Below are 52,218 nucleotides of genomic sequence, written 5' to 3'. Positions count from 1 at the left end.
CGAAACACCAACCGCATCGCGGATGCCGGCGTTAGCGGCGAAACACCAACCGCATCGCGGATGCCGGCGTTAGCGGCGAAACACCAACCGCATCGCGGATGCCGGCGTTAGCGGCAAGAACAAACCGCAATCGCGGATGCCAGCAATAACGGCAAAACGAACCAGGACACCTTCCCGCGCGAAACAGCGCAAAAGCATTACCCGATCCACTTCCTCGCATTCTGAAACACACGCATCCACGGGCTGCCGTCCGTCGCGCCGTCCTTCCACGCCTGCGGATGCCAGCTCATCTGCACGTTGCGATGCACGCGCTCCGTGTGCGGCATCAATACCGTGAAGCGGCCATCCGGCGTCGTCACCGATGTAATACCAGCCGGCGAGCCGTTCGGATTGAACGGATACTGTTCAGTCGGCTGGCCGCGATGATCGACGTAGCGCATCGCAACCGCGACACGCGAGGCATCGCCCTGCTGCGAGAAGTCCGCAAAGCCCTCGCCGTGCGCCACGGCAACAGGGATGCGCGAGCCTTCCATGCCCGCGAAGAAGATCGACGGCGACGACTGGACTTCGACCAGCGAAAAGCGCGCTTCGAACTTCTCCGACTTGTTGCGCGTGAACTTCGGCCATGCCTGCGCGCCGGGAATCATCGAAGCCAAGCTGCTCATCATCTGGCAGCCGTTGCAGATGCCGAGCGCGAACGTGTCGCTGCGGCCGAAGAACGCCGCGAACATGTCGGCCAGTTGCGCGTTGAAGCGGACCGTCTTCGCCCAGCCTTCGCCCGCGCCCAGCACATCGCCATACGAGAAGCCGCCGCACGCGACAGCGCCCGCGAAGTCGGCGAGCGTCGCCCGGCCCGACAGCAGATCGCTCATGTGGACGTCGTGCGCATCGAAGCCCGCGCGGTCGAATGCGTACGCGGTTTCGAGGTGCGAATTCACGCCCTGCTCGCGCAGGATCGCGACGCGCGGACGTGCGCCCTTGCCGATATACGGCGCAGCGACATCCTCGGCGGGATCGAACGACAGAAGCGGCTGGATGCCGGGATCGGACGTGTCGAGAAGCGAGTCGAACTCGGCGTCGGCGCAAGCGGGGTTGTCGCGCAGACGCGAAATGCGCCAGCTCACTTCGCTCCACGTGCGATGCAGTTCGGCGCGCGGCGCCTCGAAGATCTTCTTCGCGTCGCGATAAATTTCGATCGCGTCGCGCTCGTTCGGCTTGCCGATCACGTGCGAGCACGCGGACAGGCCGTGCTCGCGCAGCGCGGAAAGCACCGCGTCGCGGTCGGCCGCGCGCACCTGGAGCACCGCACCGAGTTCCTCGTTGAAGAGCGCGCGGATCGTGCGGTCTTCGCGGCGGCCGCTCGTCTGCTTCGCCCAGTCCTTCGCATCGCCGTAATCGGATTCGTGGTCGGGATCGAGCGTCAGCATGTCGACATTCAACGACACGCCCACGTGACCGGCGAATGCCATTTCGCAGACGGTCGCCCACAGGCCGCCGTCCGAGCGGTCGTGGTACGCAAGCAGCTTGCCGTCCGCGTTCAGCGCCTGGATCGCGGCAAAGAAGCGCTTCAGATCTTCCGGATCGTCGACGTCCGGCACCTTGTCGCCGACCTGTTGTGTCACCTGCGCGAGAATACTGCCGCCAAGACGCTGCTTGCCGCGGCCGAGATCGATCGCGATCAGCACTGTGTCGCCCGCTTCCTTCTGGCTCAGCAGTTGCGGCGTCAGATGACGGCGCACGTCTTCCACGGGCGCGAATGCCGAGATGATCAGCGACACGGGCGCGATCACCTCCTTCTCGACATCGGCGTCGGCCCACTTTGTGCGCATCGACAACGAATCCTTGCCGACGGGAATGCCGATTCCGAGCGCCGGGCACAGTTCCATCCCGATCGCCTTGACCGTGTCGTACAGCGCGGCATCTTCACCGGGGCTGCCGCATGCGGCCATCCAGTTCGCCGACAGCTTGAGCTTGTCCAGCGACACGATGGGCGCCGACGCGATGTTCGTCACCGCTTCGCCGACGGCCATGCGGCCCGACGCGGGCGCGTCGATCACGGCGAGCGGCGTGCGCTCGGCCATCGTCATCGCTTCGCCGCGGAAACCCGCGTAATCGACCGTGGTGATCGCGCAGTCGGCGACAGGCACCTGCCACGGGCCGACCATCTGGTCGCGCGCCGTCGTGCCGCCCACCGAGCGGTCGCCGATCGTAATCAGGAACGACTTGCTCGCCACCGTCGGATGGCGCAGCACGTTGACGGCCGCCTCATGCAGCGCGATATGCGTGACATCGACGGGCAAATGCGGCGCCGAAACGCGCTGGACGTCGCGATGCATGCGCGGCGGCTTGCCGAGCAGAACTTCCATCGGCATGTCGACGGGCTGATGCGCGTGGTCGTCGGACTGATCGGCGTCGATCAGCTTCAGCTGACGCTCTTGCGTCGCTGTGCCGATCACCGCGAACGGGCAGCGCTCACGCTCGCAGATGGCCGCGAATTCTTCCAGACGCGACGGCGCAATGGCCAGCACATAGCGCTCTTGTGCTTCGTTCGACCAGATTTCGCGCGGCGACAAGCCGCTTTCTTCGAGTTGCACCTTGCGCAGTTCGAACAGCGCGCCCTTGTCCGCCCCATCGACGAGTTCCGGAAACGCGTTCGACAATCCGCCTGCGCCGACGTCGTGAATGCTCAGGATCGGATTGTCTTCGCCCAGTTGCCAGCACGCGTTGATCACTTCCTGTGCGCGCCGCTCGATTTCCGGATTGCCGCGCTGGACGGAATCGAAGTCGAGCTCTGCCGTGTTGGTGCCCGTCGCCATCGAGCTGGCCGCACCGCCGCCCATGCCGATGCGCATGCCGGGGCCGCCGATCTGGATCAGCAGCGAGCCGGCGGGCAGGTCGTGCTTGTGCGTGTGCTGATCTGAGACGTTGCCGAGGCCGCCCGCGATCATGATCGGCTTGTGATAGCCGCGCACGCGGCCCGCGACGTTTTGCTCGTAAGTGCGGAAATAGCCACCCAGGTTCGGACGGCCGAATTCGTTGTTGAACGCGGCGCCGCCGAGCGGCCCGTCGATCATGATCTGCAGCGGCGACGCGATGCGGTCGGGACGGCCGTACGTGCCGAACTGGTCGGCGGCGTTGCGGTGGCCCATCGGCTGCGTGGCGTCGCGCGCGTTTTCCCACGGCTCGCGCGCGCCGGGCAGATCGAGGTTCGATACCGTGAAGCCCGTCAAGCCCGCCTTCGGACGCGCGCCGCGGCCCGTCGCGCCTTCGTCGCGGATTTCGCCGCCCGCGCCCGTCGCCGCGCCGGGGAACGGCGAGATCGCGGTCGGGTGGTTGTGCGTCTCAACCTTCATCAACGTGTGCGTGAGTTCGACGTGACGGCCGTAGCGTTCGCCCGGCTCGCCGTCGCTCTTCGCCTTGCGCGGGAACCAGCGCTCGGCCATGCCGCCCTGCATGATCGACGAGTTGTCCGCATACGCGACGATCGTGCCTTGCGGACTGAGCTTTTCGGTGTTGCGGATCATGTTGAAAAGCGACATGTCCTGCGCTTCGCCGTCGATTGTCCAGCTGGCGTTGAAGATCTTGTGACGGCAGTGCTCGCTGTTGGCCTGCGCGAACATCATCAGCTCGACATCGGTCGGATTGCGGCCGAGCTTCGTGAACGCGTCGACGAGGTAGTCGATTTCATCGTCGGCGAGCGCGAGGCCCAGTTCCGAGTTCGCCGTTTCCAGCGCCTTGCGGCCGTCGGTTAGCACGCCGACCGTTTGCAGCGGCTTGGCGGGCAGCTCGTCGAACAGATGCATCGCGTAGTCGCGCGATTCGGCCACGCTCTCGGTCATGCGGTCGTGCAGCGCCGCCGCGACGGCCGCGCGCGCCTCGTCCGACAGCGCCTTCTTGCCGCCGAGCAGCCCGCTCTTCAATACGACCGTGTACTCGATGCCGCGCTCGATACGGCGCACCTGCGTGAGGCCGCAGTGATGCGCGATGTCGGTGGCCTTGCTCGCCCACGGCGACACGGTGCCGAAACGCGGCACGACGAGGAAGGTTTCGACGGCGCCCTTGTCCTTGCCGGTTTCGAACGGATCGCCGTAGTGCATCAGCGCTTCGATCTTCGCGCTGTCTTCCGTGGAAAGCGGCGTCTGCGAGTTCACGAAATGCAGATACTGGCCGCGCACGCCGACGATGTTGGCGTCGATGCGCGACAACGTGTCGAGCAGGCGGGTTTGACGGAAATCGGAAAGGGCCGAAGCGCCGGGAAAACACGAGAAGTGGGCCATGGACTTGACGTTGCGTCGATCGGTTGCGTCGCTGGGTACCGCGCGCGATTGCTTCGGAATGACTTGGGCAATCGCCCGGACAGTCGCGCGTGGGGGCGACGTGAGGCGTAAGGAAGTCGGAGATTATAACCCGGGACGCCCCGGCAGACCTGCCTGCATCACCTTCCGCGCGCGCTGCCGATGCGCTTTTGCGGCCCGCGCATCGCGTCCGCGCGACGTCCGGCTCTTTTCGGGAGGCATTTGCGGCTGTGTATGGCAGGCGGAATACGCGCGTTTCATGGCGTCGATGCGCGCTCGATGCCCCATCGCCGCGTCATTCGTCCTATGCCGGACGACGCGGTGCCGGGAGCCTCGTTTGACTGCTATCATTCCGCCTTTCATCAGATCGGCGCAGCATCGGCAGTCCTGCGGCGCCGCATGTCACGCATACGGAATACGCCTCGCCCACGCGTACCGCCAGCAACACGAATTAACCATGGATGTCATTGTCATTGGCGGCGGGATCGTCGGCGTCGCCACCGCTTACCAGCTACGCGCGGCCGGTCACCGGGTGTGCGTCGTCGAGCGGCACGCCACCGTCGCGCAAGGCGCTACTTACGGCCACGGCGGCACGCTGCTGCCCACACCGCTCGATGTCTGGTTCGGTCCCACCTTCATGCAACATCGCCAGTCGGCGAAAAGCGGCGTCATCAAGAAGACGGGATTCAACGGGCCGGTGCGGGATTTCATCCGCAAGCTCTCGGCGCTCGCCGAACCCGAAGCGTTTCAGAAACAATACGCGCTGCTGCGTCCCCTGATCGAATCGGCGCGCCAGTCGCTCGCCGACATCGAGCATCACTTCAACCTCGAATTCGAGCAGTCGAAAGGCCAGTTGTATCTCGTGCGCGCCGCGCAGGACTGGGAGCACACGCAGCCCGCGCTCGACCTGCTGCGCAAGTTCGAGGTGCCGCATCACGTGCTGAGCCCGCAGGAGTGTCAGACGGTCGAGCATTCGATCCCGCTCGATCCGCATTTCGCGGGCGGCGTGCTGTTCGACGACGAGGGCACGGCGAACTGCCCGCTGTTCGCGAAGCTGATCAAGCAGACGCTCGACGCGCAAGGCGGCGTGCAGTTCCAGTGCGGCCGCGAAGTGACGGGCATCCGGCTCGACAACCAGCGCGCCGCGGTCGAACTCGCGCCCGCGAACGGCGAGTCATCGCGTTCGCGCGAAGTCGACGTGATCAGCGCCGATGTCGTGGTCGTCGCGGCGGGCGTCGGCAGCCTCGCGCTGCTGGAAAGGCTCGGCTTGAGCCTGCCGCTGCATCCGCTGCGTCTGCACAACCTCGTCGCACCGATCGCACGCGAGGAATTCGCGCCGCACACGACGGTGATCGACGCCGTCAAGCGCATCACGATTACGCGCAGCAATCACCGGCTGCGGATCGCGGGTGGCGCGGTGCTGCAAAGCGCGAGCCAGACGAAGCAGCCGCTGCCCGAAGCGATGACGAAGGAAGCGCTCGCGCTGCTCAGCCAGGCGACGCACGACTGGGTGCCGGGCTCGGCGCGCATTTCGGCGGCTCTGCCCTGGGAAGGCGTGAAGCTGCTGTCGCCCGACGGTCTGCCCGTGACGGGCAACGCGCTGCACCCGCGGCTTTTCGTCAACGCGTCGCATGGGCCCGTCGGCTGGGGCCTCGCGTGCGGCTCGGGCAAGCTGATCGCAAGCCTCGTGTCGGGCGCGCCATCCGAACTGCCGCCCGACACGATCGCGGCTCTTCGCCCAGAGCGCTTCAACGGATAACAGGGACGGTCACTTGTCCTATACCATTGCGCAGGCTGGCATCGCCATGCGCAATGCCACTACCATGAGCGTACCCCATCGCTTTCGTACGCTGCCATGACCGATGCCGCTCTGCCCCTTGTTCATTCCAGTCACGCCATTCTCGTCAACCCGCACGACCGGCCGTTCGCGCTATTGAACGTCACGGAGCTGCGGGCGCTCGAAAAAAGCGCGGAAGCGTCGTTGCCCCCGCACACGCTGATGGGCCGCGCCGGGCACGCGGGCGCGCGCTTCCTGCTCGAACATATCGCGCACGACGGTTCCGTCGACCCGCACCAGCCGGTGTGGCTTGTCGCGGGGCCCGGCAACAACGGCGGCGACGCGCTGGTCGTCGCGACGGAACTGCAGCGCGCGGGCGTGACGGTGGAAGTGTGTATGCCCGTCGACGTCAAGCCCGACGACGCCCGCTGGGCGCTCGCCGAGGCGCGCGCGGCGGGCGTGCCGATCTCGGGTGCGGTGCCGGCCTCGCTCGACAACTATGGGTGGGTCGTCGACGGCATGTTCGGCATTGGGCTCGCGCGGCCGCTGGGTGGCGTGTTTGCACCGATCGCGCAGCAGTTGTCGGCGCGCGCGAAAACGCGCGGGCGTGTGCTGGCGCTCGACGTGCCCAGCGGGCTGGATAGCGATACAGGCAATGTCGTCGATGGCAGCGTTGCCGTGCGCGCGACGCACACGGTCACGTTCATTGGTGCAAAGCCGGGCCTCTTCATGGCCTTGGGACGCGATCTGGCAGGCGACGTTACCGTCGCGCCGATCGGCGTCGAAGCGCCCCGCCAGCCGGGCGTCCGGTTGAATGCGCCTGCCCTCTTCGTCCCGCAATTTCCGCCGCGCGATTTTTCGACCCACAAGGGCACATTCGGCAGCATCGCCATCGTAGGCGGCGACACGGGCATGTGCGGCGCGCCCGTGCTCGCCGCGCGCGCGGCATTGCACGCGGGCGCTGGCAAGGTCCACGTCGCGTTTCTGGGCACAGGCAACCCGCCGTACGATCCGCCACATCCCGAACTGATGCTGCATCCACTCGACCGTCTTCCGCTCGCCGACATGGATGCGTTGTCGATCGGCTGCGGAATGGGCAAGCGCGAGCGCGCCGTCAACGTGCTGCGCGACGTGCTGCCCCTCGACGTACCAAAACTGCTGGACGCCGACGCGCTGAACCTGATCGCCGATCACGCCGACCTCGCCGATACCGTCAGGCAACGCGGCGAGTCGGCCAGCGACCCGTGCGTGCTGACGCCGCACCCGTTGGAAGCCGCGCGCCTGCTCGGCACGGACGCGAAATCGGTGCAAGCCGACCGCCTCGCGGCCGCTCGCGCGCTTGCCGCGCGCTATGCGAGCGTCGCCGTGCTCAAGGGTACGGGCACCGTGATCGCGGCGCCCGACGGACGCGTCGCCATCAATCCGACGGGCAACGCGGCGCTCGCGACAGGCGGCACGGGCGACGTGCTGGGCGGGCTGATCGGCGCCTTCCTCGGCCAAGGGTTGCCGCGCTACGAAGCGGCGCTCGCGGGCGTCTTCCTGCACGGCCTCGCCGCCGACGCGCTCACCGCGCGCGGCAAAGGACCCGCTGGCGTGACCGCGGGCGAACTCGCGCCAATGGTGCGCAAGTTGCTGAACCGGCTCGTCTATCCGCTACGGGATTGACGGCTTGCACGAGGCGTAAGCATCCCGCTATCTGGCGTGCCGTCTCCTCTATCCCGGCTGTCATCCTGGCCCGCTATACTGGTTGACTGCGCCGCTCGACCGCACTTCGTCCGCGGCGCGCACCGCAGACGCCCGCTGACGGGGCACGAGGCACGCCGCCGCGCATCCGGCGACCGTACCGCTCAGCCGACCGCGCGTTTGCGGGTCCCCCCGGCACGCACGATGCGCGGCCGGCCATTCGTTTTCCTTCGTTAGACGGACGGTTATGACTTCCATTTCGCTCCCCGCCTGGAACTCGCTGCAGACCCACTACGAACAGATTCGCGATGCGCGCCTGCGCGACTGGTTTGCACCCGAGAACGATCCCGCGCCGACGCGCGCCGAACGGTTCACCGTCGCCGGCGGCGGCCTCGCGGCCGACTTTTCGAAGAACCGGATCACCGACGAAACGCTGAAACTGCTCGTGCAGCTCGCGCGCGAAGCGAACGTCGAGAAGCGTCGTGACGCGATGTTTGCGGGCGATATCGTCAATCCGACGGAAGGCCGCGCGGTGCTGCACACGGCGCTGCGCGCCAGCAACCCGACGGCGCCGTTCTATGGCAAGGTGCAGGCCGAGCGCGCGAAAATGGCCGCGTTCGCCGACAAGGTCCGCAGCGGCGAATGGAAGGGCTATACGGGCAAGCGCATTCGCCATGTCGTGAACATCGGCATCGGCGGCTCGGATCTCGGGCCCAAGATGGTCGTGCACGCGCTCCATCACCTCGCGACGCCGGACATCGCCACGCATTTCGTCTCCAACGTCGACGGGGCGGACCTGTATCGCGTGCTCACTGAGATCGACCCCGAAGAGACCCTCGCCATCATCGTCTCGAAGACCTTCACGACGCTCGAGACGATGACCAACGCCAATTCGCTGCGCGACTGGTTCATCCAGAAAGGCTGCCCTGAGAACGAGCTGGCGAAGCACTTCGTCGGCGTGTCGGCCAACCCCGCCGAAGTGGTCAAGTTCGGCATCGCGCAGGACAACGTGTTCGAGATGTGGGACTGGGTTGGCGGACGTTATTCGCTGTGGTCCGCCGTCGGCCTGTCGATCATGATCGCAGTCGGTCCGAAGCAGTTCGACGAGCTGCTCGCCGGCGCGAACGAGATGGATGAACATTTCCGCGACGCGCCGCTCGAGCGCAACCTCCCCGTGCTAATGGGCATGATCGGCATCTGGTATCGCAACTTCTTCGGCGCGCAGAGCTATCTCGTCGCGCCGTATTCGGAAGCGCTGCACTTCCTGCCCTCGTACCTGCAACAGCTCGAAATGGAGAGCAATGGCAAGCAGGCGCGCCTCGACGGTACGCTGGTCGACTACGCCACGTCGGCTGTCACGTGGGGCGAGCCGGGCACGAACGGCCAGCACGCGTTCTTCCAGATGCTGCATCAGGGGCCGACCATCGTGCCGATCGATTTCGTCGCCGTGCTCACGCCCGAACATCCGCTCGCGTCGCATCATCCAAAGCTGCTCGCAAACTGCTTCGCGCAAAGCGAAGCGCTGATGGTAGGCCGCACCCGTGAAGAAGCCGAGAAAGTGGCGGGCCCGGACAAGCCAGAACTCGTGGCGCACATCATGTTCCCGGGCAACCGGCCGACCACGACCCTGCTCGTCGAGGCCCTCACCGCCCGCTCGCTCGGTGCGCTGATCGCGCTCTATGAACACAAGGTTCTGGTGCAAGGCACGGTCTGGAACATCAACTCATTCGACCAATGGGGCGTCGAGCTCGGCAAGATTCTCGGCAAGGTCGTTGAAGCGGATCTCAATGCCGCGACCGTCGATGAGAAGAAGCATGACTCGTCGACATCGGCGTTGATCGCGCGTGCGCGTGCGGCGTTGAAGCGCTGACGGCGTAGACGGACGGATGAGAGCGACACGGGCCTTCGATCCGGAGGCCCGTTTGCATTGGTGGCTGCATCGCACGCGGCCGCTTCGGGTCGCGGTTCGCCGTTGACGGCTCGTTGCTCGCGCTCAGATCAGGCGCCCTGCTTCGATCGTGATGGTTGTGTCGCAACGGCGCGCCAGTTCGACATCGTGCGTGACCAGCACAAGTGTCGCGCCGTTCGCGCGATTCATCTCGAACATCAGATCGATGACGGCATGACCTGTCGCGGCATCCAGACTGCCCGTCGGTTCGTCGGCGAAAAGGATGGCGGGATGCGTCGCGAACGCGCGCGCCAGCGCCACGCGCTGCTGCTCGCCGCCCGACAGCAATTTCGGGTAGTGCCGCATCCGCTCGCCCAAGCCGACTTGCGTCAGCAGCGTTCGGGCGCGCGCATTGATTTCGCGTGGCGACAGGCCGCCTTGCAGCTCGAGCGGAAGGGTAACGTTCTCGAACGCCGTCAGATGCGGCATCAACTGGAAAGACTGGAATACGAAGCCGACGGAGCCGTTGCGCAGCGCCGCACGGCCGTCTTCGTCGAGTGCCGTCAGTTCGCGTCCGAGCACACGAACCGAGCCCGACGTCGCGCTGTCCAACCCGGCGAGCAGCCCGAGCAGCGTAGACTTGCCCGAGCCCGACGCGCCGACGATCGCGACGCGACTGCTCGCCTGAATCGACAGGTCGATGTTGTCGAGGATCGTCAACTCGCCCGTCGCATCCTTAACCCTCTTGCACAGACCCCGCACTTCGATGACTGGACCGGTTTTCTTTTGCATGATGACGCGTAGGTTGAAAGTGCGCGCCGTTGGGTTGATCGCGGCGCTGAAGGCAGCGTGTATTCCTGTCGTGTTCGCCGCGACGTTATCGGCGTCCGCTCAGGCTGCCAATACTGCCACTCAGGCCACGGCGGCGGCCAATGCTGCAGGCAGCGACACGCAACAGCCGAAGCCGACGATCGTCGTGCTCGGCGACAGCATTTCCGCCGAATACGGTCTGCCTCGCGATACCGGATGGGTCGCGCTGATGCGCCAACGTCTGTCGAGCGAGCGGATCGATTATAACGTTGCGAATGCGAGCATCAGCGGCGACACCACGAGCGGCGGTCGCGCGCGTATGCCGGCGTTGATGCAGCGGCTCAAGCCCGCCATCGTGATCGTCGAACTCGGCGCCAACGACGCACTGCGCGGCGTTCCCCTCAGCACGACCGAGGACAATCTCCGCACGATCATCGAACAGGCCCAGCAAGGTCATGCGAAGGTTCTGCTGATCGGCATGTACGTCCCGCCCAATTACGGCCCCGACTACACGCAAAAGTTCCATGGCTTGTATGGCGAGCTATCGAAGCAGTTGCGCGTGCCACTGGTTCCCTTTCTTCTCGCTGGAATCGAAGACAAGCCGGACATGTTCCAGGCGGATCAGATCCATCCGACGCAGCGGGCACAACCCGTGCTACTCGACAACGTGTGGCCGGCGCTGAAGCCGCTGCTCCATACGTCATCTCGATGAACGCGTCACAGCGAGGTTACGGCGCGCTAACAACTTGTTTCCGAATAATGGCGAACGCGACGAGGCACGGTCGATCAGACAGATTCGCCTGATTTCGACAACCGGCTCTCTTAGAGCGATTTCTGGAAGGAGATAACGTGAAATACTTACCGATTATCGCTATGGCTGTCGCCATTTCCGCATGCGCCGCGCAACCGCCTGCCGGCGTGCAGTCCGTCGGCACCAGCCAGCAATCGCCAAAGGTCGTCGGCCAGTGCATCGCCAAGAAATGGGCGGACAAGTCGCAGCAGCAGGTCGTGGCGCAAGACACGCTCGCCAACGACCTGGCCATGGATGTGTATGTGCCGGGCCAGCAGCCGCCGAACGGTGCGGCAGCCATCGTGCGCCCGAGCTATCAGGGCGCGGGCACCTGGGTCGGTTTCCGGGCTGCCGGCAGCGACGCGACAGGCGATATCAGCGCCTGCCTGTGACGCTTCCGAACGCTTCTCCGAAGCAAAAACCCCGCTTAGGCGGGGTTTTTGTTTTCCGATAACGCCGGAAGAGGCTTTGAACAGCGGATAGCTTAGTCGCCGCCCGACTGCGTGGTTTCGAGTGAACCGAACATCTTCACCTTCGAGCGGTCACGCAATGCGTCGAGGTAGGCCTCTGCTTCGGCCTGCGCATTGACTGACGAAATCTGCTGTTGAGCTGCCGCAAGGCGCTTCTCGTCGGCCGCGGCAGTCGGAACCACGGCGTTCACGCGATAAACCGCGTAACCGTCGGCGCCGAGGTCAACACCCACGTAAGCCGGCAATTTTTGCGCATCGACCTTGTAAATTGCACTCAATGCGGCCGGCGGCACGCCCTGTGCTTCGTTGCGCGACACCTTCAGCGCCGACGAGAAACCGTCCGTCGATTTCGACTTCTGCAACTCGGCCAGCTTCGCCTCGCCTTCCTTCCGAGCGAGATCGGCGGCCTGCTGCGCAACGACTTTCTGGCGCACCGCGTCCTTGATGGCAGCGAGCGCGGGCACGGTCGCCGGCTTGTAGTCGGTGACGTGCGCGGCGATCAGCGTGTTGTCGCCGACGTCGATTGCCTGCGTGTTGTTGCGGTCCTTCACCGCGTCGTTCGCGAAAACGGCTGCGAGGAACCTCGGATTGTTCAGCGGGCTATCCGGCGGAAGCGCGCCGTTCGGCTTCGGCGTGACCGTCGCCGTCTGGAGCTGCAGCTTGTATTTGTCCGCGGCGGGTTGCAGGCTCTTCGCTTGTTCGTAGACCGTCGACGTGAAGCCTTCCGAATCGTCGCCGAACGCCTTGGTCGCGAGTTGTGTTTTCAGGTCTTTCGCGATCGATTCCTTCACTTCGTCGAACGGCTTCGTCGCCGCCGGCTTCTCGTCCGTCACCTTGACGATGTGATAGCCGAAGTCAGACTGGATCAGGTCGCTGATCTCGTCCTTCTTCATCTTGAAGACGGCATCGTCGAAGGCCTTTCCGCCAGCGATCATGCCGGGGCTGAAGTAGCCGAGATCCCCGCCCTTCGACGCCGAACCCGGATCCTGCGAGTCCTTTTCGGCGATCTGCGCGAACTGGTCCGGATGCGCCTTGACCTGCGCGAGAATTTCCTGCGCCTTCTGCTTCGCCTTTTCCTTGTCGGCGGCGCTTGCGTCCTTCGGCGCAGAGATCAGGATGTGGCTCGCCCGCACCTCACCGACGGTACGGTAGTGCGCGATGTTGTCGTCGTAGAACTTCTTGAGATCGGCATTGCTCGGATTCACCGATGCAGCGAGCGCCGCAGGCGACAGCACGAGATACTGGATCGTCGCCGTCGCAGGCGTCGCAAAGTCGTCACGATGCGCATCGTAATAAGCCTGGATTTGCGCATCGGTCGGCTGCACCTTCGACTCGTACTCCTTCGCGCGGAACGCGAGACCCTGCACTTCGCGCTGCTGTTCGGCCAGTTCGGTCAGGTGCTGCGCGAGCGTCTTCGGCGTGAACGCGCTCTGCGTGATCGCGGCCGGCAACTGCTGCATCGCCATGCTGTAGCGGACCTGCTCCTGATATTGGTCGGGCGTCATGCCCTGCATCGCAAGGAGTTCCTTGTACTTGTTCAGGTCGATCGAGCCGTCCGGGTTCTTCAGTGAACCAATGACGGGATCGGCGAGCAACGAGCGGCGCAGCGCCTCGTCGGAGACCGTCAGGTGCAGCCGTTGCGTTTCGTCGGCGAGCACGCGCTGCTGGATCAGGCCGTCGAGCATTTCCTTGCGGCGCTCCGGCGTGTCGAACACTTTCGCGTCGAACTGGCCGCCGAGCACCTGACGCGCGCGGTCCAGCTGCTGACGCCACGAATTGTCATATTCGGCGCGCGTGATCTTGTGGCCATTGACGCTCGCGACGTTTGCGCTCTCGTCAAAGAAGCCGCGGAAGCCCTGGATACCCACAAAGCCCAAACCCGGCAGGATGACCAGGATGAGCATGAACATCATCAGACGTTGGTGATTGCGGAAGAAATCGAGCATGCTTGAGCAGGCAAAAGTCAGATGCCAAAAACGGAACGCCCGATAGTACAACAGCGGGCAATAAAAAAGGCGAACCGGAGTTCGCCTTTCGAGGATACTGGCGGAGTGGACGGGACTCGAACCCGCGACCCCCGGCGTGACAGGCCGGTATTCTAACCGACTGAACTACCACTCCTAACTGCTGCATATGCTGCAGCGTGTCACTTCAATCTGGAACTGGTGGGTGCTGAGAGGCTCGAACTCCCGACCTACGCCTTGTAAGGGCGCCGCTCTACCAACTGAGCTAAGCACCCGCTCCGAGATTGCCGCCGCCTGATGTGCGCCGATCTGCACCGGCAGACTCATCAAGCAGCGAGCCCATTAGTTTAATGCATCCTTTAGCGCTTTGCCAGGCCTAAATTTCGGTACCTTGGCTGCCTTGATCTTGATCGCTGCGCCCGTGCGCGGATTGCGGCCCGTGCGAGCCGTGCGCTTGCCGACGGCGAACGTGCCAAAACCGACTAGCGTAACCGAACCACCTTTTTTCAACGTGCCTTTGACACCACCGATCACAGCCTCCAACGCGCGCCCTGCTGCCGCCTTCGAAATGTCGGCCTGTTGTGCGATGTGATCGATCAGTTCCGTTTTATTCATTCCAAGCCCCCGAGAATGTAGTTGGGCAATCATGAAAGCGCTTGATGCGCCCGGTTATTTACGGCACGGCAGAAATTGCCGGCCACTCATTAGAATGGGCCGAAACCCTTGTGTCAAGCGGGGGCGCGCCGGATTGGAAGGGCTCATCGAGGGTCTGCCGATAACGAAATCCTGCAAAGCGATCGATGCGGGTGCAACCAGTTCGATCCGACGAGGGGGACAGACCTGATGGCGGCAACTCGCGAACGTTTGCGTTGCGCGCGTTCAAATCACCCATAAAAAAACCCGCGGACAAAGCCGCGGGTTTCGCTCGCTGACGACGACGTCAGCCATTCAGTGCGCTCAGCGTGACACGCTCAGTGCTTCACGACATCGCTTGCGCCGGCGTCTTTCGATTCACCGACGGGCGCTGCCGCCTTCGGCTCCTCGTCCGGCAACGGCGACGGCGTTCGCTCCAGCGCCAGTTCCAGCACCTTGTCGATCCAGCGCACAGGCACGATTTCGATCGCGTTTTTCACGTTGTCCGGAATCTCCGTCAGATCCTTGACGTTTTCTTCCGGGATCAGCACGAGCTTGATGCCGCCGCGATGCGCTGCCAGCAGCTTTTCCTTCAGCCCGCCGATCGGCAGCACTTCGCCGCGCAGCGTGATTTCACCCGTCATCGCGACATCCGCGCGCACGGGGATGCCCGTGAGCACCGACACCAGCGCCGTCGTCATCGCGATACCGGCGGACGGACCGTCCTTCGGCGTCGCACCTTCCGGCACGTGAATGTGGATGTCCTGCTTCTCGAACGCCTCGTCCTTGATACCCAGACGGCGCGAACGCGAACGCACCACCGAACGCGCGGCTTCGACGGATTCCTTCATCACGTCGCCGAGCGAGCCCGTGCGGATCACATTGCCCTTGCCCGGCATCACGGCAGCTTCGATCGTCAGCAGGTCGCCGCCGACTTCCGTCCACGCGAGACCCGTCACCTGGCCGATCTGGTTTTCCTTCGCGGCCAGACCGAAATCGTACTTGCGCACGCCGAGGAACGTGTCGAGGTTGGCGCCGTCGACCGTCACCGCGTTATCCGCCTTCTTCAGCAGAAGCATCTTCACGACCTTGCGGCAGATCTTCGACACTTCACGCTCGAGCGAACGCACGCCCGCTTCACGCGTGTAGTAGCGAATGATGTCGCGGATTGCGGCTTCCGTGACTTCGATCTCGCCGGCCTTCAGGCCGTTGTTCTTCTTCTGCTTGGGCAGCAGATAACGTTGCGCGATGCTGACCTTCTCGTCTTCCGTGTAACCCGACAGACGGATCACTTCCATCCGGTCGAGCAGCGGCGGCGGGATGTTCAGCGAGTTCGACGTCGCAACGAACATCACGTCCGACAGGTCGAAGTCGACCTCGACGTAGTGGTCGGCGAACGTGTGGTTCTGTTCCGGATCGAGCACTTCGAGCAGTGCCGACGACGGATCGCCGCGGAAATCCATGCCCATCTTGTCGACTTCGTCGAGCAGGAAGAGCGGATTGCGCACGCCGACCTTGGTCAGGCTCTGCAGGATCTTGCCCGGCATCGAACCGATGTACGTACGACGGTGGCCGCGAATCTCGGCTTCGTCACGCACACCGCCCAGCGCCATACGCACAAACTTGCGGTTCGTTGCACGCGCAATCGACTGGCCCAGCGACGTCTTGCCGACGCCCGGCGGCCCGACGAGGCACAGGATCGGCGCCTTCACTTTGTCCACGCGCTGTTGAACCGCGAGGTACTCGAGAATGCGTTCCTTGACCTTTTCAAGACCGAAGTGGTCTTCGTCGAGCACGCGCTCGGCATTCGACAGGTCGTTGTTGACCTTGCTCTTCTTGCGCCACGGCAAGCCGATCAGCGTGTCGATGTAGTTGCGCACGACGGTCGCTTCCGCCGACATCGGCGACATCAGCTTGAGCTTCTTCAGCTCGGCGTCCGCCTTCTTCTTGGCTTCCTTCGGCATGCGCGCGGCGGTGATGCGCTTCTCGAGCTCTTCGAGATCGGCACCCTCTTCGCCTTCGCCCAGTTCCTTCTGGATTGCCTTGACCTGCTCGTTCAGGTAGTACTCGCGCTGGCTCTTCTCCATCTGGCGCTTGACGCGCCCGCGGATGCGCTTTTCGACCTGCAGGATGTCGATCTCGGCTTCGAGTTGCGCGAGCAGATGTTCGAGGCGCTCGATGACCGGGAACATTTCGAGGATCTGCTGCTTCTGGTCGAGCTTGAGAGGCAGATGCGCTGCGATCGTATCGGCGAGACGCCCGGCTTCATCGATGCCCGACAGCGAGGTCAGAATCTCCGGCGGGATCTTCTTGTTCAGCTTCACGTACTGGTCGAACTGCGAGACGATCGCGCGGCGCAGCGCTTCCGTTTCTGCGCTGTCGGCGTGGTCCGGCTCGAGCGGCATGACTTCGCACGAGAATTGCGTTTCCTGCTCTTCGATCGACAGTGTTTTTGCGCGCTGCAGGCCTTCGACCAGCACCTTCACGGTGCCATCGGGCAGCTTCAGCATTTGCAGGATGTTGGCGATACACCCTACTTCATACATGTCCTTTTCGGTCGGCTCGTCTTTGGCCGCCGTCTTCTGGGCGACAAGCATGATGTGCTTGCCACCTTCCATCGCGGCTTCCAACGCCTTGATCGACTTCGGGCGACCCACGAACAGCGGAATCACCATATGCGGGAAAACGACTACGTCGCGCAGCGGGAGCAGCGGAAGTGTGACGCGTTCCGGCGGGAGGAGTTGGGTTCCTGACATTTCATTTCCCCATGAGTGGAATCAGTTTGTTCGATAGTTGAGGCCGCCAAAAAAGATTGCAAGCCTCCGCGTGTGGGAAAAGTTCAGTGACTCCAGAAAAACGGTCCATCCTGACGACACGATAAACGAAAAAAGCCGTTCACGTCGCCATGAACGGCTTTTTTTCAAAAATCGCGCAGCCGATCAATTCGAACCCGCGACCTTCGGCGCGTCTTCGTAGATCAGTAGCGGCTTTCCGTCACCATCAATGACATTGTCGTCAATAATGACTTTGCTCACGCCCTTCATTGCCGGCAGTTCGTACATGACGTCGAGCAACGCCTGTTCCAGAATCGACCGCAAGCCCCGTGCCCCCGTCTTGCGGCGGATAGCCTTGCGCGCGATGGCCTGCAACGCCGCCGGGCGGATCTCCAGCTCGACGCGCTCCATGTTGAACAGCTTGTGATACTGCTTGACGAGCGCGTTCTTGGGTTCCACCAGAATCTTCATCAGCGCGGCTTCGTCCAGCTTGCCGAGCGTCGCCACAACGGGCAGACGTCCGATCAGTTCCGGAATCAGGCCGAATTTGATGAGATCTTCCGGCTCGACTTCGCGCAGCACCTCGCCCGCGTCGCGATCCTGCTTGCTCTTGACGCTGGCGCCGAAACCGATCCCCGTTTTTTCCGTACGGTCGACGATCACCTTTTCAAGGCCGTCGAACGCACCGCCGCAGATGAACAGAATGTTGGTCGTATCGACCTGGATGAAATCCTGGTTCGGATGCTTGCGACCACCTTGCGGCGGCACCGACGCCATCGTGCCTTCGACGAGCTTCAGCAGCGCCTGCTGCACGCCCTCGCCCGACACGTCGCGGGTAATCGACGGGTTGTCCGACTTGCGGCTGATCTTGTCGATTTCGTCGATATAGACGATGCCGCGCTGCGCCTTGTCGACTTCATAGTTGCAGTTTTGCAGCAGCTTCTGAATGATGTTTTCGACGTCCTCACCGACATAGCCGGCTTCCGTCAGCGTGGTCGCGTCGGCGATCACGAACGGGACGTTCAGAAGGCGCGCAAGGGTCTGCGCGAGCAATGTCTTGCCGGAGCCCGTCGGGCCGATCAGCAGGATGTTGCTCTTCGACAACTCGACGTCGTCCTTCTTGTCGAGATGCTTAAGACGCTTGTAGTGGTTGTACACCGCGACGGCGAGAATTTTCTTCGCGCGTTCCTGCCCGATCACGTATTGATCGAGAATTTCACGGATTTCTTGCGGACTAGGCAGATCGGATTTGGACAGGCCCGTCTCCAGACCCGCGCCCGCTGCTTCGTCGCGAATGATTTCGTTGCACAGGTCGATACATTCATCGCAGATGAATACCGACGGGCCAGCAATCAGCTTTTTGACTTCGTGCTGGCTCTTACCGCAGAACGAGCAATACAACAGCTTTTCGCTGTTAGAACCTTTTTTGTCCGCCATAAATGTGTGAGCCTCCGGACACTCGAATGACATGATACGCCGTTTGCCCACCCCGTTCAGTCGGGGGCGGGACGGATGCGCAAAAGCTGTGACGGCGTTTGCCGCAGGCGTTCAGACGGGTCTTATTATTTCACAAGGTTTTGCGCCGGCGCTCTTCCCCCAATTTGAGGAAAAGCGCTCCGGATCAGTCATGTTTCAGCGATGTTTTACGGACGCTTGTGCAGGACCTGGTCGACAAGACCATAGGCCTGCGCGTCGTCGCCCGACATGAAATTGTCGCGGTCCGTGTCGCGCTGGATGCGCTCGACGGGTTGACCGGTGTGGTGCGACAGCAAATGGTTCAGACGATCCTTCAGGTACAGGATCTCGCGTGCCTGAATTTCGATGTCCGACGCTTGACCGCGCGCCCCGCCCAGCGGCTGGTGGATCATCACGCGTGCATTGGGCAATGCGAAACGCTTGCCCTTCGCGCCCGCCGCCAGCAGAAACGCGCCCATGCTGGCCGCGAGGCCCATGCACAGCGTCGAGACGTCCGGCTTGATGAACTGCATCGTGTCGTAGATCGCCATCCCGGCCGACACCGAGCCGCCCGGACTGTTGATGTAGAAGCTGATGTCCTTGTCCGGATTTTCGCTTTCGAGGAATAGCAGCTGCGCGATGACGAGATTCGCGGTTTGATCATTCACTTCGCCGACCAGGAACACCACGCGCTCCTTTAGCAGGCGCGAGTAGATGTCATACGAACGTTCGCCACGGCCGCTCGTTTCGACGACGATCGGTACGAGGCCGAGCGCTTGCGCTTCGAGAGCCCGATCCCGCGACGACTGCGAGGTCAACGTGTCCAGCATTTGAGCGCGAAAGGTCATGCAATGGATCCTTGTCAGGAAATGTTCTGATAATCGGTTCTGAACAAGTTGGTGCGGCCGCGCGCTTTTCAAGTGCCAAACGGCCGACAAGCGCTCTTTTAGCATGAATCGGCCGATGCTCAGCACGTAAAAACGGCGTGCGGGCCGTCGCTCGGACAGCCGGCACGCCGTTGCAGCGATGCTTACGCTTGCGCCGTCGCGCTTGCCAGCTCTTCGAAGCTCACTTCCTTGTCCGTCACCTTCGCCTTGCTCAGGACGAAATCGACGACGTTGGACTCAACGACATACGCTTCCATCTCGGCAAGACGTTGCTGGTTCGAATAATACCAGCGGACGACTTCCTTCGGGTCTTCGTAGCTCTTCGCGAACTCGTCGACTTCCGCGCGGATCTGCTCGGGCTTGGCCTGCAGCTCGTTTGCCTTCACCAGTTCGGCCAGTACGAGGCCCAGCTTGACGCGGCGCTCGGCCTGCTCGGCGAACATTTCGGCGGGGATCGGCGCGTCCTTGGCGTTCGGCACGCCGCGCTGCGCGAGATCCTGACGCGCCATTTCGACGAGGCGCTGCTGATCCTGCTCGATCAGCGCCTTCGGCACGTCGAGTTCGGAGATCTTCAGCAGGGCGTCCATCACCTGGTTCTTCACGACAGCCTGCGTACGGCGCTTTGCTTCGCGTTCGAGGTTGTCCTTGATTTCATTGCGCATCTTCGACAGATCGCCGTCTTCGATGCCGAGCGATTTCGCGAATTCACCGTCGATTTCCGGCAGGTGCGGCCATTCGATCTTCTTCATCGTGATCGCGAACTGTGCGGTCTTGCCGGCGACTTCCTTGCCGTGGTAGTCCTCGGGAAAGGCCAGGTCGAATTCCTTCGACTCGCCGACCTTCAGGCCGAGCGCCGCCTTTTCGAATTCCGGCAGCATGCGGCCCTCACCCAGGACAAACGCGAAGTCGTCCGCGCTGCCGCCCTGGAATGCTTCGCCATCGATCTTGCCGACGAAGTCGACCGTCACGCGGTCGCCATCGTGGGCCGACACGTCCGTGCCACCGTCGCCGTGCTCGCCTGCTTCGCCGCGGGCGTGGTAGTGCACGCGCTGCTTGCGCAGGATGTCGAGCGTGCGGTCGATTTCGGCGTCGCTGATCGTGGTCGTCGTGCGTTCGATTTCAGCCGTCGCGACATCGCCCAGCTTCACTTCCGGGTAAACCTCGAAGGTCGCGTCGAATGCGTATGCGCCTTCCGCTGCGTCCGTCTTCGGGCTGAAGCTCGGCTGGCCAGCGACGCGCAGGTTTTCCGCACGGCTGATGTCAAAGAATTCCTTGCCAACCTTGTCGCTCAGCACTTCGGCTTCCACCTGCCCCGCGTACTGCTGCGTCACCATCTTGAGCGGCACCTTGCCCGGGCGGAAACCCGGCATGCGCACGTTCTTCGCGAGTTGACGGATCCGCGTGTCCACTTCCTTCTGCACGGCGTCCTTCGGCAGGGAAATCGTCACGCGGCGTTCGAGCTTGCCGAGGTTTTCAACAACGTTAGCCATGGCTTCAATCGTCCTAAAATTATTCGAGCGAATCAGTTATCTTGTGTGCGCCGCCTGTCGATGTCCGCTTTGCGTTCCGCGCCCGACGCTGCGTAATGCGTTTGCCATTACGCAGGGTCGCCGTCTCGCTTCGCTCATTCACCTGTGACATCGATCGCGTGCCTCTCGCCGCGGGCTGTGAGGCCGCCGGCAGCACAGTTTGGGTCAGAGAGCCAAATATTTTAGCAAACTATTTGCACGCCTAGCCGTGATTCGCTGTTTCGAAAGTCTCGGGCGCGCTGCGCGTGTGTCTCGCGAACTCAATCGGCTGCGCCAGGCAGACGGCCGCAGCTGTGAATCAAAGTCAATTCTGCCTATACCTTCGGGTGTATTCAGTCGTGCGCCGCATGCTGATAAGCTTCACCACATCCTGATACGCAGTTGCATGCGCAAGTGCGTCCGGGGCGCCCCATCGCATTGCGGTGATGCCTTCCATTCCAAATCGATAGAGACACCATGCCGAATACGTCGTCCGCGCCCATCGTCGTCATTGCCCCCGACTCGTTCAAAGGTTCGCTCTCCGCCGAGCAGGTCGCGCAATCTATCGCGACGGGCATCCTGCGCGCGCGAGCCGACGCGACAATTCGCATTTGCGCGATGGCCGACGGCGGCGAAGGCACGCTCGACGCGATGCTCACACGCGGCGGCGAGCGCCGTCTGCTGACGGTGCGCGGCGCGGCGGGCCCGTCACGCGAAGCGGCAACAGGGCTGCTAGCGGACGGCAGCGCGATCGTCGAGACGGCGGAAATCGTTGGGATTACAGACCCGGTGGGCATGGGTGTGCCCGTCGAAAAGCGCAGCACGCGCGGCATGGGGGAAGCGATTCGTGCGCTGCTGGACGCAGGCGTGCGGCGTTTCTTCGTCGCCCTCGGCGGCAGCAGCACGAACGACGGTGGCGCGGGGCTGCTCGTCGGCCTCGGGCTCAAGCTGTTCGACGCACAAGGGCATGAACTCGACGCGACACCCGAGCAGCTCACACAAGTTGCGCGCGTCGATGCATCGTGCCTCGATGCGCGGCTGAGCGACACCACGTTCGTCGGCATGTCAGACGTCGACAATCCGCTGACGGGCGACCATGGCGCCACGGCTGTCTTTGGTCCGCAAAAAGGCGTGAAGCCGGAGCAGGTCGCGACCATCGACGCGGCCCTCGCCCGCTTCGCCGATCTCGTCGAACCGGCAATGAATCGTGTCGCGCGCAACCAGGCGGGCGCGGGCGCTGCGGGCGGTCTTGGCTTCGCGCTGCATATGCTGGGCGCCGAGTTCGAAGCGGGCGCGGAAGTCGTTGCGCGCGAAATCGGCCTCGACGCGGCACTCGAAGGCGCTGGCTGGCTCATCACGGGAGAAGGCCGCTCCGATGTGCAAACGCTGCACGGCAAGGCGCCCTTCATTGCCTGTCAGCATGCACGCGCGGCGGGCGTGCCCGCCACGCTGCTGTCGGGTGCCGTCGATCCTTCCGCGCTGCCGAAACTCGCCGAGCATTTCAGCGGATGCTTCTCGCCGGCGCCGGGACCCATCACCCTCGAAGTGGCGATTCGCGATGCGGCCACACTGCTCGCAAACGAAGCCGAACAGATGACGCGACTCAGGTACGGCCCGCGTTGACCGCGCGAGCGGATGCAGCAACAATCACATCGCGGGACTGCATCCACTCACACAGGAAGACCATGAAGGCCTCCGATAAAGCCGGACTCGAACAGTTTCTGACGTATCGTCTGCACGTGCTGAACAAACTTTCCGAGCGGGGCATCAGCGAACGGTATATGGCCAAGCTCGACGTGACGCTGCCTGAAGCGCGCGTGATCGCATCGGTCGGATCGTTCGGGCCATTCTCGATCATGGACCTCGCGCGCCACGCGAACCTCGACAAGAGTCAGGCAAGCCGCGCAGCGGAAGCGTTGATCAGACAAGGCCTCGTGCAACGCGAAGCAAGCGCGGAAGATGGCCGTGTCGTGCTCGTATCGCTGACCACGGAAGGCCGTGCGCTCTATCGCAAGATCATGCCCATCGCGCGCAGGTGGAACACCGATCTGTTCGACTGCCTCGATGATCGCGAAAAGGCCGCGCTCAGCGAAGCGCTCGACAAGGTCATCGAAAACGCGATCGCGCGTAACGCGGAATAGTCAGGCTAGACGAAGGTCGAGTTCCACGTTCGACGGCGCGTATGGCGCGCCGCTGCCTTCGTCGTTGCGTAATTCCTTAAACGCTCATTCACAAGTCATCGTATTGCCCTTGTCTCTCGCGAACGGGCATTGAGTCAATCGCGATACGACGGGTCGATCCTGTCGACCTGGCGCAACAGCGCGCGCAGCACGTCATCGCCTGCGCCATGCCGGGGATCGAATTGTAGCGAGTCGCGCGTGCAGCGCGACGCGATGTCATCACTGATCAGGCGCGAAGGACCGAGCGCGGCTGTCGCAAGTTGAACCTCGCACGCGCGATTGAGCGTCCAGAGTCTCGCGAACGCCTGCGCGACAGTTTCGCCAATCGATAGCAAACCATGGTTGCGCAGGATCAGCAGGCGCTTGCCGCCGAGGGTCGCGACGAGGCGCGGCCCTTCGTCGGCGCGCACCGTAATGCCCTCGAAGTCGTGATACGCGACCATCTCGTGCAATTGCGCCGAGTAGAAGTTGTTGTTTTCGAGGCCCACCTGTGAGCACGCGACCGCGAGGCCCGCTGTCGTATGCGTGTGCATCACGCAATGCGCGTCGGGCAGCGCGCGATGGATCGCCGCATGCACGACGAAACCCGCTGGATTCACGGGATGCACCGAGCCATCCAGCACATTGCCATCGACGTCGATCTTCACCAGATTCGAAGCCGTCACTTCCGTATAGTGCAGGCCGAACGGATTGGTCAGGAAATGGCTCTGCGTGTCCGGCACGCGCACGGTGATGTGGTTGTAGATCAGCTCCGTCCAGCCGAGCATGGCGAACACCCGATACGTGCCTGCCAGTTGCACCCGCAGCGCATGTTCAGCACCCGCGCTCGCGCCAATGGAAGACGGCTTTCGATCATCGGTCGCGGCCATTGCACTCTCCTTTTTGCTGCGCAGTTGTGTCTAGCCCGGGATCGCAGGTAGCTTGGGCGAGGATAGGAGAATATGGTTGTGCGTGCAACCAGATGAGAAATGTCGTGCGTCGAATTGCGCCGCGCGATGAACGCCAAGCGCAGCCGAATAACGCACAAGTTGAAGGAGATCGTAATGCTGGCTTGCTACGATCCTCGCTCGTTCTTTCTCTCTGACTTCGAGGATCAAACAATGAAGAAAGTAGTTTTGGCACTGGTCGCCGCTGTTGGTTTCGTTGGCATGTCGTCGGCATTCGCGAACGACCATCATCATGAGTGCCATAAGGTGCACGTACATCACCACTGGGAGAAGCGCTGCCACTAAGCAGTTGCGAATCGCCGGTGTGATCGGCCATGCCCCGCTTCTGCGGGGTTTTTTGTATGTGTTTCTGAACGCAAAAAACAAAACCCCGCGAATCGGCGACTCGCGGGGTCTTCTATACGCAGCTGCGGAAAAGTGGTGCGAGGAAGGGGACTCGAACCCCTACACCCTTGCGGGCGTCAGGACCTAAACCTGGTGCGTCTACCAATTTCGCCATCCTCGCAGCCGGGCGGCGCCTCAAGCGTGCAGCGCCCGATGTCTCGCCAGCGGCCGGACGTCGCGTTTTCACCGCATTGTCATTCGCTCCGCCGACTCTGAACCCGTTGGGTCACAGAGCCACCGATACCGCGAACAAGCCAAGTCGAAAAGCACGTCCGAAAGCGTAAGCGCGAGATTCTAACCGATTGGGCTGCGCTTGTCTGCATCTGTCGAATACCGTCGATGCTACAATTTTCGGTCCCTCGTGCACAGCCGTGCACGAGCGTATTCCCACAAGCCAATCCAGTGAATTTCGACGAATACTGCCTGCAAAAAGCAGCGCCTCCCGGTTCGAGCACTTACTATGCGCTGCGCCAGGCGCCCGTCGCACGGCAGCCGCTGCTCACGGCGCTATTCGCGCTGCGTCGCGAGTTCGAGGAGACCGTCAAGGAAACGACCGACCCGACCGTCGGTCGCACGAAGCTCGCCTGGTGGCAAAAGGAAGCGGCCGCTCTCGCAGCAGGCGAGCCGACCCATCCCGTGTCGCAGGCGCTCGCCGCGCATCTGCCCGATGTGCAAGCCGAGTATCCGGCGCTGCAGGCCTTGATCGCCGGTTTTGAGATGGATCTCGATCAGGCGCGGTATCTCGACTATCCGAATCTGCGCCGCTATATCGTCGGCGTCGGCGGCACGTTTGCGTCAGTCGTCGCGCGCGCGACGGCACGCGATCCGTCACAGGCGGCGTCCTGGGCGGCGCCTCTCGGCGAGTCGTTGATGCTCGCGCAGATCGTCGTGGAACTCGGCAACGACGCTCGCCACGGCCGCATCTACATCCCGATCGACGAGATGCAGCGCTTCAATGTCACAGCCGCCGACCTGATCAACCGCAAGTATTCGGACGCATTCACCGAACTGATGCGCTTTCAGACGACGCGCGCCCGCGACGCGATTCGCCGGGCGCTCGATGCGCTGCCCGCCGGCGAGCGCCATTCGCAGAGCACGCTGCGCGCGTTGGCGGCGCTCGCGCTGGCGCTGCTCGACGAGATCGAACGTGACGGCTATCACGTGCTGCATCAGCGTATCGCGCTCACGCCGATCCGCAAGCTGTGGGTGGCATGGCGAGCGGCGCGGCGGCACTGAGCGCTCAAGCGCGCAGCAACGGCAGCGGTTTGACGTCATCCTCCAGGACGGCTATCGCGTCCAGCCTCAGGAACGGACCGAGTGCCGTCGCGTAGAGCCGCCTGAAATCGATTGCGACGGGCAGGCGGCCGTCGGCATCGAGGCGCGTAAGATCGGGCGCGGCGCCGTACAGTCCGCCCCGCACTGGGCCGCCCATCATGAAGTGCGCAGCCGCGCCGCCATGCGCGGTGCCGCGATTCGCGTTCTCGTGCGCGGACCGTCCGAATTCCGAGTACGTCATGATCAATGTGCGATCCCAGCGGCCGCGCCGCATCAGTTCCGCCTGAAGCGTCGCGCAACCATGCGCGAGTTCACCGAGCAACGCGGCATGCCGCGCGGGCTGATTGCCGTGCGTGTCGAAACCGTCGAGCGTCAAACGGATCGCGCCGCAGGCATCGGGCGAAGCCGCATCGACAACGGTGCGCAACGCGGCTTCAATCGACTCGCGAAAGCCACGCGCATCGTGACTCAACACACGCGATGCATCGGGCGCATCGCGCGAAACGGGATCGCCTGCGCCAGGGTCCGCGTCCATTCCATCGACGTACGGCGCGTCGTCGGGATCAGCGACGCGCGCCCATGCGTCGCCCCGCCCCTCATTGGCCGGCAAGCCGGCAAAAGGCCCCGCTTCCACACAGCCGAAGGACGCCGTCACGATACGCGGCCGCGTCGCGGGCCAGTGATCGAGCGCGCGAGTCAGCCATCCGTCGCGCCGATAAACATTGGCACGCGCAGCCGTGTCCCAGACTTCCATCGACCGGAAATGCGACGGATTGTCCTGCGCGCAACCGACGCCCTGCACCACGGCAAGTCGCCCGCTTTGCCATATAGGCAGCAAACCACGCAGCGCGGGATGCAGCGCGGTGCGTTCATCGAGCGCGATCGCGCGATCGCGTGCAATCGCAATGTGCTTGCGCAATGTGTAGTAAGCGGAATCGGCGAACGGGACGACCGTGTTCAATCCGTCGTTTCCACCCTTAAGCTCGATCAGAATGAGCAGTTGGCCGCGATTATCCGGTGCCGTTGCGCGTGCATCCAGTTGCGACGATGTGCCGCCGCAGGCGGGAAGCGCGCCGAACACGCGCGGCACCGATAGCGAAGCGCCCGTCGCCGCCATCATAAGAAACTCGCGTCGCTTCATGTGCGCCTCACTGGATGTGCCCGCAATCTGCCGCCAAATGAAAACGCAGCCCTTACGGCCCAACATGGATCGCCGTCCGGCATGTGGAACTGCCAAAGCGTCAGCGTTTGTACAGTTCGCGAACGGCGTCTTCGATATGCTGCCGCAGCAGACGGCGCTCTTCCGGCGTCATGTGCCCGTCGCGTCGGCGCTGGTCAAGATCGGGCGGCACGGCAGTCGTGCGCATGATCGCATCGGACGCGGGGCGGTCGGCGCTGGGATTGTGTGGCTGCCGTGCCGAGCGCGAGTGAGGATGCTGGGGTGAGCGCGTGTCGGTGTTGCGTTCCGTGGAGGAATCGGCAAAAGCGGAGTTCGGGCCCAGCGCGCTCGCGAACACGATCGCAACGGCTACCGCGATCACGCTCAGGCGCATCTTCGGCCAGACCCCTCCCTTCATCTTGTTCCCTTCGTGGCGCGACAACCGGCAACCTCAGATACGTGTATTGACTCCGGCTTGAGACCGGTGCGAGAGCTTTATTCGAGTGAAGTATCTACCGAACTGGCGCAAACAGTAAAGGAGTGTAAGCGCCAAGGCTTTACGCCGTGCCACAGGCCGGGTAAATTTTGTAACGGACTGTTACGTCTTAATTGGTGCAAACGCGCACCCCTTTCTAATCGCGCTAAGATGCCGAGCATGGAAACCAAAAACCCTTCGAAAATCCTCGTCGTCGATGACGACCCGCGTCTGCGCGATCTGCTGCGCCGTTATCTCGGCGAGCAGGGCTTCAACGTTTATGTCGCTGAAAACGCGCCCTCGATGAACAAGCTGTGGGTGCGCGAACGTTTCGACCTGCTGGTGCTCGATCTGATGCTGCCGGGTGAAGACGGCCTCTCCATCTGCCGCCGCCTGCGTGGCAGCAACGATCGCACGCCGATCATCATGCTCACCGCAAAGGGTGAAGATGTCGATCGCATCGTCGGCCTCGAAATGGGCGCCGACGACTATCTGCCGAAGCCATTCAATCCGCGCGAGCTCGTCGCGCGCATTCATGCGGTGCTGCGCCGCCAGTCGCCGTCCGAGTTGCCGGGGGCGCCGTCGGAGACTTCGGAAGTCTTCGAATTCGGCGAGTTCGCTTTGAATCTCGCGACGCGCACGCTCACCAAGGCTGGCCAGGAAATCCCGTTGACCACGGGCGAGTTTTCGGTGCTGAAGGTGTTCGCGCGTCATCCGCGTCAGCCTCTGTCGCGCGAAAAGTTGATGGAACTTGCGCGCGGCCGCGAATATGAAGTGTTCGACCGCAGCCTCGATGTGCAGATCTCGCGTCTGCGCAAGCTGATCGAGCCCGATCCGGGCAGCCCGCGTTTCATCCAGACAGTCTGGGGGCTGGGCTATGTCTTCATCCCAGACGGTGCAGCCTAAGCCTGCCGTTGCGGTTGCTTCTCCTCGTCGACACGATGGCCGCATGCGGATCGACCGGCGCCTCCTGACGCTCGCGTTCGGAGGCCTGTTCTGGCGTACGTTTCTGCTGATTGCGCTGTTGATCGCGGTCAGCCTCGCCGCATGGTTCCAGAGCTTTCGCGTGATCGAGCGCGAGCCGCGCGCGCAGCGCGTCGCGCTGCAACTCGTCGCGATCGTGAAGCTCACGCGCACCGCCCTTCTCTATTCCGATCCCGACTTGCGGCGCGCGCTGCTGCAGGATCTGGAGAGCAACGAGGGCGTGCGCGTGTATCCGCGCGAAACCACCGACAAGTACAAGCTCCAACCCGACGAGTCGTTGAACCGGCTCATCGAGCACGACATTCGCGGGCGTCTTGGCGACGACACGATCATCGCGCAGTCGGTCAACGACATTCCCGGCGTGTGGATCAGTTTCAAGATTGACGATGACGATTACTGGGTCGCGCTCGACCGCGATCAGCTCGATAGCGTAACGGGCCTGCAATGGGCCGGCTGGGGCATTTTTGCGCTCGCGCTATCGCTGTTCGGCGCGGCGTTCATCACGAGCCTCGTGAACCGGCCGTTCGCGCGGCTCGCGATGGCCGCGCGCAAGGTCGGCTCCGGCCAGGCGCCCGAGAAGCTGCCCGAGCGCGGCATGGGAGTGGCCGCCGAAACCAACCGAAGCTTCAACCAGATGGTGCAGGACCTGGAGCAACTCGAAGCCGACCGCGCGCTGATGCTTGCCGGCATCTCGCACGACTTGCGCACGCCGCTTGCTCGCCTGCGTCTGGAAACGGAGATGAGCCCTTCGGATCAGGCGACCAAGGACGCAATGATCGACGACATCGAACAGATGGACATGATTATCGGGCGCTTCCTTGATTACGCACGCCCGGTTCAGAGAAATCCGGAACCTGTCGACCTTTCGGTGATCGCAGGAGAACTGGCTGCGCGTATGTCGAGCGAGGACGGCATGCGGCTGGTCACCCGGCTTGCGCCGTCTGCCGTCATCGAGGCAGACGAGACGGATATCCGGCGAGTCGTCGGTAATCTGATCGAGAACGCGCGCAAATACGGCCTTTCCGAATCCGACGGCATTCCGCATGTCATTCTTGAGACGCGAGTGTCGCATTCGCGGGTCGAGCTGTCGGTCGTCGATGAAGGTCCGGGCATACCGGAAGACCAGCTCGCGCTCGTCACTCGCCCGTTCTACCGCGTCAACTCGGCGCGCACGCAAGCGAACGGAACGGGTCTCGGCATGGCGATCGTGCAGCGGCTCGTCGGCCGGTATCGCGGTGCGCTGCGGCTGCGTAACCGCACGCCGCTGCCGGGTCTCGAAGTGACGATCGAGTTTCCGCTCGCCAAGAGCCTCTGAGCCAGGTGAAGGCCGGTCACGGCGTCCTGCGCCCATTTAGGGTTGCTGCATTTTTGGGCAATCTATTCCCCGTTCCGTGCAAACACGATTCCTCCAAAACTGAACTATCGATGCATTCGAGAAAATCTATTCACATCGTTAGGCAAAAACTATTGATGCGATTGACTAATAGAGTTATAGTTTCGGTTGTGTAACGCGTTCGTTACAGCCAGCAGGTAGTTTGAGCAGGTTGTTTTTCGAATCTCATTTGCCATTTCTCAAGGAGTAACCGCATGAAAACTGTCGGCGATAAACTCGAAGCTTTCACCGTCACCGCTGCGAAGCCGGGTTTCAATAACCACGAAGAGAACGGCGTGTCGGCGTTCGAAGAAATCACCGAATCGTCGTTCCCGGGCAAGTGGAAGATCATCTATTTCTACCCGAAGGACTTCACGTTCGTTTGCCCGACGGAAATCGTCGAATTCGGCAAGCTGCAAAAGGACTTCGAAGAGCGCGACGCCGTTCTGCTCGGCGGCAGCGTGGACAACGAATTCGTCAAGCTCGCATGGCGCCGTGAGCACAAGGACCTGAACAAGCTGAACCACTACGCGTTCGGCGACGTGAAGGGCGAACTGATCGACCAGCTCGGCGTGCGCGACAAGGAAGCAGGCGTTGCGCTGCGCGCGACGTTCATCGTCGATCCGGACAACACGATCCAGCACGTTTCGGTGAACAACCTGAACGTCGGCCGTAACCCGGAAGAAGTCCTGCGTATCCTGGACGGTCTGCAAACGGATGAACTGTGCCCGTGCAACCGCGCAGTCGGCGGCGCAACGCTGTAAGTCCGTGCGGCCCAAAGCCCGCTAAGCTTGAAAAGGCCAGCGGGCTTTTTTATCGGCGAAATGATAGGAGATATCAATGGAATTCATTGCAGCGATTAAGGAATGGATCCCCGACTACGCGAAGGACATTCGCCTGAATCTGGACGGCACGATTGCGCGCTCGTCGCTCGAGGGCAACGATGCCGTCGGCGTCGCGCTCGCCGCGGCATTCGCTGCGAAGAGCCCGAAGATCATTGCGGCGATCCGTGAAGCGGGCGTTTTGTCGCCGGAAGAAGTCAACGGCGCGCTGACGGCTGCCGCGCTGATGGGCATGAACAACGTCTGGTATCCGTACCTCGAAATGGCGGACAACGCCGATCTGAAAACGCAGCCCGCGGGTTTGCGGATGAACGCGTATGCCTCGCACGGCGGCGTCGACAAGCGCCGCTTCGAGATGTATGCGCTTGCCGCATCGATCATCGGCAAGTGCCATTTCTGCGTGAAGTCGCACTTCGATACGCTGATCAACGAAGGCATGAGTTCGACGCAACTGCGTGACGTCGGCCGCATTGCGTCGGTGATCAACGCGGCAGCGCAAGTAATCGTCGCGGAAGGCAAGTAAGCCGCGCGCGTTTCGCGCTTGAGCCAACGCCACGCGCTGCGTGGCGTTTGGTTGTTCGACGCTGATGTTTGGCCAGGCTCGTCTGGTTCCTTTTCGTTTGCGAACGCAGCGCCAGCACGACGGCCATCGCCCTGAGCCCGTTGAGACCTCTTACACGACCCGGTTGTCCTGGATGCGCCGCACGCTTGACGAGGTCGTCAACCGCCGTGATTGCCTGTCCGCTCGACTTCATGCGGTCCACGATGAGCGCATATATCGACAAAAACGCGCGACGGCACACGTCGAGTTTTTTAGTGCGCGCCCATCGATGGAATCCGGGAATCGGTCATGCTCGCAGGCTCGGGCGCGCGCGGCTCAGGCAAAAATGACCCGCATTGCAAAAGCCCATTCAGCCGCGCAGCAGCAGGACGGCAGCTTGCGCTTCGATGCCCTCGCCTCGTCCGAGATAGCCGAGCTTTTCATTGGTCTTCGCCTTCACGTTGACGCGATCGATGGGCAGGCCAAGGTCTTCGGCAATGTTCGCGCGCATGCCGTCGATATGCGGTGCGAGCTTCGGTGCCTGCGCGATCACCGTGCTATCGACGTTCTGGATCGTGAAGCCCGCCTTCGCGATGCGCGCCGCGCATTCGCGCAGCAGCACGCGGCTGTTCGCGCCTTTGAATTCCGTCGCGGTGTCCGGAAAATGACGGCCGATATCGCCGAGCGCGGCGGCGCCGAACAGCGCGTCGGTGATCGCGTGCAGCAGCACGTCGGCATCCGAATGGCCGAGCAGCCCGCGCTCGTACGGAATCGTCACGCCGCCGATGATCAGCGGGCGTCCCGGCACCAGTGCGTGAACGTCATAGCCTTGTCCGATTCTCAAATCCATATGCGTGAAGTTCCGTTGTTGCGTGAAAGCGTTGTGGTGACCGTCGGGCGCGCGTCAGGGCGGTGAGCCCGCAGTGGGCCGCAGTGAGCCGCTAGATGAGCCGTTAGCCCGCCGCGCCGCGCGCGAGAATCGCTTCGGCCAGATCGAAGTCCTCGGGGTACGTGACCTTGAAGTTGCGCAGGCTGCCTTGAACCAGTTTCGGTGCATGACCGCACCATTCGATCGCGCTCGCTTCGTCGGTGAGATCGTGGCCGTCGCCTTGCGCGCGCAGGATCGCCTCGCGCAGCATGCCGATACGGAACATCTGCGGCGTCTGCGCCTGCCACAGGCCGTCGCGCGGCTCGGTGTGATCGATGCGGTTATCGGTGCCGGGCGTCACGCGCTTGAGCGTATCGGCAACGGGCAGCGCCATGATGCCGCCGACGGCGTCGTCCTTCAGCGCGCCGACCAGCGCGCGGATCAGCGCGGGCGTGATGCCGGGACGCGCGGCGTCGTGCACCAGCACCCAGTCGCTGTCGTGCGCACCGAACTCGGCCAGCGCATGCAGCCCGTTCAGCACCGACGCCTGCCGCGTCGCCCCGCCGCAACGCCGCACCGCGAAGCGCAGGCCCGCGAAGCGGCGCGCGTCGAAGTGCTGGTCGTCGGGCGCGATCACGACGAGGGTCTGCGCGAATTCACTGCATGCGTCGAACGCGGCGAGCGAATAATGCAGCATGTCGCGGCCCGCGACAGTTCGATATTGCTTGGGCATCTTCGCGCCGGAACGGCTGCCGGTGCCGGCGCAGGGAATCAGGGCAAACAGGCGGGAAGTCACGGAAAGAGCACGGTGCAGGTCAAAGTGAAGGACGGATTTTATAATAGGTCTTCGGCACGCGAGCCCCGGCACGCGTAAACTTGCCGCTCGCGAGCCGCCAGCGACCGGCCCACCGAGGCGTCCGCCGCGGCCGTTCATTGGCGGCACGTGTTGCGTGTCAGTGGTCGATCGTTCGCTTTACACGTTTTTGTTGCCCATTCGCTTTGCGCTTTCGCATTGCCTGATCGTTAGCTGGTCGTTCATTGGCGTCACCCAAAGGCCGTTTCCCGTTTATGCCCGACATCGCCGCATCCATGCAGTCCCCCTCTCCCACGCCCGTCGCGCTGGTCAAAGCCGGTCAGCGTTTCGTTTTCGACGGCACGCATGGTTCGTCCGACGCGCTGCTGATCGCGCGCTATCACCTCGCGTACAGGCGGCAGGTGCCCTTGCTCGCCGTGGTCTGCGCAAGCGCCGTCGATGCGCAGCGGCTGTCGCAGGAGCTCGCGTTCTTCGCGCCGGATGCGCGCGTGCGCGTCCTGCCCGACTGGGAGACGCTGCCCTACGACTCGTTCTCGCCGCACCAGGATCTCGTGTCCGAGCGGCTCGCGACGCTGCACGATCTCGGCGAAGGCCGCTGCGACATCCTGCTCGTGCCCGCGACGACGGCCCTCTACCGGATGCCGCCTGCGTCGTTCATGGCCGCGTACACGTTTTCGTTCTCCCAGGGCGAGCGGCTCGACGAAGCAAAACTCAAGGCGCAACTGACGCTCGCCGGCTACGAGCACGTGAGCCAGGTCGTTCGCCCCGGCGAATACTGCGTGCGCGGCTCGCTGATCGACCTCTTTCCGATGGGCTCGCCGCTGCCGTACCGGATCGACCTGTTCGACGATCAGGTCGATTCGATCCGCGCATTCGATCCCGACTCGCAACGCAGCCTCTATCCCGTGAAGGACGTGCGGCTGTTGCCGGGACGCGAGTTTCCGTTCGACGAGGCGGCGCGCACCGCGTTTCGCAGCCGCTGGCGCGAAGTGTTCGAAGGCGATCCGAGCCGCGCGTCGATCTACAAGGACATCGGCAACGGCGTGCCGTCGGCGGGCATCGAATACTATCTGCCCCTCTTCTTCGACGAGACGGCAACGCTCTTTCATTACTTGCCCGAAGGCGCGCAACTGGCCTTCGTCGGCGATCTGGACGCGGCCATCCGGCGCTTCACGGCGGATACGAAGCAGCGCTACAGCTTCCTGTCGCACGACCGCGACCGCCCGATTCTCGAACCGCAGCGGCTGTTCCTGTCAGACGAAGATTTCTTCACGCTCGCCAAGCCCTTCGCCCGCCTCTCGCTGCCCGTCAACGCGGGCGGCGGCTGGGCCTTGCCGCTGCCGAATCTCGCGATCGACCGCCACGCGGAAGACCCCGTGTCGGCGCTGCGCGCGTATCTCGACACGACGCCGAACCGCGTGCTGTTCGCAGCCGAATCGGCGGGCCGGCGCGAGACGATCGCCCAACTGCTCGCGGACAACGAACTGCGCCCCGCTTCCGCCGACAGCTACGAAGACTGGCTGAACTCCGAAGCGCGTTTCGCGCTCGGCGTCGCGCCCCTTGCAAACGGTTTCGCGATTCCAGGCGAGCGCGTCGCCATCATCACCGAAACCGAGCTGTACGGGCCGCTCGCGCGCCGTGCGGGACGCCGCCGCCAGGAACAGGCGAGCAATGTCGATTCGATGGTGCGCGACCTGTCGGAGCTGAAGGTCGGCGATCCCGTCGTGCATTCGCAGCACGGCATCGGCCGCTACATGGGCCTCGTGACGATGGATCTCGGCGAAGGCGAAACCGAGTTCCTGCACCTCGAATACCAGGGCGACAGCAAGCTCTATGTGCCCGTCGCGCAACTGCACGTGATCTCGCGCTATAGCGGCGCGGACCCCGACAGCGCGCCGCTGCACGCGCTCGGCTCCGGCCAGTGGGAAAAGGCCAAGCGCAAGGCCGCGCAGCAGATCCGCGACACGGCGGCCGAGCTGCTGAACCTCTACGCCCGACGCGCCGCGCGCGAAGGCCATGCGTTCAAGCTCGATCCGCGCGACTATGTGAAGTTCGCGGAGAGCTTCGGTTTCGAGGAAACGCCCGACCAGGCGGCCGCGATTGCCGCCGTGATCGGCGACATGACGAGCGGCAAACCGATGGACCGCCTCGTGTGCGGCGACGTCGGTTTCGGCAAGACGGAAGTCGCGTTGCGCGCGGCGTTCATCGCGGTGATGGGCGGCAAGCAGGTTGCGCTGCTCTCGCCAACCACGCTGCTCGCCGAACAGCACACGCAGACCTTCACTGACCGCTTCTCCGACTGGCCCGTGCGCATCGCCGAACTGTCGCGCTTCAAGACGGGCAAGGAAGTCAGCACGGCGATCCAGCAGATCAACGAAGGCAGTGTCGACATCGTGATCGGCACGCACAAGCTGCTGTCGTCGGATGTGCAGTTCAAGCGGCTCGGGCTCGTCATCATCGACGAGGAGCATCGCTTCGGCGTGCGCCAGAAGGAAGCGCTCAAGGCGCTGCGCGCGGAAGTCGACGTGCTGACGCTCACCGCGACGCCGATTCCGCGCACGCTCGGCATGGCGCTCGAAGGCCTGCGCGATTTCTCCGTCATCGCGACGGCCCCGCAAAAGCGTCTGGCAATCAAGACCTTCGTGCGCCGCGAGGAAGACAGCGTGATCCGCGAAGCGATGCTGCGCGAACTGAAGCGCGGCGGCCAAGTGTACTTCCTGCACAACGAAGTCGAAACCATCGAGAACCGCCGCCAGATGCTCGAAGCGCTCGTGCCGGAAGCGCGAATCGCGGTCGCGCACGGCCAGATGCACGAACGCGAGCTCGAACGCGTGATGCGCGACTTCGTCGCGCAGCGCGCAAACGTGCTGCTCTGTACGACGATTATCGAAACGGGTATCGACGTGCCGAGCGCCAATACGATCCTGATTCATCGCTCGGACAAATTTGGCCTCGCGCAGCTGCATCAGTTGCGCGGGCGTGTCGGCCGCTCGCATCACCAGGCGTATTCGTACCTGCTCGTGCACGATCCGCAGGGTCTGACGAAGCAGGCGCAGCGGCGGCTCGAGGCGATCCAGCAGATGGAGGAACTCGGCGCGGGCTTTTACCTCGCGATGCACGACCTCGAAATTCGCGGCACGGGCGAGGTGCTCGGCGACAAGCAGTCGGGCGAGATTCACGAGATCGGCTTCCAGCTTTACACCGACATGCTCAACGACGCGGTGAAGGCGCTGAAGAACGGCAAGGAGCCGGACCTGACGGCGCCTCTGGCGGCGACGACGGAGATCAACCTGCACACGCCCGCTATCCTGCCCGCCGACTATTGCGGCGACGTGCAGGAGCGTCTGTCGCTGTACAAGCGGCTTGCGAACTGCGAGCACAACGATTCGATCGACGGCATTCAGGAAGAGCTGATCGACCGCTTTGGCAAGATGCCGCCACAAGCGCATGCGCTCGTCGAAACGCATCGTCTGCGTCTTGCCGCGAAGCCGCTCGGCATTTCGAAGATCGACGCGGGCGAGGCTGTGATCGGCTTGCAGTTCATCCCGAATCCGCCCATCGACGCGATGCGGATCATCGAGATGGTCCAGAAGCACAAGCACATCAAGCTCGCGGGCCAGGACAAGTTGCGCATCGAAACGCGCAGCCCGGACTTCGCGGTGCGCGTGTCGACCGTCAAGGAAACGCTGCGCGCGCTCGGCGCGCCCGCGAAGGGCGCGGCGGGTCAGCCCGTCGCTTCGTGAAGCACGCGGCATGGCAGGTGCTGTCGACACGTCATCGATCGTCGCCCTGCTGACGGCGCTCGTGCGCATGCCGAGCCGCGGCGGCGTCGATGCGTGCGCGCCCATCGCCGACTGTGTCGAAGCGTGGTTCGGCGCGCGTCATGTGCCGACACGCCGGCTCGTTTCCGCCAGCGGTGAGCCGCTTGGCGTGTACGTTGAAATACGCGGCGCGCCGAATGGTCCCGGGAATGGTCATCACTATCTGCTGAACGCGACGCTCGATACGGCGAGCTTCGGCGACGAATCGACGTGGACGCATCCGCCGCTGGGCGCGCACATCGAGAACGGCTGGCTCTACGGGCGAGGCAGCGCGGACAGCAAGGCCGCCGTCGCGATCTTCGCGCATCTCGCCGCCGCGTTCGCGCGGTGCACGGATGCATTCGCGGGCACGCTCGGCGTGCTGTTCGATCTCGATGAACATACGGGCCGGTTCGGCGGCGCTCGCGCGTTCTTCGACGCGGCCGATGCGCCCCGGCCCGACGGCGTGCTGATCGGCTATCCGGGCATCGGCCGGATCGTCGTCGGCGCGCGCGGCTTCGCGCGGGCGCGGCTCGTGGTGCGCGGCATCGCCGCGCATTCGGGTAGCGGCAGCACGCGCGGACTCAACGCAGCAATACGCGGCGCACATCTCGCGAAGGCGTTGAGCGATGCCGCGCTGCCCGACGACGGCACCTTCGGCCGCCCTGCTCAGCTCACCATCACGGGCATCCGGTCGGGCGATGGCACCTTCACGAGTGTCCCCGACCGCTGCGAGCTGAGCGTCGATTGCCGGCTCACGCCGGGGTTCGATGCCGCGCACGCGCAGCGCCTCGTCAGCAGCATCGTGCGCGCGCACGACGCTCGCTACGACGCGTCGCTCGCGACATCGATCGAATGGATGGCGGGCTGGCCCGCATACAGGGTCGACGATGCGCATCCGCTTGCCGCCGCGTTGTTCGACGCGGCATCTGGTGAACTCGGCGATGAACCCGGCATCGAGTTGCCGCGCGCCGTCGCGGGGCCTTCGAACATCGGCAACTATCTCGCGTCGCTGGGCGTGCCCGCGTTGTGCGGCTTCGGCGTGCGATGCGAAGGCATCCACGCTGCCGACGAGCGCATCGAGCTCGCCTCCATCGCGCCCGTCTATCGCGTGTATGAACGCGCCTTGCTCGCGCTGCTGGAGCCGAAGCCGGCGCGCGCGTAAATGCGCAACGGAAGACGCTTCCAGCCCGCGCAACAGATTGTTGCATCGCGCCAAGCCCCGTCGCGCAAGCGGCTCGCCCGATGAGCTTTGGCTAGTTAAGTGTTTTTTGGGTATGATCGAAAGACACACAAGCTGGAGCCCAACGTCATGTCACAGGTCGCTGAACAAGCGCTGTCCGCACAATCGTCTGCTTCTTCCGGTGCTTCCGCCAACGCTTCTTCGCCGGCCTCGCTCCCTTGGGTCACACGCCTCGTGTCGATGGACACGGTCAGCCGCAACCCGAATCTCGGCCTGATCGAGACCGTGCGCGACGCGCTGCGCGAGCGCGGCATCGACGCGACGCTGACGCACGACGACAGCGGCAAATGGGCGAATCTGTTTGCGACCATTCCGGCGCATGACGGCGAGACGAATGGCGGGATCGTGCTATCGGGTCACACGGACGTGGTGCCCGTCGACGGCCAGCAGTGGGACAGCGATCCGTTCAAGCCCGAAGTGCGCGGCGACAAACTCTACGGGCGCGGCACCTGCGACATGAAGGGCTTTATCGGCGCGGCGCTGACGCTCGTGCCGCAAATGCAGCAGACCCGGCTCGCGAAGCCGATCCATCTCGCGTTTTCGTTCGACGAGGAAGTGGGCTGCGTGGGCGCGCCGCTGATGATCGCCGACCTGATCAAGCGCGGCGTCAAGCCGGATGGCTGCATCGTCGGCGAGCCGACCAGCATGCGGCCCATCATCGCGCACAAGGGCATCAACGCGTATCAGTGCTGCGTGCGCGGCTTCGCGGCGCATTCGTCGCTCACGCCAAAGGGCTTGAACGCGATTGAATACGCGGCGCGCCTGATCTGCTTCATCCGCGACATGGCCGACCAGTTCCGCGAGCAAGGCCCGTTCGACCAGCTCTACGACGTGCCGTTCACGACGGCGCAAACCAGCACGATCAAGGGCGGCAACGCGATCAACACGGTGCCCGCCGAGTGCAGCTTCGAATTCGAGTTCCGCAACCTGCCGACGCTCGATCCCGAACCGATCTTCGCGCGCATCGACCAGTACGCGCGCGAGACGCTGCTGCCGAAGATGAAGCGCGAGCACGAAGCGGCCGCGATCGAGTTCACGAAGCTCGCCGCGGCGCCGGGGCTCGACGCCCCGGAGCAGGCCGCCATCACGCAGCTCGTGCGCGCGCTCACCGCCGATCAGGACAAGCGCAAGGTCGCATACGGCACGGAAGCGGGCCTGTTCTCGCGGGCGGGCATTCCGAGCATCGTGTGCGGGCCGGGCGACATCCAGCAGGCGCACAAAGCGAACGAGTTCGTCACGCTCGGGCAGCTCGCGCAGTGCGAACGCTTTTTGAGCAAGTTCATTCACAGCATGTCGGTCGATGCGCACGTGCATTGACCCGGGCAGCAACACACAACAACGATCGAACGACAAGACATCGAAAGCGGACCTCACCCACAAACGAGTACGCACGCCATGTCCACCGCCACGCCGCAGCACACCGACCGCACGATCGACGGCGAGCCGATACCGACGCTCGACGACATCGCCTCGCAGCATTTCGCGCTGACGCCGTGGGTCGTACGAACGCCCGTGTTCGACCGGATGGACTTTCCGACGCTCGAAGGCACGCTCGTCAACTTCAAGTTCGAACTGCTGCAGGCGGGCGGCAGCTTCAAGGCGCGCGGCGCGTTCACCAACCTTCTTGCACTCGATGCCGCGCAGCGCAGCGCAGGCGTCACGTGCGTGTCGGGCGGCAATCATGCCGTCGCCGTCGCCTATGCGGCGATGCGCACGGGAATCAGCGCGAAGGTCGTCGTGATGCACGCCGCGAACCCCGCGCGCATTGCGCTGTGCCGGCAGTATCGCGCGGAAGTGGTGATGGCCGACAACGTGACGGAAGCGTTCGAAATCGTGCGGCGCATCGAGGCCGAAGAAGGCCGCTATTTCGTTCACCCGTTCAACGGCTACCGGACGGTGCTCGGCACCGCGACGCTCGGCTACGAATGGGCGACGCAAACCCCCGACCTCGATGCCGTGATCGTGCCCATCGGCGGAGGCGGACTCGCGGCGGGCATATCGACGGCGCTGCGCCTCGCCAATCCGCGCGTGCATGTGTACGGCGTCGAGCCGGAAGGCGCGGACGTGATGAACCGCAGTCTCGCGGCCAATCACACCGTCAAGATGAGCCACATGCATTCGATTGCCGATTCGCTGATGGCGCCCCACACGGAGCAGTACAGCTACGAGTTGTGCCGCCGTCATGTCGACCGTCTCGTCACCGTCACCGACGACGCGTTGCGCGCCGCGATGCTCACGCTGTTTGCGCAATTGAAGCTGGCCGTCGAGCCCGCCTGCGCGGCCGCGACGGCCGCGCTGCTCGGTCCGTTGCGCGAGCAACTGCAAGGCAAGCGCGTCGGCGTCCTGTTATGCGGAACGAACACAGATCCTCTGACGTTTGCCGCGCATATCGAACAGGCGCGGGCGGCGCAAGTCTAGACAGCTCCTCAATGGCGTTCAGGCACACACCAGGAACGCCGCGCCAGCCGTGTGATCGATGATCGTGCTGGCTCACCGTTTGCATGCACGGACGGCTCCCGTCACCGTGCGGCGTAACGGCCACGCGCGCCCCTTCAGCACGGCGCGTGGCGATCGGGCGCTAAATCATTTCACGCTGTGCCGATCGTTGGCTATCATGTCGCCATCGACTTCAAGGAGAACAACCCGATGAGCCTAGTCAAGGAATTCAAGGAGTTTGCCCTCAAAGGCAACGTGATGGACCTCGCGGTCGGTGTGATCATCGGCGGAGCGTTCTCGACGATCGTCAATTCCGTCGTGAAGGACCTGATCATGCCTGTCGTCGGCGTGGCGACGGGCGGGCTCGATTTCTCGAACAAGTTCGTCCTGCTGGGCCACATACCCGCCAACTTCAAGGGCAACCCCGATTCGTACAAGGACCTGCAGACGGCTGGCGTCGCGGCGTTCGGCTACGGCTCGTTCATCACCGTTGCAATCAACTTCGTGATCCTCGCCTTCATCATCTTCATGATGGTCAAGTTCATCAACAAGCTGCGCGCCCCGGCGCCCGCCGCGCCCGAAGCGCCGCCGCCCACGCCGGAAGACGTGCTGTTGCTGCGCGAGATCCGCGATTCGCTCAAGCATCCGCGCGCCTGACGCGCAACATCCAATGCGTGCGGCTGCGCACGCGATGCGACAAAGGGCCTGCCGCGCGCTGCTGCGCGGCAGGCCCTTTGTTCCACGGCTCAATATCGGCTATCTCGGCTATCCGGTTCTTGCCTTACCCTCGCCTGCGCTCTTCTGCGCTTTCGCTGCCGCGGCGCCCTCGATCACATGTTCGAGTTGCGAGAAGTTGACGGGCTTCGTCAGATGCGACGTGAAGCCCGCCTCGATACAGCGCCGGATATCCTCATCGCTGCCGAAGCCCGTCAGCGCGACGGCGGGCGCGTCGCCGCGCTCGCGGAACGCCTTGATGAAGTCGAGCCCCGTGCCGTCCGGCAGCCCCACGTCGCTGACGATCAGATCGAACGGCGTGGCCTGTGTCGCGGCCAGCGCATCCGCCACGCGCCCGACGACGGTCACTTCATGCCCCAGCGTGCGCATCAGGTGCGCCATTACTTCGGCCGTGTCCACGTGGTCTTCGATCAGCAGGATCGTCAGTCCGCCCGCGGGCTGCACGCTCGCCGCGACGGGCGCGATGGGCTCGGCGAGCGGCTCTTCGGCCGTGGGCAGCGTGATCGTGAAAGTCGCGCCGCAGTGCGCACCCGGGCTTTGAGCCGTGACGGTGCCGCCATGTGCGTCGGTGAGCGCCTTCGTGATCGCGAGTCCGAGGCCTAGCCCGCCGAATTGCCGCGACATGTTCTGGCTGCCCTGCTCGAATGCATTGAAGAGTTTGCCGATCTGGTCCGGCTCGATGCCGACGCCCGTATCCTCGATCGCAATCTGCACATGCATTCTTTCGTCACGCGTACGTACGTAGATGTGGCCGCCATCGGGCGTGAACTTCGCGGCGTTGCGCACCAGGTTCCACAACATCTGCTGCAGCCGCGCGCGATCGGCGAGCACGAAATGATGCCGCGCGGCCTTGCTGACATGCACGTCCTGCTGCTTGGTCTGGATCTCGCTGCGAAACAGTTCGAGCACGCTGTCGATCACATCATGCACGTCGACCGTTTCAAGCGACAAACGCAGCTTGCCGTTCGCCACTCGCGTGAGGTCGAGCAGATCGTCGATCAGGCGCGCCTCGAGTTCGACGTTGCGGCGGATCATCACGACGCCCGCGCGCACCGGTTCGGGCAGGTCCGGCGTCATTTCGAGCATCCGCACGCCCGCCAGCACGGGCGTGAGCGGCGTGCGCAGTTCGTGCGACAGCATCGCGAGAAAACGGTCTTTCGAACGGTTCGCTTCTTCCGCCGTCTGCCGCGCGGCCTGTTCGGAGGCGAGCAGCCGCTCGCGTTCCTCGATGGCTTCGCGCTGCGAATGGATGTCCGTGCAACTGCCGAACCATTTGCTGACGGCGCCCGTCGCATCGCGCACGGCGGCAATGCGCGCATCGAACCAGCGATACGCGCCGTCGCGGCGGCGAATGCGAAACTCGTTGCGATAGTCGCCGCCATCGCCGCGCACTGTCTTCAGCCACGTGCGGCGCACTTCTTCGCGGTCGTCGGGATGCACGGCATCGAGCCACGCGAGGCCGAGCGCGCTCGCGCCGTCGAGGCCCGAGTACTCGACCCACTGCTTCGAGACGAAATCGCAATCGCCGTTTGCGTCACAGGTGAGCACGAGATGAGGCAGCGCTTCCGACAGCATCCGGTAATGCGCCTCGCGTTCGCGCAGCAGCAGCGCCTCCGCCGACGCCCGTTGCAGCCGCACTTGCGACAACACGCGCTCGACCGCTTCGGGCAGATAGTCGAGATAGTCGCCCGATTTCGGCACGACGTCGGAGACGCCCGAGCGCAGTGCTTCGATCACGCGCGATTCGTCCGTGAAGCCCGTGACGAGGATGGCCGGAATGCGCACGCCCTCGCTGCGCAGCCGCCGGAAAAAGTCGAGCCCCGTCTCCGCGCCGTCGAGCTGATAGTCGAGCACGATCAGATCGGGCGTGCTCGCGGCGATCAAACGATGCGCGGCTTCGGCGCTGTTGCACAGCTCGACCCGGCAGCCCGCGCGCTCCAGCGACTTGCGCGCGAGGTGCAAGATGCCTTCGTCGTCATCGACGACGAGCACATGCGCTGCGAGGGGCGTGGATACGTCTTCAGTCATGCAATGATTTGAGGTCGATTGAAATGCGCGCGGCCCGCGCTGCTTCGGCGCGAACCCTTGCTTGCACCTGCGCTGCCCGTGCGCGCCGGCGCGGTCAACGCGGCCGCCGTGCGCGGCCGTCGCGCATCATGCAGGCGCATAGCGCTGTCCCGGCGGCAGCTTGACGATCTGCAGGAAAAAGCCGAACCGCCGCACCGCTTCGATGAAAGCATCATATTCGACTGGCTTCGTGATATAGACGTTGCAACCGAGTTCGTAGCAGCGGCCGATTTCACGCGGATCGTCGGTGGTCGTCAGCACGATGACGGGGATCGACGCCGTCGACGGCGATTCTTTCAGCCGCCGCAGCACTTCGAAGCCGTCGACGCGCGGCATCTTCAGATCCAGCAGCACGACGTAGTTGGCCAGATCGTCGCGCGACGGACGGCCGCTCGCGGCGCCGCCCGCGGGCGGCTCGCCGAAGAAATAGTCGAGCGCCTGCTGGCCGTCGGCAAAGCGGATGAATCCGTTCGAGATGCCCGCGCGCCGCAGATTGCGCTTGACGAGCGTCGCATGACCGTCGTCGTCTTCGACGAGCACGATGCCGACCGAGTTACCGGCCGCTTCCCCGTGTGACATGGCTCCCTCCGGCGCGCTCGCGCGCACCTGCGCGACGCTTCGCGCGTTGGACACGACTGCGTTCAATGGTACGACCGACTGCCGATATTATGCTTGTCCCCGCTTACGTCTACTTTCCGCGCGCCGAATGCACGCCAGATGCACCCATGCAAGCACCCCATGCCGCCGTCAGATCCGCATCGGCTGATCGGGCAGCGTAACGAAGAACGTCGAGCCCGCGCCTTCCGCCGATTCGACCCACACGCGCCCGCCATGCCGTTCGACGGTGCGCCGCACGAGCGCGAGACCGACGCCCTCGCCCTGCGCGACGTCACCATGCAGCCGCTGAAACGCGCGAAACATCTTCGACATGCAGGCTGCGGGAATGCCCAGGCCATTGTCGCGCACAAAGTAAGTGCGCGTCTTCGGCGCCGACGGGCTCGCGCCGTCTTCGAGACGGCCATCGAGCGTGCCGACTTCGATGCGCCCCGGCCGCGCAGGATCGAGAAAACTGATTGCATTGGCGATCAACTGGCCGAACACCTGCTCGATCGCGAACGGATCACCCCACGCCGTCGGCAGCTCGCGCACGACGAGCACCGCCGCGCGCTCGTCGATCCGCGGTTGCAGCGCATCGACGGCCCGCGCGACCGCGCGCCCAACGCTCACGCGCTGCCATTGATATTCGAGCCGCCCCGCGCGCGAGATGCGCAACAGCGCATCGATGATGGCAGCCGAGCGCGTCACCGATACCCTCACGTAGCGCAGCGCTTCCTGCACGTCGCCATCGAGCAGACGCGCGAGCCGCTCGTGCTCGTCGGCGGGAAGGCTGGCCTCGACGATGGCCGCGCGCAGCTCGTCGCACGAAACCTGCAGTTCCTTCGAGAAACCCTGCATGTTCACGAGCGGCGAGCGCAGATCGTGCGACACGCTGTAGATGAACATCTCGTTGTCCTGCGTCTCCTGACGCAGCGTGTCGTTGACGCTCGCCAGCTCCGCCGCGCGCGCCTGTAGCGACGCCTGGAGTGCGGCCTGACTGTCGTCGGCCGCGCGCAGCAGACCGCTCGTGCGATGCAGCGCGGCATCGAGCGCGGCGATTTCATCGTTGCCTTTGAGCGGCACGGGCAGTGGCTGTCCGGTTGCAAGCCGCTGCGCATTGGCTCCAAGCACGTCGAGCCGCCGTCCGATGCCGCGCGCGAAGGCAAACGCGGTGGCCGCCCAGATCAGCATCGAGCCGAACACGGCGGCCACGAGCGCGTACTGCTGGCGCAGGCGCGTGCCTGCGAGCGTGGCGTTGCGCCCGGCGTCGAGCCGCGTCGCTTCGTCGATGAACTGGCTTAACTCGTCGCGAAAACGCACGACCTGCGCGGGCAACTCGCCGCCTTCGAGCGTGACGAACGGTTTCATCGTCGCGCCCGTGCGCAACGATTGGGCGACGGACAGCGTCTGCTGGCGATAGCTGTCGACGGCCTCGCGCATGCGCTGCACGCGCGCGGCCTGCGCGGGCGTATCGGCGACCGCCTGCTCGAGACGCGTGAGCCCGTCGCCCAGATCGACCCATGCGGAATGACGGTCCATGAATACGGGATCGCCGACGGCGATGCCCGCGCGCACGCGCGCCACTTGCCGCAGCATCGGATTGTCGAGCGCGGCCGCTTCATACAGGATCTGCTTGCTGCTCGACGAACGCTCGACGGCCTGGTCGGTCTGCGCCTGCATGTCGAATACGACGCCCAGCAGCGCCAGTTCGATGGTGCTCGGCAACGCGATCAGCAGTAGGCCCTTGGTGAATAGTTTCATGTTCGCGTGGCGCAGTGCGGCAACAGGAGCGCAATACGGCGCAATACAGCGAAATACGTTGAGTGGCGGCGGCATGATCGCCGGCGGCAGACAGCAGCTCTGCATACGCGGCGATGCGCCGCTTGTCCGCCGCTTGTCCGCCGCTTGTCCGCCGTTTATCCGCCGTTTATCCGCCTCTTGTCCGCAGATTGTCCGCCGCTTTCCGCTTCATTCCGGGCATTGTGAAACCCGCACGCGCAACCGGCATCAATCATGACGCGCGCGCATGCATCGTCGATGTGCGCTGCGTCGTACCGATGTCGCGCGGCGAACGCTATCGATACTTTCACTCATGTGCTGCGCACATCGAATCGTCACATCGCCGTGCGGCGCGCGCAAAGCCGCGCCGTATCTGGGACGCGGCCATTATCGACGGGCGCGGCGGATATTTCAATGCGCGCAGAGGAAGCGTTGGCGCACATAAAAATGTCTTTTTTTAAGGTGCCGGAAACACGCGCAGCGCGGGTGAGTCTATTATTGACACCAGATGCACAGGGGATGCGAAAGCGCACGGCGACGCGATTCGGCCTGGCTTGCACGGGACGATGGAGTGAGACAGACGAATCACCGTGTATCCGGCATTTTCGTATGCTATAAAAGATCGACGTGCGGCGCGCGAAGCCGGGAGTGGTCGCATGAGGACGCTGCGTTTCTTGCAATTCTTTTTCAGGCGAGTTTTTATGTCCTTCCCGAAAAAGCGCAGGCGCGCGAAGGTGGACGGCGACGAGTCGTTCCTCGCTGTGCTGCGGCACTTCAAGCCCTTCGGTCAACTCGACACCAAGATTGCGCGCGCCCGCGCGCAGGATGAGCCGGTGCTCTACGCGCATGTGCTGCCGGGACTGGACGTCCTGCTATGCAGTGTGCGCGGCGCGCAGCCGCCCTATCCCGCTGTCGCCGAGCTGCGCCGGCGCTGCATCGAATCGATTGCGAACGCGCTCGAACAGCCGCTCGACGGACTGGAAAACGGTGGCTACTGGTACGAGGCCGACGGCTTCGGCTTTCTCGTGTTCGCGAGCCGCGCGCGAGCGCGCATTCTGCCGGAATTCGGCGCGACACGCGCGGCGGCAGGAACACGGCGCGGCGTGCGGCGCCAGGATGCCGCTGGCGATGCGACACCACGCTCGCTGCGATAGATTGCTCACCGATAGATTGCTCACCACACATCATCAGACACGGCCGCGAAACTTCGCGGCCGTGGCGTTTCTTGCGCGGAGACCGTGCGATTGAACGATGCGCATGCGCCCGTCATCATGCCGTTGAGGAAAGCGCACGGACGCAGCGTGCGGCACGTCGTTAATCGCGTGCGTTTGACGCATGTGTCCGGGGCATGCAGCTGGCCGGTTCCGCGTCTCAACTTCCCTTGTAATCAGCCGCGTTCGCGGGCCCCGGCAGCGCCGCGCCACCCGATGGCGCGGCAGGTTTTTTCGGCGGCGCCGGGGGCGCCGCAGGCGCGACGGCGGATGCGCCCGGCGTGCCCGGCGGAAGCGCGGGTCCCCTCGTCTTTTCGCGTTGTCCCGGCGGCGGCGCCGAAGGATGCTGCGCGTCGATCGCCGCCATCAGTTGTTGGCATGGCAGCGGCTTGTTGTTGCTCGGCGCGATCAGCGGAATCAGCGCGGCGAACGGATTGATCAGCCCGAGCCCGACCATCGCGCCGCCGCGCGCCGCAAGCGCGATCGCGTTCACGCCCACATGAGGATTCTTGAACGTGCCCTTCACGTAGAGCGGCGAGCGCAGCGTAAAGACGCGAAAGCCTTTCGTGTGCGGATGCACGCCGAGGTCCATCGTCTCGTCCTTCATGTTCACGTTGCCATCGACGTTGATGACGGCGTCCTGTGTATCGAGCGCGAACACGCGTGAATCGAGCACCCCGTCCGTCACGACGAAGTCACCGGCCGCGCAATTGATCTGCACGTCGCGATTGCCGAACAGCTTTTCATACACGACGTTCGCGACATTCAGGCCCGCCGCCTCCATCAGCAGACGGCTGATCGTGCCATCCGTCACGAGCAGCTTCACTTCACCGTTCGATGTGCCCGCGAGCGCCGCCGGCGAATTGCCCGTCGCCGACAGCGCCGCATCGCCGTTGATTTCGCCGAGCGCGTTCTGCATTGTCTTCACGGTCGGAAGCAGTTGCTTGAGCTTCAGGTGGCGCGCTTGCGTCGAGAAGCGGCCCTTAAGCGGCGTCTCGCTGCCGTCGAGATGAATGTTCGACGCGAGCGTGCCGCCCGCGACACCGAACTTCAGCGGCTCCAGCGACAACACGCCATCCGTCATCACGACATGCGTGTACAGGTCGGTGATGGGCAGCGCCGGGTCCTTGACGATGCGGCGGCCCGTCAGCTTCACGTTTGCGTCGATCGCCTTCCAGCGGTCGGTCTTGAATGTTTCCGTCGGCAGCGCCTTGCCCGACGGCTGGCGCGCGACGTCGCCGCGCTTCGCCTTGCTCGCGTTGCTGTCCGCGCCGATGACCGGCGCGAGATCCTTGAACTGCAACAGGTTCGACACCAGCGTGCCTTCGAGCAACGGACGCGACGCGCGTTGCGTGTAGATGAGCGTGCCGTTCAGGTCGCTGCCGCCGACACGGCCTGTAAAATTTTCATACCTGAAGACACTCGCGCCCTGCCTGAAATTGCCGATCAGATGCCCTTCCGTCGCATAGGGCGGCGTCTCGGGCAGCGTGATGCCCGTCAGCTGGTACAGATGATCGAGGCTCGTGCCCTGCAGCCACAGCCGCAGATCAACGGCGGCGAGATGCGCGGGCTCCGTGACGGTGCCGACGAGCGCGATGCGCAGGTCGCCCGCCTTCACGTCCGCCTGCACGGGAAATGGCCGCGACGTATCCTGCAATGCCAGCACGCCGCCGAGCTTGCCGCTGCCCGAGACGGGCGAGCGGTTGTACGTACCCTTCACGGTCCAGCCGATCCCATAGTGCGGCGCGTTCTGACGTTGCGCGACCGCCGTGCCCGTGGCGCTCGCGGGCGCACCCGATGAAGCGACGGCCGCGGACGCACTTTTCGCGCCGGAAGCCCCGCCGCCTGCAACCGCCGTCGCGGCGGGCGCGGCCGGTACCGACGCGGCGGATGCGGCAGGCACGGCAGGCGCAGCCGACGACGCGCCCGACGCCTCGGAAGCCGCCGCCGCTTGCGCCTGCGCACTCAGTTGCTTTGCGCCGTGCCTGCCTACCACGTCCGCCGATGCCTTGCGCGATGCTTCTTCCTGCTGCTTCAGCGCTTCGCCAATCGGGATCGGCTGGCCGAGCGTATCGACGACGGCCTGCATGTCGATCTTCTTCTGCTCGTCGGACAGCGCGATATTGCCCTTGTTCAGCTCGATATCGTGCAGGTCGAGCTTCCATTCAGACGGCGCTGAGGACTTCAGCTTGAACGTCCAGTTGTTGCGCCCGTCGGTGAGCCGTTCGAGATCGACGGAAGGGTTCACCAGATTGATCGAGGGAATCACGATGTCATGCGTGAGCAGCGGCAGCACCTTCACTTGGAAGTCGATTTCGTCGAGCGTCGCGAAGTGCTTCTGCTTCGCCCAGTCAGGATTGCCGATCGTGATGTTCCGCGCGGAAAAACGCGGCCAGGGTACCCATGAGCGCCAACCCGTTTCGCCGACGGAATGACGCCAGCCCACTTTCAGATCACCTTCGATCGCGAATGGCCGGCCGATCGCTTCGCTCACCTTGTCGTCGACGTAAGGACGCGCGCGGTTCCAGTCGAAGGTGAGAATGAATACCGCGAGCACCGCGATCAGAATGAGCAGCGCGGCGACCAGCCACGCGATGATCTTGCCTATCCTTCTGCCGACGGATAATCCGGTCGAGTGCAGTACAGCCATGAGCGCTCCGCAGAGAATGCATACGTCAATCTTCAGCGCAGCACGTGCTGTGCCCGCGCGAGCCGTTCGGCGAGCCGTTCGGCGAGCCGTTCGCTATCATGATGCACTGCGACAGATTCCATTGCCCATGCCCCACCAGACCAACACGACGGACGCACCGCTCGTCCACGCAAAAGACATCGTGCGGCGCGACGCGGCGCGCGGCCAGACGCTGCTGCACACAACCAGCATCGCAATCGAAGCCGGCCAGCGCATCGCGATCACCGGCCCGTCCGGTTCGGGCAAGAGCGTGTTCATGCGCGCGCTCGCGCTGCTCGATCCGCTCGATGGCGGCGAGGTGCGCTGGCGCGGCAGGCGCATTGCGCGCGCAACGATTCCGCGCTACCGGCGCCACGTCGCGTATATCCGTCAGAGGCCCGCGCTGCTCGATGGCACCGTCGAGGACAACCTGCGCTATCCGTACACGCTGCACGCGTATCGCGAAGTGCGTTTCGACCGCGCACGGGCTGCGGCGCTCGCGTCGCAGGCGGGCCGCGCGGGCGACTTTCTCGACCGGCGCGCAAGCGACCTGTCGGGCGGCGAAGCGCAGATCGCCGCGTTGATCCGCGTATTGCAGCTCGCGCCCGACGTCCTGCTGCTCGACGAACCGACGGCGTCGCTCGACCCCGAGTCGGCGCTCGCGATCGAAGCGCTGGTGCGCGCATGGTTCGACGCCGCGCACGAGGCTCGCGCCTGGCTGTGGGTGTCACACGATCTTGCGCAGGCCGCACGCGTCAGCAACCGTCATCTGACGATGCGCGCCGGCGTGCTCGGCGATACGCACGGTAATGCGCATAGCGATATGCACCGCGATACGCACCCCGATACGCACCCCGATACGCACCCCGATACGCACGGCGATATGCCCGCTCGCGCCACCGAGCCGAAACCATGATGCTGCAAGACCTGAGCCTCTGGGACGTCGCGCTCGCGACACTGTTGATCGTCGTGAACGGCGCGGTATCGGTTGCGTTGAAGCTCGATCTCGAACGCAAGCTCGCGTGGGCCGCCGTGCGCACCGTCGTCCAGTTGCTCGCGATCGGCTACGTGCTCGCCTGGGTCTTTGCGTACAACCGCTGGTACGTGGTGCTGCCGCTGATGATCGTGATGACGTTGATCGCGGGCTTCGCGGGCGCGGGGCGCGGCTCGCGCACGTACGCGGGACAGCGCGCCGACAGCATCCTGTCGATCTGGGCGAGCGCGTGGCTCGTCGCCGCGATCGGGCTGTTCGCCGTCATCCGCATTCACCCGTGGTACGAGCCGCAATACGCGATTCCCATTCTCGGCATGATTCTCGGCAACACGCTGACGGGCGTGTCGCTCGGCATCGAGCGGATGACGGAGGAACTGACGGCGCGCAGAGACCGCGTCGATATGGCGCTCGCGCTTGGCGCGACGCGGTGGGAAGCGGCGCAAAGGCCGGCGCGCCAGGCCGTGCGCGCGGGCATGATACCGACGCTCAACCAGATGGCCGTCGTCGGCGTCGTCAGCCTGCCGGGCATGATGACGGGCCAGGTGCTGGCGGGGCAATCGCCGCTGCAGGCCGTGCGCTATCAGATCGTGATCATGTTCCTGATCGCGGCATCGTCGGCGCTGGGAACCGTGGGCGCCGTGCTGCTCACATACCGGCGGCTGTTTTCGCCGGAGCACCGGTTTCTGGCGTCGCGGCTCGTCGAGCGTGGCGCGGGGCGCCGCGACGCATGAACGGACCGCGGCACGGACCGCACGCCACGCGCCACGCACCGAACCCCAACGAATACATGCGCGCCGCATGCATTGCACGCGGCGTGAGATGGCGCGCTCGGGCGGCGCGAATCGCGCCGCGCTAGCGCTTCGCCGACACGGATACCTGCGAGCCGTCGGAGAGCGTGAGCGTCTTCGTGCTGCCGTTGGTCGGCATCGTGAAGCGCAGCACCTGGCTCACGCTTGCGTAGTTCGGACACTTGAGCGATTTGCCGTTGCTCGACACCGTCTTCGTGCCTTTGGGCGTCTGTGCCTGGAAATTCATCTGCACGGTGGCGGTGCCGTCCTTGGCGACGACGGGCGCGAAGCGGATTTGCGTCTGACGGATCATCGCGCCGTTCGTGTCGAGCGGCAGCGACGACAAGTCGGGGCAATCGCCGTCGGCTGCGACGGGTCCGCCGGGTGGAACGGTTTTCCAGGTGAAGTCATCCGATTCGCCGGAGCGGATCGTGCGGGTTTCCTGGGAGTTGCCGAACTGTTTGGACGTGACCTTTACGGTGTAGCGGATGGGGCCGTCCGTGGCCGCCTGCGACGTCACGGTGATCGGCGTTGCCGCGTGCGCGGGGAGTGTCGATGCGGCGAGCGCAAGCGCCGCGCATGCGAGGGAAACCACAACAGAAACGGCGGGAAGTTTGACGCTGAAGCTCATACTGTCACCTCGTTGTTGTGCTGCTGCGCGGCCATGCACTGCGGTCGCGCTGATGGGCGCGCAGCGGTTTTGGCATGATGCATATGCAGTCTAACGCCAAGCGCGTGGGCGCGGGATGCGCTGTTTACCTGCTTGCGCGAGCGTTCGGTTTGGTTTTGATCTTGCATCGGGATGCGCGAACGGTTCGCTTTGCCGTTCGCGGGCATCCGCGAGGCGGGTCGCATTGCCCTTGCGCGGGCATGCCGCGATGCGGTCGCCTTGACCTTCGCGAGCATCCGCGATTCGGGTCGCCTTGCCCTTGCGCGGGCATCCGCGATTCGGGTCGCCTTGCCCTTTGCGGGCATCCGTGATGCGGTGAGCTATGCCCTTCGCGGGCATCCGATGCGGTTCCGCCTTGCCCTGCGCGGGCATCCGCGTTAGCGCCTCGCGGCGCGGGCGTTGCCCCTGTGCGGGGCGGCACTTACTTTCTTTGCCGCCGCAAAGAAAGTAAGCAA

The 52,218-nt window shown here is 64.0% G+C and carries 40 protein-coding genes and 3 tRNA genes; 21 read left to right on the top strand and 22 right to left on the bottom strand.

Annotated features, from left to right (window positions below; all coding sequences use genetic code 11):
• Positions 1–197 precede the first annotated feature (197 nt).
• Positions 198–4,277 carry a phosphoribosylformylglycinamidine synthase gene (gene purL / locus J8I87_RS33480; protein ID WP_209936530.1) on the bottom strand — a complete coding sequence of 1,360 codons (4,080 nt, stop codon included), beginning with the start codon at positions 4,275–4,277 and terminating at the stop codon, positions 198–200.
• Between the two features lie 475 nt (positions 4,278–4,752).
• Between purL and J8I87_RS33475 the strand changes: the two genes are divergently transcribed.
• The 3 genes from J8I87_RS33475 (at position 4,753) to pgi (ending at position 9,625) form a co-directional block, all read left to right on the top strand.
• Complete coding sequence (locus J8I87_RS33475; RefSeq protein WP_209936528.1) at positions 4,753–6,054, top strand: FAD-dependent oxidoreductase; 1,302 nt, start codon at positions 4,753–4,755, stop codon at positions 6,052–6,054.
• 96 nt (positions 6,055–6,150) lie between these two features.
• Entirely contained in the window at positions 6,151–7,737 is a 1,587-nt protein-coding gene (locus tag J8I87_RS33470; protein WP_209936527.1) for an NAD(P)H-hydrate dehydratase, read from the top strand.
• Between the two features lie 265 nt (positions 7,738–8,002).
• Positions 8,003–9,625 carry a glucose-6-phosphate isomerase gene (gene pgi / locus J8I87_RS33465; RefSeq protein WP_209936525.1) on the top strand — a complete coding sequence of 541 codons (1,623 nt, stop codon included), beginning with the start codon at positions 8,003–8,005 and terminating at the stop codon, positions 9,623–9,625.
• A gap of 123 nt (positions 9,626–9,748) precedes the next feature.
• On the opposite strand, the gene J8I87_RS33460 is transcribed toward pgi, so the two are convergent.
• On the bottom strand, positions 9,749–10,435 hold the full coding sequence (locus J8I87_RS33460; protein WP_209936524.1) for an ABC transporter ATP-binding protein: 687 nt from the start codon (positions 10,433–10,435) through the stop codon (positions 9,749–9,751).
• Between J8I87_RS33460 and J8I87_RS33455 the strand changes: the two genes are divergently transcribed.
• Both J8I87_RS33455 and J8I87_RS33450 read left to right on the top strand, forming a co-directional pair.
• A complete protein-coding gene (locus J8I87_RS33455) occupies positions 10,434–11,165 on the top strand; it encodes an arylesterase (RefSeq protein ID WP_209936522.1) in 732 nt (243 codons plus the stop codon). The two genes, J8I87_RS33460 and J8I87_RS33455, sit on opposite strands and share 2 nt — an antisense overlap.
• A 137-nt stretch (positions 11,166–11,302) precedes the next feature.
• Entirely contained in the window at positions 11,303–11,635 is a 333-nt protein-coding gene (locus J8I87_RS33450) for a hypothetical protein (protein WP_209936521.1), read from the top strand.
• Positions 11,636–11,727: 92 nt separating this feature from the next.
• On the opposite strand, the gene J8I87_RS33445 is transcribed toward J8I87_RS33450, so the two are convergent.
• The 8 genes from J8I87_RS33445 to tig all read right to left on the bottom strand — a co-directional run bounded on the left by J8I87_RS33445 (position 11,728) and on the right by tig (position 20,916).
• Positions 11,728–13,659 carry a SurA N-terminal domain-containing protein gene (locus tag J8I87_RS33445; protein ID WP_209936519.1) on the bottom strand — a complete coding sequence of 644 codons (1,932 nt, stop codon included), beginning with the start codon at positions 13,657–13,659 and terminating at the stop codon, positions 11,728–11,730.
• Between the two features lie 98 nt (positions 13,660–13,757).
• A tRNA-Asp gene (locus tag J8I87_RS33440) sits at positions 13,758–13,834 on the bottom strand.
• Between the two features lie 42 nt (positions 13,835–13,876).
• A tRNA-Val gene (locus J8I87_RS33435) sits at positions 13,877–13,952 on the bottom strand.
• Between the two features lie 67 nt (positions 13,953–14,019).
• Positions 14,020–14,292 (bottom strand): HU family DNA-binding protein, encoded by a 273-nt coding sequence (locus J8I87_RS33430; protein WP_245254352.1) that lies wholly within the window; start codon positions 14,290–14,292, stop codon positions 14,020–14,022.
• Positions 14,293–14,648: 356 nt separating this feature from the next.
• Positions 14,649–17,066 (bottom strand): endopeptidase La, encoded by a 2,418-nt coding sequence (lon, locus tag J8I87_RS33425; RefSeq protein ID WP_209936516.1) that lies wholly within the window; start codon positions 17,064–17,066, stop codon positions 14,649–14,651.
• Positions 17,067–17,249: 183 nt separating this feature from the next.
• The gene (clpX, locus tag J8I87_RS33420) at positions 17,250–18,521 is read right to left on the bottom strand and encodes an ATP-dependent Clp protease ATP-binding subunit ClpX (RefSeq protein WP_054926668.1); all 1,272 of its coding nucleotides are present in this window, start codon (positions 18,519–18,521) and stop codon (positions 17,250–17,252) included.
• Between the two features lie 206 nt (positions 18,522–18,727).
• A complete protein-coding gene (gene clpP, locus J8I87_RS33415) occupies positions 18,728–19,387 on the bottom strand; it encodes an ATP-dependent Clp endopeptidase proteolytic subunit ClpP (RefSeq protein WP_209936515.1) in 660 nt (219 codons plus the stop codon).
• 182 nt (positions 19,388–19,569) lie between these two features.
• Positions 19,570–20,916: a trigger factor gene (gene tig, locus J8I87_RS33410; protein ID WP_209936513.1), complete on the bottom strand. Its 1,347-nt coding sequence runs from the start codon at positions 20,914–20,916 to the stop codon at positions 19,570–19,572.
• Between the two features lie 495 nt (positions 20,917–21,411).
• Between tig and J8I87_RS33405 the strand changes: the two genes are divergently transcribed.
• Both J8I87_RS33405 and J8I87_RS33400 read left to right on the top strand, forming a co-directional pair.
• Positions 21,412–22,557 carry a glycerate kinase gene (locus tag J8I87_RS33405; RefSeq protein WP_209936512.1) on the top strand — a complete coding sequence of 382 codons (1,146 nt, stop codon included), beginning with the start codon at positions 21,412–21,414 and terminating at the stop codon, positions 22,555–22,557.
• Positions 22,558–22,619: 62 nt separating this feature from the next.
• Positions 22,620–23,075, top strand: coding sequence for a MarR family winged helix-turn-helix transcriptional regulator (locus tag J8I87_RS33400; RefSeq protein WP_209936511.1), 456 nt, complete (start codon positions 22,620–22,622; stop codon positions 23,073–23,075).
• A 134-nt stretch (positions 23,076–23,209) separates the two neighbouring features.
• Here the strand turns inward: J8I87_RS33400 and J8I87_RS33395 are convergent, their stop codons facing one another.
• A complete protein-coding gene (locus J8I87_RS33395; RefSeq protein WP_209936510.1) occupies positions 23,210–23,983 on the bottom strand; it encodes a class II aldolase/adducin family protein in 774 nt (257 codons plus the stop codon).
• A gap of 99 nt (positions 23,984–24,082) precedes the next feature.
• Between J8I87_RS33395 and J8I87_RS33390 the strand changes: the two genes are divergently transcribed.
• Positions 24,083–24,346 (top strand): hypothetical protein, encoded by a 264-nt coding sequence (locus J8I87_RS33390; protein WP_209936531.1) that lies wholly within the window; start codon positions 24,083–24,085, stop codon positions 24,344–24,346.
• Between the two features lie 133 nt (positions 24,347–24,479).
• Here the strand turns inward: J8I87_RS33390 and J8I87_RS33385 are convergent.
• Positions 24,480–24,566: transfer RNA gene (locus tag J8I87_RS33385), tRNA-Leu, on the bottom strand.
• A gap of 281 nt (positions 24,567–24,847) precedes the next feature.
• Between J8I87_RS33385 and J8I87_RS33380 the strand changes: the two genes are divergently transcribed.
• A complete protein-coding gene (locus J8I87_RS33380; protein WP_209936508.1) occupies positions 24,848–25,681 on the top strand; it encodes a squalene/phytoene synthase family protein in 834 nt (277 codons plus the stop codon).
• A gap of 4 nt (positions 25,682–25,685) precedes the next feature.
• On the opposite strand, the gene J8I87_RS33375 is transcribed toward J8I87_RS33380, so the two are convergent.
• The gene (locus J8I87_RS33375; protein WP_209936507.1) at positions 25,686–26,861 is read right to left on the bottom strand and encodes a DUF1501 domain-containing protein; all 1,176 of its coding nucleotides are present in this window, start codon (positions 26,859–26,861) and stop codon (positions 25,686–25,688) included.
• 100 nt (positions 26,862–26,961) lie between these two features.
• Positions 26,962–27,297, bottom strand: coding sequence for a hypothetical protein (locus J8I87_RS33370; RefSeq protein ID WP_209936506.1), 336 nt, complete (start codon positions 27,295–27,297; stop codon positions 26,962–26,964).
• 228 nt (positions 27,298–27,525) lie between these two features.
• On the opposite strand from J8I87_RS33370, the gene ompR reads away from it, so the two are divergent.
• The 4 genes from ompR (at position 27,526) to J8I87_RS33350 (ending at position 31,075) form a co-directional block, all read left to right on the top strand.
• Complete coding sequence (ompR, locus tag J8I87_RS33365; protein WP_409518858.1) at positions 27,526–28,260, top strand: two-component system response regulator OmpR; 735 nt, start codon at positions 27,526–27,528, stop codon at positions 28,258–28,260.
• A 43-nt stretch (positions 28,261–28,303) separates the two neighbouring features.
• On the top strand, positions 28,304–29,653 hold the full coding sequence (locus tag J8I87_RS33360) for an ATP-binding protein (RefSeq protein WP_209936505.1): 1,350 nt from the start codon (positions 28,304–28,306) through the stop codon (positions 29,651–29,653).
• Positions 29,654–29,925: 272 nt separating this feature from the next.
• Positions 29,926–30,474 carry a peroxiredoxin gene (locus J8I87_RS33355; RefSeq protein ID WP_152759909.1) on the top strand — a complete coding sequence of 183 codons (549 nt, stop codon included), beginning with the start codon at positions 29,926–29,928 and terminating at the stop codon, positions 30,472–30,474.
• A 76-nt stretch (positions 30,475–30,550) separates the two neighbouring features.
• Complete coding sequence (locus J8I87_RS33350; RefSeq protein ID WP_209936503.1) at positions 30,551–31,075, top strand: carboxymuconolactone decarboxylase family protein; 525 nt, start codon at positions 30,551–30,553, stop codon at positions 31,073–31,075.
• Between the two features lie 388 nt (positions 31,076–31,463).
• On the opposite strand, the gene ispF is transcribed toward J8I87_RS33350, so the two are convergent.
• Positions 31,464–31,943 (bottom strand): 2-C-methyl-D-erythritol 2,4-cyclodiphosphate synthase, encoded by a 480-nt coding sequence (gene ispF, locus J8I87_RS33345; protein ID WP_209936502.1) that lies wholly within the window; start codon positions 31,941–31,943, stop codon positions 31,464–31,466.
• A 103-nt stretch (positions 31,944–32,046) separates the two neighbouring features.
• Positions 32,047–32,757: a 2-C-methyl-D-erythritol 4-phosphate cytidylyltransferase gene (ispD, locus tag J8I87_RS33340; protein ID WP_209936501.1), complete on the bottom strand. Its 711-nt coding sequence runs from the start codon at positions 32,755–32,757 to the stop codon at positions 32,047–32,049.
• Between the two features lie 272 nt (positions 32,758–33,029).
• On the opposite strand from ispD, the gene mfd reads away from it, so the two are divergent.
• From mfd to mscL, 5 genes are all read left to right on the top strand, one after another.
• Positions 33,030–36,518, top strand: coding sequence for a transcription-repair coupling factor (mfd, locus tag J8I87_RS33335; RefSeq protein ID WP_209936500.1), 3,489 nt, complete (start codon positions 33,030–33,032; stop codon positions 36,516–36,518).
• A 10-nt stretch (positions 36,519–36,528) separates the two neighbouring features.
• Positions 36,529–37,740: a M20 family metallopeptidase gene (locus J8I87_RS33330; RefSeq protein ID WP_209936499.1), complete on the top strand. Its 1,212-nt coding sequence runs from the start codon at positions 36,529–36,531 to the stop codon at positions 37,738–37,740.
• Positions 37,741–37,887: 147 nt separating this feature from the next.
• Positions 37,888–39,135, top strand: coding sequence for an acetylornithine deacetylase (gene argE, locus J8I87_RS33325; RefSeq protein ID WP_209936497.1), 1,248 nt, complete (start codon positions 37,888–37,890; stop codon positions 39,133–39,135).
• Between the two features lie 78 nt (positions 39,136–39,213).
• Complete coding sequence (locus J8I87_RS33320; RefSeq protein WP_209936496.1) at positions 39,214–40,236, top strand: threonine/serine dehydratase; 1,023 nt, start codon at positions 39,214–39,216, stop codon at positions 40,234–40,236.
• Between the two features lie 228 nt (positions 40,237–40,464).
• Positions 40,465–40,911, top strand: coding sequence for a large conductance mechanosensitive channel protein MscL (gene mscL, locus J8I87_RS33315; RefSeq protein ID WP_209936495.1), 447 nt, complete (start codon positions 40,465–40,467; stop codon positions 40,909–40,911).
• A 108-nt stretch (positions 40,912–41,019) separates the two neighbouring features.
• On the opposite strand, the gene J8I87_RS33310 is transcribed toward mscL, so the two are convergent.
• The 3 genes from J8I87_RS33310 to J8I87_RS33300 form a co-directional block, all read right to left on the bottom strand.
• The gene (locus tag J8I87_RS33310) at positions 41,020–43,017 is read right to left on the bottom strand and encodes a response regulator (RefSeq protein ID WP_209936494.1); all 1,998 of its coding nucleotides are present in this window, start codon (positions 43,015–43,017) and stop codon (positions 41,020–41,022) included.
• 126 nt (positions 43,018–43,143) lie between these two features.
• A complete protein-coding gene (locus J8I87_RS33305) occupies positions 43,144–43,635 on the bottom strand; it encodes a response regulator (protein WP_209936493.1) in 492 nt (163 codons plus the stop codon).
• Positions 43,636–43,803: 168 nt separating this feature from the next.
• On the bottom strand, positions 43,804–45,414 hold the full coding sequence (locus J8I87_RS33300; protein ID WP_209936492.1) for an ATP-binding protein: 1,611 nt from the start codon (positions 45,412–45,414) through the stop codon (positions 43,804–43,806).
• A gap of 674 nt (positions 45,415–46,088) precedes the next feature.
• Between J8I87_RS33300 and J8I87_RS33295 the strand changes: the two genes are divergently transcribed.
• Positions 46,089–46,586 (top strand): hypothetical protein, encoded by a 498-nt coding sequence (locus J8I87_RS33295; RefSeq protein WP_054926743.1) that lies wholly within the window; start codon positions 46,089–46,091, stop codon positions 46,584–46,586.
• A gap of 217 nt (positions 46,587–46,803) precedes the next feature.
• Here J8I87_RS33295 and J8I87_RS33290 read toward each other — a convergent pair whose 3' ends face one another.
• Positions 46,804–49,293 carry an AsmA family protein gene (locus J8I87_RS33290; protein WP_209936490.1) on the bottom strand — a complete coding sequence of 830 codons (2,490 nt, stop codon included), beginning with the start codon at positions 49,291–49,293 and terminating at the stop codon, positions 46,804–46,806.
• A 127-nt stretch (positions 49,294–49,420) separates the two neighbouring features.
• On the opposite strand from J8I87_RS33290, the gene J8I87_RS33285 reads away from it, so the two are divergent.
• Positions 49,421–50,227: an ATP-binding cassette domain-containing protein gene (locus J8I87_RS33285; RefSeq protein ID WP_209936489.1), complete on the top strand. Its 807-nt coding sequence runs from the start codon at positions 49,421–49,423 to the stop codon at positions 50,225–50,227.
• On the top strand, positions 50,224–51,036 hold the full coding sequence (locus J8I87_RS33280) for an ABC transporter permease (protein WP_209936488.1): 813 nt from the start codon (positions 50,224–50,226) through the stop codon (positions 51,034–51,036). Before J8I87_RS33285 ends, J8I87_RS33280 begins: the two co-directional genes overlap by 4 nt.
• 121 nt (positions 51,037–51,157) lie before the next feature.
• On the opposite strand, the gene J8I87_RS33275 is transcribed toward J8I87_RS33280, so the two are convergent.
• The gene (locus J8I87_RS33275) at positions 51,158–51,724 is read right to left on the bottom strand and encodes a DUF6013 family protein (RefSeq protein WP_209936487.1); all 567 of its coding nucleotides are present in this window, start codon (positions 51,722–51,724) and stop codon (positions 51,158–51,160) included.
• The gene (locus tag J8I87_RS33270; RefSeq protein ID WP_209936486.1) at positions 51,721–51,999 is read right to left on the bottom strand and encodes a hypothetical protein; all 279 of its coding nucleotides are present in this window, start codon (positions 51,997–51,999) and stop codon (positions 51,721–51,723) included. The genes J8I87_RS33275 and J8I87_RS33270 overlap by 4 nt, the downstream gene beginning before the upstream one ends.
• Positions 52,000–52,218: the final 219 nt, after the last annotated feature.

The organism is Paraburkholderia sp. LEh10, assembly GCF_017814945.1.
In the GTDB taxonomy this organism is placed as follows: domain Bacteria; phylum Pseudomonadota; class Gammaproteobacteria; order Burkholderiales; family Burkholderiaceae; genus Paraburkholderia.
The sequence above is the reverse complement of the archived record's forward strand: the minus strand, read 5'-3'. Positions and strand labels throughout refer to the sequence as shown.

What these genes read in the sequence shown, in the direction of transcription:
- argE (WP_209936497.1), top strand. Translation starts at nt 37,888, where the DNA reads ATGTCACAGGTCGCTGAACAAGCGCTGTCCGCACAATCGTCTGCTTCT.
- J8I87_RS33460 (WP_209936524.1), bottom strand. Translation starts at nt 10,435, where the DNA reads ATGCAAAAGAAAACCGGTCCAGTCATCGAAGTGCGGGGTCTGTGCAAG.
- J8I87_RS33455 (WP_209936522.1), top strand. Translation starts at nt 10,434, where the DNA reads ATGATGACGCGTAGGTTGAAAGTGCGCGCCGTTGGGTTGATCGCGGCG.
- J8I87_RS33295 (WP_054926743.1), top strand. Translation starts at nt 46,089, where the DNA reads ATGAGGACGCTGCGTTTCTTGCAATTCTTTTTCAGGCGAGTTTTTATG.
- J8I87_RS33350 (WP_209936503.1), top strand. Translation starts at nt 30,551, where the DNA reads ATGGAATTCATTGCAGCGATTAAGGAATGGATCCCCGACTACGCGAAG.
- J8I87_RS33290 (WP_209936490.1), bottom strand. Translation starts at nt 49,293, where the DNA reads ATGGCTGTACTGCACTCGACCGGATTATCCGTCGGCAGAAGGATAGGC.
- mfd (WP_209936500.1), top strand. Translation starts at nt 33,030, where the DNA reads ATGCCCGACATCGCCGCATCCATGCAGTCCCCCTCTCCCACGCCCGTC.
- clpP (WP_209936515.1), bottom strand. Translation starts at nt 19,387, where the DNA reads ATGACCTTTCGCGCTCAAATGCTGGACACGTTGACCTCGCAGTCGTCG.
- J8I87_RS33405 (WP_209936512.1), top strand. Translation starts at nt 21,412, where the DNA reads ATGCCGAATACGTCGTCCGCGCCCATCGTCGTCATTGCCCCCGACTCG.
- purL (WP_209936530.1), bottom strand. Translation starts at nt 4,277, where the DNA reads ATGGCCCACTTCTCGTGTTTTCCCGGCGCTTCGGCCCTTTCCGATTTC.
- J8I87_RS33275 (WP_209936487.1), bottom strand. Translation starts at nt 51,724, where the DNA reads ATGAGCTTCAGCGTCAAACTTCCCGCCGTTTCTGTTGTGGTTTCCCTC.
- J8I87_RS33305 (WP_209936493.1), bottom strand. Translation starts at nt 43,635, where the DNA reads ATGTCACACGGGGAAGCGGCCGGTAACTCGGTCGGCATCGTGCTCGTC.
- J8I87_RS33300 (WP_209936492.1), bottom strand. Translation starts at nt 45,414, where the DNA reads ATGAAACTATTCACCAAGGGCCTACTGCTGATCGCGTTGCCGAGCACC.
- J8I87_RS33355 (WP_152759909.1), top strand. Translation starts at nt 29,926, where the DNA reads ATGAAAACTGTCGGCGATAAACTCGAAGCTTTCACCGTCACCGCTGCG.
- clpX (WP_054926668.1), bottom strand. Translation starts at nt 18,521, where the DNA reads ATGGCGGACAAAAAAGGTTCTAACAGCGAAAAGCTGTTGTATTGCTCG.
- J8I87_RS33375 (WP_209936507.1), bottom strand. Translation starts at nt 26,861, where the DNA reads ATGAAGCGACGCGAGTTTCTTATGATGGCGGCGACGGGCGCTTCGCTA.
- J8I87_RS33310 (WP_209936494.1), bottom strand. Translation starts at nt 43,017, where the DNA reads ATGACTGAAGACGTATCCACGCCCCTCGCAGCGCATGTGCTCGTCGTC.
- J8I87_RS33400 (WP_209936511.1), top strand. Translation starts at nt 22,620, where the DNA reads ATGAAGGCCTCCGATAAAGCCGGACTCGAACAGTTTCTGACGTATCGT.
- lon (WP_209936516.1), bottom strand. Translation starts at nt 17,066, where the DNA reads ATGTCAGGAACCCAACTCCTCCCGCCGGAACGCGTCACACTTCCGCTG.
- pgi (WP_209936525.1), top strand. Translation starts at nt 8,003, where the DNA reads ATGACTTCCATTTCGCTCCCCGCCTGGAACTCGCTGCAGACCCACTAC.
- J8I87_RS33445 (WP_209936519.1), bottom strand. Translation starts at nt 13,659, where the DNA reads ATGCTCGATTTCTTCCGCAATCACCAACGTCTGATGATGTTCATGCTC.
- tig (WP_209936513.1), bottom strand. Translation starts at nt 20,916, where the DNA reads ATGGCTAACGTTGTTGAAAACCTCGGCAAGCTCGAACGCCGCGTGACG.
- J8I87_RS33370 (WP_209936506.1), bottom strand. Translation starts at nt 27,297, where the DNA reads ATGAAGGGAGGGGTCTGGCCGAAGATGCGCCTGAGCGTGATCGCGGTA.
- J8I87_RS33280 (WP_209936488.1), top strand. Translation starts at nt 50,224, where the DNA reads ATGATGCTGCAAGACCTGAGCCTCTGGGACGTCGCGCTCGCGACACTG.
- J8I87_RS33270 (WP_209936486.1), bottom strand. Translation starts at nt 51,999, where the DNA reads ATGCTCGCGAAGGTCAAGGCGACCGCATCGCGGCATGCCCGCGCAAGG.
- J8I87_RS33430 (WP_245254352.1), bottom strand. Translation starts at nt 14,292, where the DNA reads ATGAATAAAACGGAACTGATCGATCACATCGCACAACAGGCCGACATT.
- ompR (WP_409518858.1), top strand. Translation starts at nt 27,526, where the DNA reads ATGCCGAGCATGGAAACCAAAAACCCTTCGAAAATCCTCGTCGTCGAT.
- mscL (WP_209936495.1), top strand. Translation starts at nt 40,465, where the DNA reads ATGAGCCTAGTCAAGGAATTCAAGGAGTTTGCCCTCAAAGGCAACGTG.
- J8I87_RS33395 (WP_209936510.1), bottom strand. Translation starts at nt 23,983, where the DNA reads ATGGCCGCGACCGATGATCGAAAGCCGTCTTCCATTGGCGCGAGCGCG.
- J8I87_RS33475 (WP_209936528.1), top strand. Translation starts at nt 4,753, where the DNA reads ATGGATGTCATTGTCATTGGCGGCGGGATCGTCGGCGTCGCCACCGCT.
- J8I87_RS33320 (WP_209936496.1), top strand. Translation starts at nt 39,214, where the DNA reads ATGTCCACCGCCACGCCGCAGCACACCGACCGCACGATCGACGGCGAG.
- J8I87_RS33470 (WP_209936527.1), top strand. Translation starts at nt 6,151, where the DNA reads ATGACCGATGCCGCTCTGCCCCTTGTTCATTCCAGTCACGCCATTCTC.
- J8I87_RS33390 (WP_209936531.1), top strand. Translation starts at nt 24,083, where the DNA reads ATGTCGTGCGTCGAATTGCGCCGCGCGATGAACGCCAAGCGCAGCCGA.
- J8I87_RS33330 (WP_209936499.1), top strand. Translation starts at nt 36,529, where the DNA reads ATGGCAGGTGCTGTCGACACGTCATCGATCGTCGCCCTGCTGACGGCG.
- J8I87_RS33285 (WP_209936489.1), top strand. Translation starts at nt 49,421, where the DNA reads ATGCCCCACCAGACCAACACGACGGACGCACCGCTCGTCCACGCAAAA.
- J8I87_RS33360 (WP_209936505.1), top strand. Translation starts at nt 28,304, where the DNA reads ATGCGGATCGACCGGCGCCTCCTGACGCTCGCGTTCGGAGGCCTGTTC.
- ispF (WP_209936502.1), bottom strand. Translation starts at nt 31,943, where the DNA reads ATGGATTTGAGAATCGGACAAGGCTATGACGTTCACGCACTGGTGCCG.